This window comes from Streptacidiphilus anmyonensis (genome assembly GCF_000787855.1).
In the GTDB taxonomy this organism is placed as follows: Bacteria; Actinomycetota; Actinomycetes; order Streptomycetales; family Streptomycetaceae; genus Streptacidiphilus; species Streptacidiphilus anmyonensis.
In genome coordinates this window covers 5,215-60,040 of the sequence record NZ_BBPQ01000039.1, presented here as the reverse complement: position 1 = coordinate 60,040, position 54,826 = coordinate 5,215, and the positions used below count along the sequence as shown (strand labels likewise).

Annotated in this window: 51 protein-coding genes and 1 pseudogene; 23 read left to right on the top strand and 29 right to left on the bottom strand. The window is 73.4% G+C overall.

The genetic code is table 11. The annotated features are described in order from the left end of the window. Window positions 1-62 precede the first annotated feature (62 nt). Window positions 63-587, bottom strand: a complete 525-nt coding sequence (locus TR50_RS27525) for a GtrA family protein (protein ID WP_042427653.1) — start codon at window positions 585-587, stop codon at window positions 63-65. Window positions 588-827: 240 nt separating this feature from the next. Between TR50_RS27525 and TR50_RS27520 the strand changes: the two genes are divergently transcribed. The 4 genes from TR50_RS27520 to TR50_RS27505 all read left to right on the top strand — a co-directional run bounded on the left by TR50_RS27520 (window position 828) and on the right by TR50_RS27505 (window position 5,541). Continuing rightward, window positions 828-1,946 carry a 5-(carboxyamino)imidazole ribonucleotide synthase gene (locus TR50_RS27520; protein WP_042427739.1) on the top strand — a complete coding sequence of 373 codons (1,119 nt, stop codon included), beginning with the start codon at window positions 828-830 and terminating at the stop codon, window positions 1,944-1,946. Next, on the top strand, window positions 1,943-2,470 hold the full coding sequence (purE, locus tag TR50_RS27515) for a 5-(carboxyamino)imidazole ribonucleotide mutase (protein ID WP_042427650.1): 528 nt from the start codon (window positions 1,943-1,945) through the stop codon (window positions 2,468-2,470). Before TR50_RS27520 ends, purE begins: the two co-directional genes overlap by 4 nt. A gap of 8 nt (window positions 2,471-2,478) precedes the next feature. Continuing rightward, on the top strand, window positions 2,479-3,681 hold the full coding sequence (locus tag TR50_RS27510; RefSeq protein WP_042427647.1) for a dipeptidase: 1,203 nt from the start codon (window positions 2,479-2,481) through the stop codon (window positions 3,679-3,681). Between the two features lie 222 nt (window positions 3,682-3,903). Then, window positions 3,904-5,541 carry an amidohydrolase gene (locus tag TR50_RS27505; RefSeq protein ID WP_042427643.1) on the top strand — a complete coding sequence of 546 codons (1,638 nt, stop codon included), beginning with the start codon at window positions 3,904-3,906 and terminating at the stop codon, window positions 5,539-5,541. A 19-nt stretch (window positions 5,542-5,560) separates the two neighbouring features. Here the strand turns inward: TR50_RS27505 and TR50_RS27500 are convergent, their stop codons facing one another. Further along, window positions 5,561-6,199 carry a MerR family transcriptional regulator gene (locus tag TR50_RS27500; RefSeq protein WP_369405787.1) on the bottom strand — a complete coding sequence of 213 codons (639 nt, stop codon included), beginning with the start codon at window positions 6,197-6,199 and terminating at the stop codon, window positions 5,561-5,563. An 86-nt stretch (window positions 6,200-6,285) separates the two neighbouring features. On the opposite strand from TR50_RS27500, the gene TR50_RS43675 reads away from it, so the two are divergent. Then, window positions 6,286-6,996, top strand: a complete 711-nt coding sequence (locus tag TR50_RS43675) for a monooxygenase family protein (RefSeq protein ID WP_063775151.1) — start codon at window positions 6,286-6,288, stop codon at window positions 6,994-6,996. Here TR50_RS43675 and TR50_RS27490 read toward each other — a convergent pair. The 5 genes from TR50_RS27490 to TR50_RS27470 form a co-directional block, all read right to left on the bottom strand. Then, a complete protein-coding gene (locus TR50_RS27490; protein WP_042427637.1) occupies window positions 6,968-7,378 on the bottom strand; it encodes a CoA-binding protein in 411 nt (136 codons plus the stop codon). The two genes, TR50_RS43675 and TR50_RS27490, sit on opposite strands and share 29 nt — an antisense overlap. Before the next feature lie 65 nt (window positions 7,379-7,443). After that, the gene (locus TR50_RS27485) at window positions 7,444-8,772 is read right to left on the bottom strand and encodes a UDP-glucose dehydrogenase family protein (RefSeq protein ID WP_042427634.1); all 1,329 of its coding nucleotides are present in this window, start codon (window positions 8,770-8,772) and stop codon (window positions 7,444-7,446) included. Window positions 8,773-8,851: 79 nt separating this feature from the next. Next, complete coding sequence (locus tag TR50_RS27480) at window positions 8,852-10,225, bottom strand: nucleobase:cation symporter-2 family protein (RefSeq protein ID WP_042427631.1); 1,374 nt, start codon at window positions 10,223-10,225, stop codon at window positions 8,852-8,854. A 147-nt stretch (window positions 10,226-10,372) separates the two neighbouring features. Continuing rightward, on the bottom strand, window positions 10,373-10,777 hold the full coding sequence (locus TR50_RS27475) for a nuclear transport factor 2 family protein (protein WP_042427627.1): 405 nt from the start codon (window positions 10,775-10,777) through the stop codon (window positions 10,373-10,375). Between the two features lie 41 nt (window positions 10,778-10,818). Then, window positions 10,819-11,736, bottom strand: coding sequence for a zinc-binding dehydrogenase (locus TR50_RS27470; protein WP_042427624.1), 918 nt, complete (start codon window positions 11,734-11,736; stop codon window positions 10,819-10,821). Between the two features lie 125 nt (window positions 11,737-11,861). Between TR50_RS27470 and TR50_RS27465 the strand changes: the two genes are divergently transcribed. Beyond that, a complete protein-coding gene (locus TR50_RS27465) occupies window positions 11,862-12,842 on the top strand; it encodes a LysR family transcriptional regulator (protein WP_042427622.1) in 981 nt (326 codons plus the stop codon). Window positions 12,843-12,846: 4 nt separating this feature from the next. Here the strand turns inward: TR50_RS27465 and TR50_RS27460 are convergent, their stop codons facing one another. From TR50_RS27460 to TR50_RS27430, 7 genes are all read right to left on the bottom strand, one after another. Then, window positions 12,847-13,995: a low temperature requirement protein A gene (locus TR50_RS27460; protein WP_042427619.1), complete on the bottom strand. Its 1,149-nt coding sequence runs from the start codon at window positions 13,993-13,995 to the stop codon at window positions 12,847-12,849. A 94-nt stretch (window positions 13,996-14,089) separates the two neighbouring features. Beyond that, entirely contained in the window at window positions 14,090-14,422 is a 333-nt protein-coding gene (locus TR50_RS27455) for a DMT family transporter (RefSeq protein WP_439654250.1), read from the bottom strand. A 10-nt stretch (window positions 14,423-14,432) separates the two neighbouring features. Beyond that, entirely contained in the window at window positions 14,433-15,104 is a 672-nt protein-coding gene (locus TR50_RS27450) for an HAD family hydrolase (protein ID WP_269084817.1), read from the bottom strand. Window positions 15,105-15,211: 107 nt separating this feature from the next. Then, window positions 15,212-16,381 (bottom strand): ABC transporter ATP-binding protein, encoded by a 1,170-nt coding sequence (locus TR50_RS27445; RefSeq protein ID WP_084701061.1) that lies wholly within the window; start codon window positions 16,379-16,381, stop codon window positions 15,212-15,214. A 58-nt stretch (window positions 16,382-16,439) separates the two neighbouring features. After that, window positions 16,440-17,363: an ABC transporter permease gene (locus TR50_RS27440; protein ID WP_084701059.1), complete on the bottom strand. Its 924-nt coding sequence runs from the start codon at window positions 17,361-17,363 to the stop codon at window positions 16,440-16,442. Further along, a complete protein-coding gene (locus tag TR50_RS27435) occupies window positions 17,351-18,235 on the bottom strand; it encodes an ABC transporter permease (RefSeq protein ID WP_152648675.1) in 885 nt (294 codons plus the stop codon). Before TR50_RS27435 ends, TR50_RS27440 begins: the two co-directional genes overlap by 13 nt. Next, window positions 18,232-19,395, bottom strand: a complete 1,164-nt coding sequence (locus tag TR50_RS27430) for an ABC transporter substrate-binding protein (protein ID WP_042427613.1) — start codon at window positions 19,393-19,395, stop codon at window positions 18,232-18,234. Before TR50_RS27430 ends, TR50_RS27435 begins: the two co-directional genes overlap by 4 nt. Before the next feature lie 244 nt (window positions 19,396-19,639). On the opposite strand from TR50_RS27430, the gene TR50_RS27425 reads away from it, so the two are divergent. Then, window positions 19,640-20,383 (top strand): GntR family transcriptional regulator, encoded by a 744-nt coding sequence (locus tag TR50_RS27425; protein ID WP_042427611.1) that lies wholly within the window; start codon window positions 19,640-19,642, stop codon window positions 20,381-20,383. A 498-nt stretch (window positions 20,384-20,881) separates the two neighbouring features. Here TR50_RS27425 and TR50_RS27420 read toward each other — a convergent pair whose 3' ends face one another. Then, window positions 20,882-22,111 (bottom strand): LCP family protein, encoded by a 1,230-nt coding sequence (locus tag TR50_RS27420; RefSeq protein WP_042427609.1) that lies wholly within the window; start codon window positions 22,109-22,111, stop codon window positions 20,882-20,884. Window positions 22,112-22,282: 171 nt separating this feature from the next. Between TR50_RS27420 and TR50_RS27415 the strand changes: the two genes are divergently transcribed. Then, window positions 22,283-23,305 (top strand): glycosyltransferase family 2 protein, encoded by a 1,023-nt coding sequence (locus TR50_RS27415; RefSeq protein WP_042427606.1) that lies wholly within the window; start codon window positions 22,283-22,285, stop codon window positions 23,303-23,305. A gap of 147 nt (window positions 23,306-23,452) precedes the next feature. Here TR50_RS27415 and TR50_RS27410 read toward each other — a convergent pair whose 3' ends face one another. From TR50_RS27410 to TR50_RS27395, 4 genes are all read right to left on the bottom strand, one after another. Then, window positions 23,453-25,171 carry an LCP family protein gene (locus tag TR50_RS27410; RefSeq protein ID WP_152648674.1) on the bottom strand — a complete coding sequence of 573 codons (1,719 nt, stop codon included), beginning with the start codon at window positions 25,169-25,171 and terminating at the stop codon, window positions 23,453-23,455. Window positions 25,172-25,201: 30 nt separating this feature from the next. Further along, complete coding sequence (locus tag TR50_RS27405) at window positions 25,202-26,698, bottom strand: LCP family protein (RefSeq protein ID WP_052441377.1); 1,497 nt, start codon at window positions 26,696-26,698, stop codon at window positions 25,202-25,204. Between the two features lie 436 nt (window positions 26,699-27,134). After that, window positions 27,135-27,785 carry a LytR C-terminal domain-containing protein gene (locus tag TR50_RS49205; RefSeq protein ID WP_052441376.1) on the bottom strand — a complete coding sequence of 217 codons (651 nt, stop codon included), beginning with the start codon at window positions 27,783-27,785 and terminating at the stop codon, window positions 27,135-27,137. Between the two features lie 320 nt (window positions 27,786-28,105). Further along, entirely contained in the window at window positions 28,106-28,870 is a 765-nt protein-coding gene (locus tag TR50_RS27395; RefSeq protein WP_042427603.1) for a TIGR03089 family protein, read from the bottom strand. A gap of 85 nt (window positions 28,871-28,955) precedes the next feature. Between TR50_RS27395 and TR50_RS27390 the strand changes: the two genes are divergently transcribed. After that, the gene (locus tag TR50_RS27390) at window positions 28,956-29,942 is read left to right on the top strand and encodes a DNA-3-methyladenine glycosylase family protein (RefSeq protein WP_439654249.1); all 987 of its coding nucleotides are present in this window, start codon (window positions 28,956-28,958) and stop codon (window positions 29,940-29,942) included. Between the two features lie 77 nt (window positions 29,943-30,019). On the opposite strand, the gene TR50_RS27385 is transcribed toward TR50_RS27390, so the two are convergent. Beyond that, window positions 30,020-31,330, bottom strand: coding sequence for a coenzyme F420-0:L-glutamate ligase (locus TR50_RS27385; protein WP_201776887.1), 1,311 nt, complete (start codon window positions 31,328-31,330; stop codon window positions 30,020-30,022). Between the two features lie 68 nt (window positions 31,331-31,398). Beyond that, a complete protein-coding gene (cofD, locus tag TR50_RS27380; RefSeq protein ID WP_042427598.1) occupies window positions 31,399-32,367 on the bottom strand; it encodes a 2-phospho-L-lactate transferase in 969 nt (322 codons plus the stop codon). Window positions 32,368-32,456: 89 nt separating this feature from the next. On the opposite strand from cofD, the gene TR50_RS27375 reads away from it, so the two are divergent. Further along, window positions 32,457-33,497 (top strand): NAD-dependent epimerase/dehydratase family protein, encoded by a 1,041-nt coding sequence (locus tag TR50_RS27375; RefSeq protein WP_042427595.1) that lies wholly within the window; start codon window positions 32,457-32,459, stop codon window positions 33,495-33,497. Here the strand turns inward: TR50_RS27375 and TR50_RS27370 are convergent. From TR50_RS27370 to TR50_RS27355, 5 genes are read right to left on the bottom strand one after another with little or no spacing between them, the layout of a single operon-like run. Then, window positions 33,482-33,961 (bottom strand): cupin domain-containing protein, encoded by a 480-nt coding sequence (locus TR50_RS27370; RefSeq protein ID WP_042427592.1) that lies wholly within the window; start codon window positions 33,959-33,961, stop codon window positions 33,482-33,484. The two genes, TR50_RS27375 and TR50_RS27370, sit on opposite strands and share 16 nt — an antisense overlap. 9 nt (window positions 33,962-33,970) lie before the next feature. Next, window positions 33,971-34,141 (bottom strand): hypothetical protein, encoded by a 171-nt coding sequence (locus tag TR50_RS43015; protein ID WP_160311199.1) that lies wholly within the window; start codon window positions 34,139-34,141, stop codon window positions 33,971-33,973. Then, a complete protein-coding gene (locus TR50_RS43010; RefSeq protein WP_052441372.1) occupies window positions 34,141-34,383 on the bottom strand; it encodes a hypothetical protein in 243 nt (80 codons plus the stop codon). Before TR50_RS43010 ends, TR50_RS43015 begins: the two co-directional genes overlap by 1 nt. A gap of 31 nt (window positions 34,384-34,414) precedes the next feature. Then, the gene (locus TR50_RS27360) at window positions 34,415-35,548 is read right to left on the bottom strand and encodes a sensor histidine kinase (RefSeq protein ID WP_042427589.1); all 1,134 of its coding nucleotides are present in this window, start codon (window positions 35,546-35,548) and stop codon (window positions 34,415-34,417) included. After that, a complete protein-coding gene (locus tag TR50_RS27355) occupies window positions 35,541-36,326 on the bottom strand; it encodes a response regulator transcription factor (protein ID WP_042427586.1) in 786 nt (261 codons plus the stop codon). The genes TR50_RS27360 and TR50_RS27355 overlap by 8 nt, the downstream gene beginning before the upstream one ends. Before the next feature lie 178 nt (window positions 36,327-36,504). Here TR50_RS27355 and TR50_RS48220 point away from each other — a divergent pair. The 3 genes and pseudogenes from TR50_RS48220 to TR50_RS27345 all read left to right on the top strand — a co-directional run. Continuing rightward, window positions 36,505-37,191 (top strand): annotated as a pseudogene (locus TR50_RS48220) (glycosyltransferase family 2 protein); the annotation flags it as partial. 84 nt (window positions 37,192-37,275) lie between these two features. Beyond that, window positions 37,276-37,848: a TIGR04282 family arsenosugar biosynthesis glycosyltransferase gene (locus TR50_RS48215; protein ID WP_236654612.1), complete on the top strand. Its 573-nt coding sequence runs from the start codon at window positions 37,276-37,278 to the stop codon at window positions 37,846-37,848. Continuing rightward, entirely contained in the window at window positions 37,845-38,534 is a 690-nt protein-coding gene (locus tag TR50_RS27345) for a class I SAM-dependent methyltransferase (RefSeq protein ID WP_152648673.1), read from the top strand. Before TR50_RS48215 ends, TR50_RS27345 begins: the two co-directional genes overlap by 4 nt. 363 nt (window positions 38,535-38,897) lie before the next feature. On the opposite strand, the gene TR50_RS27340 is transcribed toward TR50_RS27345, so the two are convergent. Then, window positions 38,898-39,473, bottom strand: coding sequence for a flavodoxin family protein (locus TR50_RS27340; protein WP_042427699.1), 576 nt, complete (start codon window positions 39,471-39,473; stop codon window positions 38,898-38,900). A gap of 86 nt (window positions 39,474-39,559) precedes the next feature. On the opposite strand from TR50_RS27340, the gene TR50_RS27335 reads away from it, so the two are divergent. Both TR50_RS27335 and TR50_RS27330 read left to right on the top strand, forming a co-directional pair. Beyond that, on the top strand, window positions 39,560-39,979 hold the full coding sequence (locus TR50_RS27335) for a winged helix-turn-helix transcriptional regulator (protein WP_042427583.1): 420 nt from the start codon (window positions 39,560-39,562) through the stop codon (window positions 39,977-39,979). A gap of 90 nt (window positions 39,980-40,069) precedes the next feature. Further along, window positions 40,070-41,512: a glycosyltransferase 87 family protein gene (locus tag TR50_RS27330; protein WP_052441370.1), complete on the top strand. Its 1,443-nt coding sequence runs from the start codon at window positions 40,070-40,072 to the stop codon at window positions 41,510-41,512. Here TR50_RS27330 and TR50_RS27325 read toward each other — a convergent pair. Beyond that, window positions 41,409-41,900 carry a cysteine dioxygenase gene (locus tag TR50_RS27325; RefSeq protein WP_042427693.1) on the bottom strand — a complete coding sequence of 164 codons (492 nt, stop codon included), beginning with the start codon at window positions 41,898-41,900 and terminating at the stop codon, window positions 41,409-41,411. The genes TR50_RS27330 and TR50_RS27325 overlap by 104 nt on opposite strands. 616 nt (window positions 41,901-42,516) lie before the next feature. On the opposite strand from TR50_RS27325, the gene TR50_RS27320 reads away from it, so the two are divergent. From TR50_RS27320 to TR50_RS47075, 3 genes are all read left to right on the top strand, one after another. After that, window positions 42,517-42,789 carry a WhiB family transcriptional regulator gene (locus TR50_RS27320; RefSeq protein WP_042372301.1) on the top strand — a complete coding sequence of 91 codons (273 nt, stop codon included), beginning with the start codon at window positions 42,517-42,519 and terminating at the stop codon, window positions 42,787-42,789. A 288-nt stretch (window positions 42,790-43,077) separates the two neighbouring features. Further along, window positions 43,078-47,082, top strand: a complete 4,005-nt coding sequence (locus TR50_RS27315) for a glycosyltransferase (RefSeq protein ID WP_042427581.1) — start codon at window positions 43,078-43,080, stop codon at window positions 47,080-47,082. A 22-nt stretch (window positions 47,083-47,104) separates the two neighbouring features. After that, window positions 47,105-48,712 carry a DUF5719 family protein gene (locus TR50_RS47075; RefSeq protein WP_052441368.1) on the top strand — a complete coding sequence of 536 codons (1,608 nt, stop codon included), beginning with the start codon at window positions 47,105-47,107 and terminating at the stop codon, window positions 48,710-48,712. Between the two features lie 87 nt (window positions 48,713-48,799). On the opposite strand, the gene TR50_RS27305 is transcribed toward TR50_RS47075, so the two are convergent. Then, window positions 48,800-49,195, bottom strand: a complete 396-nt coding sequence (locus tag TR50_RS27305) for a metallopeptidase family protein (RefSeq protein ID WP_042387839.1) — start codon at window positions 49,193-49,195, stop codon at window positions 48,800-48,802. Window positions 49,196-49,377: 182 nt separating this feature from the next. On the opposite strand from TR50_RS27305, the gene TR50_RS27300 reads away from it, so the two are divergent. The 5 genes from TR50_RS27300 to manA all read left to right on the top strand — a co-directional run bounded on the left by TR50_RS27300 (window position 49,378) and on the right by manA (window position 54,726). After that, window positions 49,378-49,833, top strand: coding sequence for a DUF3499 domain-containing protein (locus TR50_RS27300; RefSeq protein WP_084701065.1), 456 nt, complete (start codon window positions 49,378-49,380; stop codon window positions 49,831-49,833). Between the two features lie 165 nt (window positions 49,834-49,998). Beyond that, entirely contained in the window at window positions 49,999-51,384 is a 1,386-nt protein-coding gene (locus TR50_RS27295; RefSeq protein ID WP_042427577.1) for a phosphomannomutase/phosphoglucomutase, read from the top strand. 708 nt (window positions 51,385-52,092) lie between these two features. After that, window positions 52,093-52,269: a Trm112 family protein gene (locus tag TR50_RS44670; protein ID WP_084701051.1), complete on the top strand. Its 177-nt coding sequence runs from the start codon at window positions 52,093-52,095 to the stop codon at window positions 52,267-52,269. Further along, window positions 52,266-53,495: an SIS domain-containing protein gene (locus tag TR50_RS27290; protein WP_042427573.1), complete on the top strand. Its 1,230-nt coding sequence runs from the start codon at window positions 52,266-52,268 to the stop codon at window positions 53,493-53,495. The genes TR50_RS44670 and TR50_RS27290 overlap by 4 nt, the downstream gene beginning before the upstream one ends. Window positions 53,496-53,502: 7 nt before the next feature. Next, window positions 53,503-54,726 (top strand): mannose-6-phosphate isomerase, class I, encoded by a 1,224-nt coding sequence (gene manA, locus TR50_RS27285; protein WP_042427571.1) that lies wholly within the window; start codon window positions 53,503-53,505, stop codon window positions 54,724-54,726. Window positions 54,727-54,826 lie beyond the last annotated feature (100 nt).

Sequence of the window (54,826 nt, the reverse complement as noted above, 5' to 3'; positions counted from 1 at the left end):
GGGCGGCGGGCTGTGCCGGACATCCGGCACAGCCCCGCGCCCCTTGAGGTGCTGCGGCCTGCTCAGCGGCGGTGGCTGACCGGTGCGCTGCGCTTGACCTGCTCCGCGGCCAGGATCTGCTCGGCGGCCTCGAGGGCCTGCTCCGCCTGCGGAACGACGCGGAAGACCCAGGTGCGGTAGGCCCAGAAGCGGAACACCGTGGCGACGCCGATGCCGATGACGCTGCAGACCAGGCTCTCCAACTTGGTGTGGAAGTCCAGGCCGTACGTCAGGACGAAGAGCACGCCGTTCTGGATCACCAGGCCGATCGCGCTGAAGACCAGGAACAGCGAGATCTCGCGCGAGCGCGTCTTCTTGTCCGCGTCGCGGTAGACCCAGTAGCGGTAGCCGACGTAGTTGGTCGCGATCGCGATCAGCGTGGCGACGATGTTGGCGCGGACCGTCTGCATGAAGTCCAGCAGGATGCCGAAGCTGATCAGCTGGATGACCACGCCGGATATCCCGACGATGCCGAACTTGGCCACCTCGTTCAGAACCCGGCGCAGAGCACTCGGCGTACGTCCGCCAGTGAGGGGGGAAGCGGTCATGGCTGCAGGATCCGTCTCTACTCGGCTACTGGGCGCAGGCTCATGGGTGCCGCGCTCGACGCGCAGGTGCGTGTGCCGTACACGACGATAGTCGGCTCGCCGGTGTGACAAATACTTCTCCTGTTAAATCCTCACGGAACTCTGCCCCTTGCGCACCTTCACAACCTGCCCCACGACCTGCGCGGATCTGATCATTCCGGGGACCGATACCCTTGCGGTGTGACTTTTCCGGTAGTGGGCATGATCGGTGGCGGGCAGCTGGCCCGAATGGCGCACGATGCGGCGATCCCGCTGGGGGTGCGGTTCAGGCTGCTCGCGGACACTCCGCAGGACTCGGCCGCCCTCGTGGTGAACGACGTCGTCCTCGGTGACTACCGCGACCTGGAGACCCTGCGCCGCTTCGCCGCCGGGTGCGACGTGATCACCTTCGACCATGAGCACGTACCCACGGATCACCTGCGCACACTCCTCGCGGGGGGTGTGAACGTCCGTCCGGGGCCGGACGCGCTGGTGTTCGCGCAGGACAAGGGCCTGATGCGGGCCAAGCTGGACAGCCTCGGCGTGCCCTGCCCGCGTCACCGCCTGGTCGCGGACCCGGCGGACGTGACCGAATTCGCCCAAGAGGGTGACGGCTATCCGGTCGTGCTGAAGACCACCCGCGGGGGGTACGACGGCAAGGGCGTCTGGGTGGTCCAGAACGAGGCCGAGGCGGCCGAGCCGTTCCAGGCCGGTGTGCCGGTGCTCGCGGAGGAGAAGGTCGACTTCGTGCGCGAGCTCGCCGCCGGCGTCGTGCGCTCCCCGCACGGACAGGCCGTGGCGTACCCGGTCGTCGAGTCCGTCCAGAAGGACGGCATCTGCCACGAGGTCGTCGCGCCCGCGCCGAACCTGTCGGCGGACCTCGCCGCCGAGGCACAGGCGCTCGCGCTGCGCATCGCGGGCGAGCTGGACATCACCGGCCACCTTGCGGTCGAGCTGTTCGAGACCCGCGACGGCCGCGTGCTCGTCAACGAGCTCGCGATGCGTCCGCACAACTCCGGCCACTGGAGCATCGACGGCGCGGTCACCTCGCAGTTCGAGAACCACGTCCGGGCCGTGCTGGACCTGCCGCTCGGCGACCCGCGTCCGCGCCAGCCGTGGACGGTCATGGTGAACGTGCTCGGCGGCGACTACCCGGACATGTACAGCGCGTACCTGCACTGCATGGCGCGCGACCCGGGACTGCGCATCCACATGTACGGCAAGGACGTGAAGCCCGGTCGTAAGGTGGGCCACGTCACAGTGTTCGGCGACGACCTGGAGGACGTGCGCGAGCGCGCCCGCCACGCCGCCGCGTACCTTCGAGGGGACATCACAGAATGAGCGAGCAGCCGCTCGTCGGCATCGTCATGGGCTCGGACTCCGACTGGCCCGTCATGGAGGCCGCCGCCCAGGCGCTGGAGGAGTTCGAGGTCCCCTTCGAGGTGGACGTCGTCTCCGCGCACCGGATGCCGCGCGAGATGATCTCCTACGGTGAGGCCGCGGCCGGCCGGGGCCTGAAGGCGATCATCGCGGGTGCGGGCGGCGCCGCGCACCTGCCGGGCATGCTCGCCTCCGTCACCACGCTGCCGGTCATCGGCGTCCCGGTGCCGCTGAAGTACCTGGACGGCATGGACTCGCTGCTGTCGATCGTGCAGATGCCGGCCGGCGTCCCGGTCGCCACCGTCTCCGTCGGCGGCGCCCGCAACGCGGGCCTGCTCGCCGTCCGGCTGCTGGCCGCGTTCGACCAGGACCTGGCGCAGCGCATGGCCGAGTTCCAGCAGGAGCTGAACGAGCAGGCCGCCGAGAAGGGCCGCAAGCTGCGGTCCAAGGTCGGCAGCGGCGCGAGCTTCGGCTTCGGGAGCTGAGCGCGGGGATGGCCGACGCCGAGCTGCTGGCCCGGGCGATGGAGCTGCTCGCCGAGCACCCCATCGTCGACGGGCACAACGACCTGCCCTGGAAGCTGCGCGAGCAGGTCCGCTACGACCTGGACCGGCGTGACATCGCCGACGACCAGCGCAGCCACCTGCACACCGACCTCGCCCGACTGCGCGCCGGCGGCGTCGGCGCGCAGTTCTGGTCCGTCTACGTGCCCTCCACCCCGTCGCGGATGGAGGGCACCGACGCGGTCACCGCCACGCTGGAGCAGGTGGACTTCGTCCACGCCCTGGTGGCGCGCTACCCCGAGCAGCTGCGGCTCGCGCGGACGGCGGACGAGATGGAGGCGGCGCGGGCGGAGGGCAAGGTCGCCTCGCTGATGGGCGCCGAAGGCGGCCACTCCATCAACAACTCCCTCGCGGCGCTGCGCGCCCTGCACGCCCTGGGCGTGCGGTACATGACGCTCACCCACAACGACAACAACGACTGGGCGGACTCCGCGACCGACGAGCCGAAGGCGGGCGGCCTCACCCGCTTCGGCGAGGAGGTCGTCAAGGAGATGAACCGCCTGGGCATGCTGGTCGACCTCTCGCACGTGTCCGCGGACACCATGCGGGCGGCGCTGCGGGTGACGGCCGCGCCGGTGGTCTTCTCGCACTCCTCAGCGCGGGCCGTCTGCGACCACGTCCGCAACATCCCCGACGACGTGCTGGCCGCCCTGCCCGCCAACGGGGGCGTGGCGATGGCGACGTTCGTCCCGAAGTTCATCCTCCCCGAGGCGGTCGCCTGGACGCGGCGGGCGGACGAGAACATGGTCGCCCACGGCTTCCACCCCCTCGACCTCTCCCCGCAGGGCCTCGCCGTCCAGGCGGAGTTCGAGGCGGCGAACCCGCGCCCGGTCGCGACGGAGTCGACGGTCGCGGACCACCTCGACCACATGCGCGAGGTGGCCGGCGTCGACCACATCGGCCTCGGCGGCGACTACGACGGCACGGCGTTCACCCCCCAGGGGTTGGAGGACGTGGCCGGCTACCCGAACCTCGTCGCGGAGCTGCTGCGCCGCAGGTGGTCGCGCGAGGACCTGGCGAAGCTGACCTGGGGCAACGCGGTCCGCGTGCTCCGCGACGCGGAGTCGGTGGCGCGCGGGATGGCGGAGGTCACCCCGTCCATCGCCACGATCGACCAGCTGGACGCCTGCTAGTTCTCGTTCCCGCCTGAAGTCGTGCGCCGCTTGGTGTGCCGCGACTTCAGGCGGCAGCTTCCGTGACCGGTCGCACCCCTGCGGCGGAGCCGCACGTCGGTACAGCCCACGGCCCCTGACGTGCTTGCTGACGTGTGGTCAAGTGGCGCTCCCCGCCTCCCGGCATATGCCCTGGCAGCGGTTAGCATTTGTCTGACGACGCCGTTGACAGGGGGAAACCGCATGGCGAACGACATCGACCTACTCTTCGTGGGCGGTCCCGTCATCACCATGGACGCCGCGCGGACCAGGGCGACGGCCGTCGCCGTGAGCGGACAGCGGGTGCTGGCCGTCGGGCACGACGACCTGCTGGAGCTGGCGGGGCCGGAGACGGAGATCGTCGACCTGCGGGGCAGGGCGCTGCTGCCGGGGTTCCAGGACGCGCACGTGCACGCGGTCTACGGCGGCGTGGAGATGGGCGAGTGCGACCTGTCCGGCGCGACCGACCTCGGCGAGTACCGTCGCCGCATCGCCGCCTACGCGGCCACGCATCCGGCGCAGACGTGGATCACCGGGGCGGGGTGGGCCATGGAGGCGTTCGAGGGCGGGCAGCCGAGCCGCGCGCAGCTGGACGAGATCGTGCCGGACCGGCCGGTCCTGCTGCTGAACCGCGACCACCACGGCGCCTGGGCCAACACCCGCGCTCTGGAGCTCGCGGGCGTCACCGCGGAGACGCCCGACCCCGCCGACGGTCGGATCGAGCGCGAGGCGGACGGCACCCCGTCCGGCATGCTCCAGGAGGGCGCGACCAGCCTGGTCGCCCGCGTCGTGCCGAAGGGCACGGTCGAGGACCGGGTCAAGGGGCTGCTGCGCGCCCAGGCGCACCTGCACTCGCTCGGGATCACCGCCTGGCAGGACGCGATCCTCGGCGTCTTCAACGGGCAGCCGGACGTCTCCGACGCCTACCTCGCCGCGGCCTCCGACGGGCGGCTGACGGCGCGCGTGAACGGCGCGCTGTGGTGGGACCGCGAGCGCGGGGCCGAGCAGATCCCCGAACTGGTCGCGCGTCGCGACAAGCTGACGGCGGGCCGGTTCCGCGCCGGGTCGGTGAAGATCATGCAGGACGGCATCGCGGAGAACTGGACCGCGGCGATGACCGTCCCCTACAAGGACGCCTGCGGCTGCACGACCGCCAACAGCGGCCTCAGCTTCGTCGACCCCGAGGCGCTGAAGTCGCACGTGACCGAGCTGGACGCGCTCGGTTTCCAGGTGCACTTCCATGCGCTCGGCGACCGCGCGGTGCGCGAGGCGCTGGACGCCGTGGAGGCGGCGACCGCCGTCAACGGACGCCGCGACAACCGGCACCACCTGGCGCATCTTCAGGTCGTGCACCCGGACGACGTGCCGCGCTTCGCGCACCTCGGCGCGGTCGCGAACCTTCAGCCGCTGTGGGCGGCTCACGAGCCGCAGCTGGACGAGTTGTGCATCCCGTTCCTGGGCGGGGAGCTGGCGTCGTGGCAGTACCCGTTCGGCGACCTGCTGCGCGCGGGGGCGACGCTCGCGGCCGGCAGCGACTGGCCGGTGTCCTCGCCGGACCCGTGGCTCGGCATCCATGTGGCTGTGAACCGGGTCAACCACGAGGACGACCGTGAAGTCTTCCTGCCGGAGCAGCGCCTGGATCTGACCACCGCGATCGCCGCGTACACGGCCGGCAGCGCGCATGTGAACCACCTCGACGACACCGGGGTGATCCGTCCCGGCGCCCTGGCCGACCTCGTGGTCGTGGATCGCGACCCGTACGCCGGCCCGCAGGAGGAGATCGGCGCGACTCGCGCCCTGCAGACCTTCGTCGGCGGCGAGCGGGTTCACGCCGTCGGCTGAGGCGGGATCAGGTGCGGGATCAGGTCGACGACGGCGGGTGGAGCCGCGCCGACACGTCCTCGTGGGCGAGCCTGCGCAGTGACAGCAGCACCGGCTCGTACAGGACGGTGTAGGCGACGACGGCCTCGATCGCCTCGTCGATCGCCGGGTGCTCGTCGATGAGGCGGAGTTCGTTCTCCGCGATCGGGCGCAGCGCGTGCGCGTAGTCGCGCAGGGACGCGGTGGTCGTCTCGTAGCCGAGGGAGTTCAGCGTGATCAGCGCCTCGGTCAGCGCGTCGAGCGCGGGCGCTTCGTCGTGGATCTGCCAGCCGAGGTCGTCGCGGAGCAGCGCCAGCACCTCGGTGCGGCGCTCGCGCCAGGCCGCGCCCTCCGCGGTCTCCTCGGGCGGCGCCGTCACGTGCGGAGGGAGCAGGTACTGCGCGACGCCGAGCCGGGTGTGCCGGTCGAAGGCCGGATCGTGGGCGGCGGCGAGCACGTCGCGGGCCTGCGCGACGGACATCCCGCCGACCGTGAGCAGCGCCCGGATCAGCCGCAGCCGGCGCAGGTGGTCCTCGTCGTACTCGGCCTTGCGCGCGCTGACGGTCACCCCGGGCGGCAGCAGGCCTTCGCGCAGGTAGTATTTGACGCTCGCGACGGAGACGCCGCTGCGTTCGCTCAACTCGGACAGCTGCACGGGTCGACGGGCTCCGATCGGGTTCCGGGAATCGGTGGACGGGACGCCAAGGATAGTGTCACTATCCATGTATGCCTGACTTCGGCTCCGCCAGAGGTACACGCTCCCAGATCCTGCCTGAGTGGACCCGCCCGGGTCTCCCCACGGCGCCCGGCGCGGACACGCGCGGCGGTCTCCTGCACGGCCGTCACCTCGCCGACAGCGAGGAACCCGTCGCCGTCCTGCTCATCGGACTGCGGGTGAACCGCTGGCGGGCGGTCCGCCACTGGCTGCCCGCCCTCCGTGCCATGACACCGATGCTGAAGGAGCTCGCCGCTGACCCGGAGAGCGGTCTGCTCGGCTACCGCCTGCTGCTGGGGCCCGCTCCGCGCCAGGTCACCGTCGTCCAGTACTGGCGCCGCGCGGGCGACGTCCGCGCCTTCGCCACCGCCGCCGACCGCGGCCACCGCCCGGCCCAGGACGCGTTCTGGCGCCGCTACGCCCGGAGCAAGGGCGCCGTCGGCGTCTGGCACGAACTGCTCTCCGTCCGCGCCGGTGCGTACGAGGCCCTCTACGCCGACATGCCGCCGACCGGTCTCGGCGCGATCATGGGCCTTCGGCCCGCCGTCCCCCGCCCGGGCGGGCACGGCTACGCCCACGCCACCGAGGAGGAGGCCGCGGCCGGCCTGCACGCCGAGGCCGGTCCTCCGGAGGCCGGTCATCCGGAGGCCGGCCGTCCAGACGTCAGCAGCCCAGGGGCTGCTCGTCCCGAGGTCAGTCGCCCAGCAGCGGGATCTCGATAGCGGGGCAGCGGTCCATCACCATGTCCAGCCCGGCCGTCAGCGTCCGGTCGTAGGCGTCCTCGTCGACGACGCCGAGCTGGAACCAGACCGCCTTCGCGCCGACGGCCGCGGCCTGGTCGGCGACCGCGCCGGCCAGCTCGCTGTTCACGAACACGTCCACGACGTCCACCGGGAACGGGATCTCGGCGAGGCTCCGGTAGCCCTGCTCGCCGTGCACGGTCTCGGCCTTCGGGTGCACCGGCACGATCCGCTTGCCGAACCGCTGCAGCACCCGGGCGACCCCGTAGGCCGCGCGGTCCCGGTTCTCCGACAGGCCCACGATCGCCCAGGTGTCTCCGGACTCGGTCAGGATCCGCCGCACCGTCTCGCTGTCGCCGTACATCCGTCGCTCCTGTCTCGCGTCGCGTGCTCGGTCATAGTCCAACGCCGCGTGCGAGTGGTGCATTCCTACTCGCCCGGACGGCCCAGGGCGCGGTAGGTCCAGCCCGCGGCGCGCCACGTCTGGGGGTCGAGGGCGTTGCGGCCGTCGAGGATGCGGCGGTCGGAGACGACGGCGCCGAGCACGGCCGGGTCGAGCTCGCGGAACTCCTGCCACTCGGTCAGGTGCAGCACGACCCGGGCGCCGGTGGCCGCCTCCAGCGCGCTGTCGGCGAAGGAGAGACCGGGGAAGAGCTTGCGGGCGTTGTCCATGGCCTTCGGGTCGTAGACGGTGACCTGCCCGCCCTGGAGCTGGATCTGGGCCGCGACGTTGAGCGCGGGGGAGTCGCGCACGTCGTCGGAGTTGGGCTTGAAGGCCGCGCCGAGCACCGCGACGCGGCGTCCCAGGAAGCCGCCGCCGCACTGCTCCCGGGCGAGCTCGACCATCCGTGAACGGCGGCGCATGTTGATCGAGTCGACCTCGCGCAGGAAGGTGAGCGCCTGGTCCGCGCCGAGCTCGCCGGCCCGGGCCATGAACGCGCGGATGTCCTTGGGCAGGCAGCCGCCGCCGAAGCCGAGCCCGGCGTTGAGGAAGCGCCCGCCGATCCGGTCGTCGTAGGCGAGCGCCGCGGAGAGCTGCACCACGTCCGCGCCCGACGCCTCGCAGACCTCGGCCATGGCGTTGATGAAAGAGATCTTGGTCGCGAGGAAGGAGTTCGCGGCGGTCTTCACCAGCTCGGCCGTCGGGTAGTCCGTCACCAGGAACGGCACGCCCGCGTCGGTCAGCGGCGCGTACAGCTCGCGCAGCACGGCCTCGGCGCGCCCGCCCGCGCGGACGCCGGCCACCAGGCGGTCCGGGTGCAGGGTGTCCTGCACGGCGTAGCCCTCGCGCAGGAACTCCGGGTTCCACGCCAGCTCCACGCTCGCGGCGATCGCCGCGGGCGCACCCGCGGCGAGGCGGTCGGCCAGGCGCGCCGCGCTGCCGACCGGGACCGTGGACTTGCCCACGACGACGGCGTTCTCCCGCAGGTGCGGGGCGAGCAGGTCGAACGCGGACTCGACATAGCTCATGTCGCAGGCGAACTCGCCCTTGCGCTGGGGCGTGTTGGTGCAGACGAAGTGCACGTCGCCGAAGGCGCCGAGCTCGGCCCAGTCGGTGGTGAAGCGCAGCCGGCCGGACTCGACGTGCTTGGCCAGCAGCGGGTCGAGTCCCGGCTCGTACATCGGGGTCCGGCCCTGGGAGAGCGTCGCGATCTTCTCCGGGTCGATGTCCAGACCGAGTACCTCGTAGCCCAGCTCGGCCATGCAGGCGGCGTGGGTCGTACCGAGGTACCCGGTCCCGATGACGGTGATTCTCATGGTGAGGGAGCCTACCCGCTGCGGTTGCCCGCGCCCCTCCCCGTGCCGTCGGCGGCTCCGTCCGTCCGTCGCCGCGCGGTCAGTGCGCGGCGATCTGCCGTTCACGGGGCAGCTCGGCCTCCGGGGCCGTGTCGTCGCCGCGACGGCCCAGCTGGTTGAAGAAGACGTTCAGTGTGACGGCGACCAGGCAGCCCGCGCTGATGCCGCTGTTCATCACCGTCTGCACCAGCGGCGGGAAGTGGGCGTAGAAGTTCGGGGCCGCGATCGGCAGCACGCCGAAGCCCAGGGCCACCGCGACGGTCAGCAGGTTGCCGCTCTCGTCGAGCCGCGCGGCCGTCAGCGTGCGGACGCCGCTGGCGGTGACCGTGCCGAAGAGGGCGAGGCCCGCGCCGCCGAGGACCGGCTGCGGGACGACGCTGACCACCGCGCCGGCCACAGGAAAGAGGCCGAGCAGGATCAGGATCACGCCGCTGGCCGCCACGACGTACCGGCTGCGCACCTTGGTGAGGGCGATCAGCCCGATGTTCTGGGCGAAGGCGGTGGCGGCGAAGCCGTTGAGGCAGGCTGCCAGGACCGTCGCCGCGCCGTCGGCGCGCAGGCCGCCCTCGATGGTGCGCTCGTCGGCGGGGCGGTCCACGATCTCGCCGAGGGCGAGCAGGTCGGCGGTGCTCTCGGTCATCGAGACCAGCATCACGATGAGCATCGAGATGATCGCGCCGAGCTGGAAGGACGGAGCGCCGAAGTGGAACGGCGAGGGCATCGAGAAGACCGGCACCTTGCCGAGCGCGCCGAAGTCGGTCTTGCCGAACGGGATCGCCAGCAGCGTGCCGACGGCCAGGCCGAGCAGGATGCTGATGCTGCCCAGGAAGCCGCGCAGGAAGCGGTTGAGCAGCAGCACCACGGCCAGCGTCCCGCCCGCGAGCGCGATGTTGGAGGCGGAGCCGTAGTCCGCGGCGGCGGGGTTGCCTCCCTGGGCCCAGCCGGCCGCGACAGGGAAGAGCGAGAGGCCGATCAGGGTGATGACCGTCCCGCTGACCACGGGCGGGAAGAAGCGGTTGAACCTGGAGAACCAGGGCGCCGCCAGGAAGGCCGCGGCTCCGGCGATCAGCAGGGCTCCGTAGATGGCGGGCAGGGCCTGGCCGGGATGGGACTGCTTGACGATGGAGAGCATCGGGGCGACGCCGGCGAAGCTGATCCCGTTCACGAACGGCAGCCGGGAGCCGATCCGCCACACGCCCAGCGTCTGGAGCAGCGTGGCGAGGCCCGAGGTGAGCAGTGCGGCGCCGATCAGCACGGTCAGCTCGCCGCCGCTGAGGCCGACCGCGGTGCCGACGATCAGCGGTGGGGCGACCACGCCGGCGTACATCGCGGCGATGTGCTGGAGGCCGTAGGCGAGCAGTTTGGGCGGGGGCAGGAGTTCGTCGACGGGGTGGGGCGCGGGAGAGGCGGGCACTCGGGACCTCCAGAGGGTGGAACTGGGGCGAGGCGTTCTTCTCTCGAAATTCCGCGATGTGGTATCCGCTTTTCGATTGAAGGAAAACGTAGGTCCACCCAAGGGGAGCGTCAACAGATTGTTGAGGTATTTGGAGGAACCTCCACATCATCCGAACAGGGTGCGCTCGACATGCTGGGTGTCGGTGTACTCGCGAACCGAGACGATCATCCCGTCCCGCACGGTGAACACCCCGAGGCACCGGTTGTCGTAGACGTGGCCGTTCACGGTGACGCCCTTGGAGGTCCACTCGGCGACGACCTGCTCGCCGTCGGCGATCACGTTGGTCAGGGCCACCTCGGGGGTGCTGCCGGGCGCGAAGAGCGCGCCGGCTCCGCCCAGGAAGTCCTCCACGATGACGTCCCGGCCCCGCCAGACCCGGCTGAGCGGCAGGTCGCCGGGGTAGGTCCAGGTGGCGTCGTCGGCGAAGCTCGCCAGGACGGTGGGCAGGTCGCCTTCGGCGACGGCGTTGACGTAGTTCACGACGACGGTGCGGGGGTCGACGGCGGTCATGGTGGTGTCTCCTCAGCGGGTGAAGGGGGGCGGGACAAGGGTCAGGACAGGGTCAGTACGGCGTTGCCGCGGACGCGGCGTTCGCGCAGGTCGGTGAGGATGTCGGCGGTCTCGCTCCAGTCCCGCACCAGGCCGATCTCCGGGTGCAGCCGGTCCTGGGCGACGAGGCGCACCAGGGTGGCGAGGTCGGTGCCGTAGGGCCGGTCGTCGTCGGCGTAGCTGAAGTGACGGACGGTCGCGGAGACCGGACCGCGCAGCAGGTCGAAGAAGCTGACCGTGGCCGGCTCCCGACTGGCCTGGCCGAACCAGAGCAGCTGTCCGCGCGGCGCCAGTCGGGCCAGCGCGGCGGCGAGGTTCGGGCCGCCCGTGGACTCCAGGACCAGGTCGAACGGGCCCTCCGCGTCCTCGACGCGTCCGACCACGGTGGCGCCGAACTCCGCCAGCCGGGCGCCGCGTGCGGGCGAGCGGCTGACCGCCGTGAGCTCCGCGCCGGACGCGACGGCCAGCTCTGTGACGTAGTGTCCGACGCCGCCGGACGCGCCGGTCAGCAGCGCCCGGCGTCCCGCGAGCGAGCCCGCGGCGCGCAGCAGTCGCAGCGCGGTGAGGCCCGCCAGCGGCAGCGCCGCCGCCTGCACCGTCGTCACCCGGTCCGGCAGCTCGGCCAGCGAGGCGGTCGGGACCGCGACGTACTCGGCCCAGCCGGAGGCCGGCGGGTGGCCGACGACGCGCCGCCCCACGGCAGGCCCGCTGCCGTCCGCCGCGGCCTGGACGACCAGTCCGGCCACGTCCTTGCCCGGCCGCCAGCCCGGCGGCGGACTCTCCAGCACGAAGGTCTCGCCCCGGTTCACCGAGTACGCGTCGACCTTCACCAGGGCCTCGTCGCTGCGCGGCTCCGGCTGCGCCACCTCGCTGAGCACGACCGCGCGGTCCACCAGGCCCGTCGCCGTGAACGCCTTCACCGTCCTCAACTCCCTTCCGGGGAAACGTTGCTCCGATGACGAACAGCTAACCCGAGGCGCATCGGGGCCGGCCAACAACCGGAAACGGGCCCTGACAACCGACGGTTGTCGCCCAGGATGGGCGGGTGGACGATCTCGACCTCGCGCAGGTGCGCGCCTTCGTCGCCGTGGCCGAACACCTGCACTTCCGCCGCGCCGCGGAGGCGCTGGCGCTGACGCAGCAGGGGCTGTCCAAGCGCGTCGCGCGGCTGGAGGAGCGCCTGGGCGTCCGGCTCTTCGACCGGGACCGCGGAGGCGTGGCGCTGAGCGCCGCCGGGACCCGCTTCCTCGAACCCGCCCGCGCCGCGCTGGCGGCGGGCTCCGCCGCCGTCGCCGCCGTTCGCGCGCACGGCCGCCCGTTGCGCCTGGACGTGTGGGGACACCTCTTCGAGCCGCTGCGCACGGTGCGCGAGGCGGTCGCGGCGGCGGGGGACCGGGTGGCCGTGGAGGTGGGCCCGGGACGGGACCTGCCCGGAGTCGCGGCCGCCCTGGCGCGCGGCGAGATCGGAGCGGGCTTCGGACGGTTCCACCCTGCCGCCGACGCGCCGGACGGCGCGCCCGAGCGGGCGCTCGCGCACCGGCTGGTGCGGCTCGAGCCGGTCGACGCCGTCCTCCGCGCCGACCATCCGCTGGCCCGCGCCGGGCAGGTGCGGCCCGACCAGCTGGCCGCGCTGCGCCTGGTCCTGCCCGCCGCGGCGGGCAGGCTCGACTTCCTGGCCCGCTTCGCCGAGCAGTTCGGCGTCCCGGTGCTGGAGGGCGGCGCCAACCTCGGCCTCGACCACCTGCTGCAGCGCGTCCGTGCGACCGGGGACGGCTTCGTGCTGCTGCCCTCGGAGCTGCCGCTCGAACCCGGTCCGGACCTGGTGGTCGTGCCGCTGGTCGACCCGACCCCGCTGTACGCCTGGTCGCTGGTCTGGCACCACGACCGCCCGGACCCGGGTCTCCCCGCGCTCCTGCGCGCCTTCGCCGAGTCCGGTCGCCCGCGCCGCTGGCTCGAATACCGCCCCGACCGCGACTGGCTCCCTGAAGCGGACCGCCGCGAGGTGGTCCCCGCCCAGAGCGGCTGAACGCTCAGAGCTCGTGGGTGGGGGAGCGCTGGACGCGCCGGTACTCCAGCAGGTTGAGCGCCACCAGCAGTGCCGCCAGCACGCCGAGCGCGGCCAGCGCGGGGAGCGGGGCGCACAGCGCCATCGCCGCCAGGACCGCGGCCGCCGCTCCCAGGCGGGTCCACGACATCTGCCGGAACATGCGCCAGCGCGTGTAGCCGAACGTCGCCAGGAAGAGCGCGCAGCCGCCGAAGAGGAGCCCGAGCGGGCCCGGGGGAAGTCGCGCGCCCGGGTGGGTCGCCGCGGCGCTGACCCCCGCGGCGAAGGCGATCACCCCGCTGACGAAGGCCAGATGCCCGTAGGACAGCACCTGGCGCACGATGTCGCCGCGCAGCGGCGCCGTCGTCATCGCGTGCCGCATCGCGTCCGCCGCGTAGTTGAAGTAGACCCACCACAGCCCGCACGCGGCGACGAAGGCGATGGCGACGGACAGGACCTCGTCCGCGCGCAGCGTCCGTCCGGCGGCCACCGGGGCCCCGATGGAGACGATCGCCTCCCCGAGGGCGATCAGCAGGAACAGCGCGAAGCGCTCCGGCAGGTGGGTGGGGTGGAACCGGATCGCGATCAGCCGTCGGCGTGCCAGGGCCGGGGTGAGCAGGTCGAGCGCGGCCGCCAGCGTCCACAGCGCCGTCCGCGCGTCGCCGTGCGCGAAGCCGCCCGCCAGCAGCAGCGGGCCGGTGACCAGCGCACCGACGCCCATCGGCCCGACCACCACCCCGCGTCCCCACAGGACCTGGGCCAGCAGCAGCCAGCGCGCGACCAGGTAGGCCGCGCCGAAGAGCAGGCCGCGCGAGCCGTACGCCTGCGGCAGGGCGAGTGCGAGGAAGAGGCCGCACAGGGCGATCGAGAACAGCCCTACGCGGCCCCACGGGTGGTCGATGTCACGGGTGTTGGCGAGCACCGTGCTGCCGACCCAGCACCAGTAGACGGGGATCAGCACGATCAGCGCCCGGCCGACCCCCGCGAGGCCGTGGTCGAGGTGCAGCAGCCCGGAGATCTGGGTGACGCACAGCACCCACACCAGGTCGAAGAAGGCCTCCGCGTAGCTGACCCGCTTCTCCCCGGTCTCCTCCCCGACGTCCTCGTCCCCCGCAAGCTCCACCCCGTCGCTCATGGGCGTCAGCCTAAGGGCCTGTCTCCAGGCCCTCGCAGCCGACGGGCGCTCGGGGACGGGCGCTCGGGGACGGGCCCGGGGAGCGCGGCGGCGCTCAGTGGGTCGCGCCGCCGAGGTTCAGGGCGATGACGCCGACGATGATGAGCGCGATCCCGACGAGCTTCCAGGCGTTCGCGCCCTCGCCGAGGAAGACGAAGCCGATCGCCGCCACGACCGCCGTGCCGACACCCGACCAGATCGCGTACGCGGAGCTCACCGGGATCTGCTTCAGCGCCTGGCTCAGCAGCGCGAACGAGGCGACGTACCCGAGCACCACGACGGCGCTCGGCGCGAGCCGGGTGAAGCCGTGCGTGTACTTGAGCGAGACGGTCGCGCAGATCTCGGACGAGATGGCCAAGGCGAGGTAGAGGGCGGGCATGGCGGTCACGCTACCCGGGTCACGCCGCCGCCGAGTCGAGCAGGCCCTGCAGCAGGGACAGGTCGACGTCGAGCAGGCTGCGGACCACGGCGCGCCCCGGCGCGGGCAGGATCGGCGTCAACGACGGCACCGCGACCACCGCGACGCCCGCCGCCTCGGCCGAGGCGACGCCGGTCGGGGTGTCCTCGACCGCCACGCAGTTGTCCGGAGAGGCGCCGAGGGCCTCCACGGCCGCGAGGTACGGGTCCGGAGCGGGCTTGGTCTTCGCGGTCTCCCCGGCCGCGAAGGACGTGGCGAAGCGACGCCGGCCCAGCGCGTCCAGGACCAGGTCGACGACGTGGCGCGGCGACGCGGAGACCAGCGCGGTGGCGATGCCGGCCTGGGCGAGCCCGTCCAGCAGCTCCAACGCCCCGGGCAGCGGGACGACCTGCTGCCCCACCAGCTCCACGAAGCGCGCGTCCAGCGCGGCCGTGATCGACGACTCGGAGCGGACGCCGTCGCAACGGCGGAACAGGTAGGCCGCGGTGTGCTCGACGGCCTGTCCCAGGACGTCGGGGACGTCGTCCTCGCCCAGCGTCAGGCCGAGTCTCGCCGCCTCCTCCTCTGCCGTCTGCCACCACAGACCTTCGGTGTCGACGAGGGTTCCGTCCATGTCAAAGAGAACGGCCTGGAGGGTGGAGCGGCTTGGCACTTAACGGCCTTTCATCGAAGGGATTGGAGCACAGGGGTGCGGGCAGGGCGCGGCTCCCCAGGGGCGCGGCCTCCCGCGCCGCGCCCCTGAGGTGCAGCGGCCGACCGTCAGCGCTTGGCGTCCACCAGGACGGGGCGCTCGGGCAGGGAGACGGTGACGCCGGTGCCGGCGGGCAGCGCGGCGGCGTCGTGGGTCGACAGGTCCGCCTTGACGGTGGTGCCGTCGGGCAGCTGCACCGTGAGGCGGGTGCTCGCGCCGAGGAAGGTGGTGCCGGTGACCACGGCGCCCTGGCCGCCGCCCGCGGTGACGAGGACGTTCTCCGGCCGGGCGAGCACGTCCACCTCGCCGCGCAGCTCTGCGGCGGCGGAGTCCACCGGCAGGCGCTGGCCCAGGAGTTCGACGGTCTGGCCGTCCGCCGCCAGCGCGCCCGGCATCCGGTTCATCGTGCCGACGAACTCCGCGACGAACGCCGTCGCGGGACGCGCGTACAGCTCGGCGGGGGTGTCGCACTGCTCCATCCGGCCCGCGTGCATCACGGCGACGCGGTCCGCCATGGACAGCGCCTCCTCCTGGTCGTGGGTGACGAACAGGGTCGTGATGCCCAGCTCCTGCTGGAGGCGACGGATCTCCTCGCGCAGGTTCAGGCGGACCTTCGCGTCCAGCGCGGACAGCGGCTCGTCCAGCAGCAGCACGCGCGGCTGCAGGGCCAGGGCGCGCGCCAGCGCGATGCGCTGCTGCTGACCGCCGGAGAGCTGGTGCGGGTAGCGGTCGCCGTGGGTCGGCAGACCCACGAGCTCCAGCAGCTCGTCCGCGCGGCGGTGGCGCTCGGCCTTGCCGGTCTTGCGCATCTTGAGGCCGAAGGCGACGTTGTCGCGCGCGTTCAGGTGCGGGAAGAGGCTGTAGGACTGGAACACCATCCCCGCGTCACGGCGATGCGCGGGGATGCGGGTGACGTCCTCGCCGTCGACCAGGACCTGGCCCGAGTCCGGCGTCTCGAATCCGGCCAGCATCCGCAGGGCGGTGGTCTTGCCGCAGCCGGAGGGGCCGAGCAGGGCCAGCAGCTCGCCGGGGTTGACCGTCAGGTCGAGACCGTCGAGCGCGGTGGTCGCGCCGAAGGTGCGACGCAGGCCGACGAACTGGACGGTGGCGCCGGTGGACGAGGCGGTGGACTTGTCAGTGGCGGGTGCTGCAGTGGTGACAGCCGCCGAGGAGTCCGTCGGCCCCGCAGGGGAGGGCACGGCGGCGACGGACGTCGCGGGCGCGGGGTCGGTGGTCATGGACACTCCTGGAGCTCCTCGGAGGTGAAACAGAAAAAAATGGTTCAGTGCACGCGGTTCAGTGCTGGGCCTGCGCGCGCCCGCGGCGCTCGCTGCCGACGGAGAGGACGAGCAGCAGCACCCAGGTCAGCAGCAGGCTGACGATGGAGACGGCCACGGTGACCGGGCCCTGGCCGGCGCTGTTGCCGTTGACGATCCAGACGGCGAAGGGCACGTACCCGAGGATGGAGGCCACGGTGAACTCACCCAGCACCAGGGCCAGGGTGATGAACGCGGTGTTCAGCATCGCGCTGCGCAGGTTCGGCAGGATGACGGTGACGATGGCCCGGGCACGGCTCGCGCCGTTGTTCTGGGCGGCCTCCAGCAGGGTGCGCACGTCCAGCGCGCGCATGCCCGCGTCCAGCGTGCGGAAGGCCAGCGGCAGGGCCATCACCACGTAGGCCAGCAGCAGCACGACGGGGAAGTTCGCGTTCTGTGCGTCCAGGAAGGTCGCGTAGAAGGGCGTCGGCGCCAGGTTGTCGTTGCACCAGCGCAGCACGTCGGAGATGCCGGCGGTGAGCGCGATGGTCGGCACGACCAGCGGCAGGGTGCAGGTCAGCTCGACGACGGTGCGCAGCCGCGGGCTGCCCAGGCGGACCGCGACGACGGCCGGGATGAGCAGCAGGTAGACCAGCACGATGGTGCCGACGGCCAGCAGCAGCGACAGCTGGAGCGCGGGCCACAGGCCCGGCACGGTGAAGATCTGGCGGTACGCGTCGAGACTGAAGCCCTGGGGCGAGTTGTCGACGGTGAACCAGAGCGTCGTGGCGATCGGGACGAGGAAGTACAGCCCGGCGACGAGCAGCACGGTGCCGCGGCCCCAGCGGATCCGGGCGAGCCCGGCGAGCACGCCGCCGCGGGCGCCGGCGGGGCCGGAGCCGTTCGCGGTGCTCGGGGCGGGGCGGCCCTCGGTGGTCAGGGCGGAGGCGGTCACACCAGCCATCGGGCGCTCCGGCGTTGCAGGGGGATGTAGACGACCATCACCAGCGTGGCGATCACGACCATGTCCAGGCTCATCGCCAGGGCGATGTTGGTGGCGTTCGGGTCGACGTTGCCGCTGAGCGCCGTGGCGATCTGCAGCGTGATCAGCGGGACGGTCGCGCCGACCATGGCGGCGGCGGTCGCGTACGCGGCGAAGGCGCTGCCGAACAGCAGCACGAAGCCGCCGAGCAGCGAGGGGGTCAGCACGGGCAGGGCCACGTGGCGCCAGTACTGCCAACCGGTCGCGCCGTTGTTCTGGGCCGCCTCGCGCCACTGGCGGCGCAGGCCGTCCAGGGAGGGGATGACGCTCAGAACCATCAGCGGGATCAGGAAGTACAGGTAGACCAGCGTCAGGCCGTTGAAGGAGTAGAGACTCCAGCCGTGCTGGTCGAGGTGCAGCTTGGTGGTCAGCATGCCGGCGTTGCCCAGGGTGGCCATGAAGGCGAAGGCCAGCGGCACGCCGCCGAAGTTGGCGAGCACGCCGGAGGCGCTCAGCACGGCCTTGCGCAGGAAGGCGAACCGGGAGGTGACCACGGCCTGCGCCACCAGCAGCCCGGCCACCACGGAGATCAGCGCGGACAGCGCCGACAGCTTGACGCTGCCGAGCAGCGCGTCGAGGTAGCCGCCCTGCAGCGAGGCGGTCAGGTTGCCCATCGTGTACTGGCTGGGCTTGCCGGGGTTGTACGTGGTGAACGCACCGTAGGCCATGGCCAGGGCGGGTACCCCGAAGGCCACGGCGACGAAGAGCAGCAGCGGGACGACGGCGAACCGGCCCGCCGCCGCCCGCTGGGGGCGGCGGCGAGCAGGCGTCGCGCTCAGGGGAGCGGTGCTCACCCGGCGATGGCCTTCGACCAGTTGGCGGAGACCACGGCCTTGGCCTTGGTGATCTGGTCCTGGCTCGGGACCGGCGCGGAACCGGTGACCGGGGGAAGCTTGGCGGCCAGGGTGGAGTCCAGGGTGCCGGCCGACTTCATCGAGTCCATCAGGATCGGGCGGGCGTAGCCGCTCAGGAAGCCGTTCTGGCCGTCGTTGGAGTAGAGGAACTCCTCCCACAGGCGGGCGGCGGCCGGGTGCGGCGCCCACTTGTTGATGGCCTGGTTGTAGTAACCGGCGTACTGGCCGTCCGACGGGACGACGACCTGCCAGTTGATGCCCTTGGACTTGAACTCGTCGGAGTAGCCGGAGTTCAGGTAGTCCCAGTCGAGGGTGATCGGGGTCTCGCCCGACTCGACGGTGGACTGCTTGGCCTGGACCGGGTTGAAGTTGCCGGACTTCTTCAGCTTGCCGAAGTAGTCGATGCCCGGCTGGATGTTGTCCAGCGAACCGCCGTTGGCCAGCGCGGCCGCGTAGACGGCCGAGAAGGCGGCGTTGGCCTGGGTCGGGTCGCCGTCGAGGGCGACCTGGCCCTTGTACTCCGGCTTGAGCAGGTCGGCGAAGGTCTTCGGGCACTCCTTGACCTTGTTCGCGTTGCAGCCGATGGAGACGTAGCCGCCGTAGTCGTTGTACCAGGTGCCGTCGGTGGCGGCGTGGCCCGCGGGGATCTCCGCGAAGTTCGCGACCTTGTACGGCGCGAACAGGCCCTGCTGCTGGCCCTGGACGGCGAAGGCACCGCCGACGTCGACGACGTCGGGCGCGCGGTCCTGGTTCTTGCGGGTCGTGATCGCGTTGATCTCGTCCTGCGAGGAACCCTCGGGGTTCTCGTCGCTGATCTTGATGCCGTACTTGGCGGTGAAGGCGTCCATGAGCTTGCCGTAGCCGGCCCAGTCGCGCGGGAGGGTGATGACGTTGAGCTGGCCCTCCTTCTTCGCGGCCGCGACGAGCGCGTCCATCCCGCCGAAGTCGGCGGCGGAGGTGGCGGAGGCAGCCTTGGCCGAGTCAGAGGAGCCGCCGGAGCCTGCCTTGACGGAGGCGGCGGAGCCACAAGCGGTCAGCGCGAGTGCGGAGGCGACCAGTACGCCGGTCAGCGCGGCGGCCCGGGCGGGGGTGGAGGTCACGATTGTCTCCTGAGGAGGCGTCAGTGCAGTCGGATCGGAATCACTTGTCCGAACAAGTCGATGACAGTACGCCCGAGCATGGTGTCCTTTTGGTTAACGGCGCGTCAACACAGGCATGCGATTCCCCGTCGGAATACCCCGTCCCGATGGGACGTTTCGTCGACCGTGCACGTAACGGTACGATCACGCCGTTGCTGCCAGGGTGAACGACCGAGCGGCGCCGACAGGACAAGGAGTGCGCACAGTGGCGGCACGGCACGAGGAGATCGCCCAGGAGCTGCGGCAGGCCATCGACCGCGGCGAGTACCCGGTGGGCGGGACCCTGCCGACCGAGACCGAGCTCTCGGCCCGCTACGGGGTCTCACGCGGCACGGTCCGCCAGGCCGTGGCCGCGCTGACCACGGAGGGCCGGATCGGCTCCCGTCAGGGCGCGCGGCGCGTGGTGCTGGGCAACCGGCGCAGTCAGAGCTTCGCCGAGCTGCGCAGCTTCGCCCAGTGGGCGCACGCGATGGGCCGCACCGCCACCGGCCGGGTGCTGGACCAGCACCGCCGTCCGGCGACCCTGGAGGACGCCGAGAAGCTGCAGATCAAGCCCGGCGACGAGGTCCTCCAGGTGCTGCGCGTGCGCGGCCTGGACGGCGAGCCGGTGCTGCTGGAGCGCAACGTCTACGCCGCGTGGATGGCCGACTCGGTGGAGCGGCTGCCCGCCGACTGCATCTCGGTCGTCCAGGCGCTCTACGAGGACATCGGCATGATCTTCGCCTATGGCGAGCACGTCATCGACGCCGTGGCGGCGGGCGCGGAGGACGCGCGGCTGCTGGAGGTCCGTCGCGGCAGCCCGCTGCTGCGCATCCGCCGGGTGACCACGACCCCGGCCGGGCGTCCCATCGAGTGGTCCGACGACCGGTACATCTCCGGAACGGTCAGCTTCACGGTGGCCAACTCCATCGGCTCCAACCCACTGGCGCGCCAGGCCGGCCAGGCCTGAGACGCGGGATCGCGGGCTCGCCCGCCAACGGGTACGCCCGCCGTGCCACGTCTGGCGTGACACGGCCGCCGCCGCGCGGTTCCTGCTGCGCGGGGGCGGCTTCCAGAACACCATCCGCAGCTTCGGCCGGGTGCCGGTGCTGAACCGGCTCGGCGCGGGCGTGGTCGCCGGGGCCGCCCGGGGCGAGCGCCGGCCTCGCGACGCGCCGGGTGCGACTGCTGCCGAGGGGTCCGGACGAGGCCCAGGACGGCCTGGTTCTCACCGAACTGATGGACCGTGAGGCCCGGGTGCCGCGCGAGCCGGCGTCCCATCAGGACGTCCACACGGCGGTGCCGGCCGTCGACCCGCACGTCCGGCAGTCGGTCCGCCTCGCCCTGTGGCGCGGGGGTGCGGAGCCGGGCCGACGCCGACGACGCGGAACGCTACGAGGTCCTGCACGTGTCGGCGCCGGAGCTCGACCGGCTCGGGTGACCCGGCGTCAGCCTCGGTTCGAGAACCTCAGTTCGAGAACGAGGGCACCTTGGTGTCGTTCTTGAACGCGTCGAAGACCTGCCGGGCCTCGGACATGTTCCACTTCACCGCGTCGCCGTCGGTCGGGGTCATGTAGTTCGCGTCGGCGACCGGCACGGTCATGGTCTTGCCGTCGCCGCTCTTGAGGCTCTTCATGGCGAAGAACATCGAGGCGAGGTCGCTCAGCCCGGTGCCGTTGTCGACCTGGAGCATGGACAGCCCGCTGTCCAGGGTCGGGTAGAGCGTGAACGGGTTGAGCAGCACGCCCGGCGAGGTCGCCTTGTGCGCCAGCGCGTTCAGGAACTGCTGCTGGTGCTGCATGCGGGCCAGGTCCTGGGTGGCCTCCTGGTGGCGCTCGCGGACGAAGGCGAGGGCCTGGGTGCCGTTCAGGGTCTGGCAGCCGGCCTTGAGGTTCGCGCCGGACGCCTTGTCGACGATCGCGTGGTCGAGGCACATGTCGACGCCGCCCACGTCGTCCACCACGTTGACGAAGCCGGCGAAGCCGATCTCGGCGTAGTGGTCGATGTGGATGCCGGTGTTGTACTCGACCGTCTTGACCAGCAGGGGCCCGTCGCCCTCGGCGAAGGCGGCGTTGATCTTGTGCGTGGCCTGGCCGTGCTGGACGCCCTTGCTGTCGGTCCAGGCGGGGATGGTGACGTAGGAGTCGCGGGGGATGCTCATCAGCGTGTCCCCGTTCGCGCCGATGTGCAGGACCATCATCGAGTCGGTCCGCGCGCCCGTGTCGTAGCCGGTGTGCAGGCGCTGCTGGTCCGCGGTGGTGAGGCCCGCGCGGCTGTCGGAGCCGAGGATCAGCCAGTTGGTGCCCTTGCCCTCCGGCGGGCGGCCGGCGTAGTCGGTGAGCACGTCGGTCTTGTTGAGCTTGGTGCTGGCCCAGGCGTAGGTGCCGCCGCCGACCGCGAGCAGGGTGACGACCAGCACGGTCGCGGTCAGGCGGATCTTGCGGCCGCGCGACCACTTGCGGCGCGTCCCGCCGACGCCCGGACCGCCCGGACGCCCCGGTCCGCCGGGCCCACCGGGACCGCCCGGCCCACCGGGGCCGCCCGGTCCGTTCGACAGCACGTCGGGGGCGTAGGGGGGCGCGCCCACGGCGGTCCCGGCCGGCCTGCGCGGGCGCTGGCGACCGGGCGCGGAGTTGCGCGGGTTCAGCTCGGGCGGCAGGGGCGGCTCGCTTCCGGGCCACTGGGACATCTCGCTCATGGCAACCGAGCATGCCTGCTCTTTCGACCGTCCGGTAGGACGAAGCCGACATATCGGGAAGCTGTAGCAAAGCTGATGCGAAGCGTCCATCGGATCAACACGACCGTTCCAGGCCCGTTGACCACACCCTTTTGGAACTGGCCCGGCGACCCGCTGTACGGTGGCGGCACTATGGTCGCCACGCCCCTCCCCGCCGTCTCCGTGATCATGCCCGTCCTCAATGAGGAACGGCATCTGCGCACCGCCGTCGCGCGCATCCTCGAGCAGGAGTACGACGGCGCGATCGAGGTCGTGATCGCCCTCGGCCCGTCCTCGGACCGCACCGATGAGATCGCCGCGCAGCTCGTCGCGGAGACCGCGGGCACCGCCCGGGAGGTGCACACCGTTCCCAATCCGACCGGCCGCACCCCCGCCGGGCTCAACGCCGCGATCAAGGGCTCCCGCTTCCCCGTCGTCGTCCGCGTCGACGGGCACGGCCTGCTCACCCCCGGCTACATCGCCAACGCCGTCCGCCTGCTCGACGAGCGCGACGCGGCCAACGTCGGCGGCATCATGGCGGCCGAGGGCGAGACCGAGTGGGAGAAGGCCGTCGCGGCCGCGATGACCTCCCGGATCGGCGTCGGCAACGCCGCCTTCCACACCGGCGGCGAGGCCGCCCCCGCCGAGACCGTCTACCTCGGCGTCTTCCGCCGCGAGGTGCTGGAGCAGCAGGGCGGCTACAACGAGGAGTTCATCCGCGCCCAGGACTGGGAGCTGAACTACCGCATCCGCCAGGCCGGCGGGCTGATCTGGTTCACCCCGGAGCTCAAGGTCACCTACCGCCCCCGCCCGAGCGTGCGCGCGCTGGCCAAGCAGTACAAGGACTACGGCCGCTGGCGCCGCGTGGTCACCCGCTACCACCGCGGCTCGGTCAACCTGCGCTACCTCGCTCCGCCCGCCGCCCTGGTGGGCTGCGCCGCCGGGCTGGTCGCGGGCGTCGCGCTGACGCCGGTCGCCCTCGTCGTCCCCGGCGGGTACGCGGCGGCGATCCTGCTCGGCTCGCTCAAGGAGGGCCGGGGCCTCACGCCGTCCGCGCGCCTCCAGCTGCCGGTGGCGCTGGCCACCATGCACATGTCCTGGGGCTGGGGCTTCCTGACCAGCCCGCGCTCGCTCGCCCGCAGGGTCATCGCGAGCACCGCCTCCCGGCCCGAGTGACGGGCCGGAAGGCGGGTCGAGAGGCCGTCTGAGAGGCGGCGGCGACCTGGTCGCGCCGCCGCTCGTGCTGCGCAGCCGCGCCCTCCGTGCCGCCGCTCGTCTCGTGCCGCCGCGCCCTCCGTGCCGCGCCGTCCGTCCCCGCGCGCCTCAGGGTGTCGTGTACGGGCGGTAGCCGGCCGGCTGGGGGACGTGCGGAGGCGTCCCGGACCACTGGTAGGGCTTGTAGACGTCCATGCACTGGCCGCTGTCGTTCTGGGCGTTCTGGGTGACCGCCGAGGTCGGCACGGCCCCCTGCTTGGGCAGGGTGTCGCGGAAGTCGAAGCCGCTCGGCCAGTCGCTGCCGACGCGCAGCACCAGGTGCGTCGCCGCAGGGTCGGTCCTCAGCACGCTCGGCGTCAGGCCCAGCTCGGCGGCGACGGCCTGTGCCTGGGCCTGGTCCGCGGCGGGGTAGCTGAGCTGGGTCGTGCCCGTGACGTCGCTGGTGTCCCGTACCGCCTGGGTGAAGCCGGCCGCCTTCAGACGGTCCGTCAGCTGCTCGCCGCGGCCCGGGACTCCGGCGTTCTGCACGGAGATCCGCACACCCGCCTTGTCCACCGGTGCGCTGCTGCCCGTCGTCGCCGACGGGGAGGGGCTCGCGCTCGGCGCCGCCGACGAGCCGCCCTTGTCGAGCGGGATGTCGTTCGCGATCATCGAGAAGATCTTGTCGCTGTCGGCGTTCAGGGCCGGATCCCAGTTGTTCGGGTCGCTCTGGCCGGGGGCCGTCATGTGGTCGAACGGGATGGTCACCGTGGTGACCCGGTCGGCCGGGACCTTGTTGAACTCCAGCGCCAGCGAGGTCATCGCCTCGATGCTCTTCAGGCCCGGGTCCACGGTCAGCGCCGACGTCGCGGTCTGCGCCAGCGCGTTGACCTTGCCGAGGTCGAGCAGCGTGTTCGACGACTTCATCGTGCGGATCATCGAGTTCAGGTACAGGTGCTGCGCGTGGGTGCGGCCGATGTCGGTGCCGTCCTCCCAGGCGTGCCGGGTGCGCAGCCACTCCAGGGCCTGGACGCCGAAGATGGTGTGGCGGCCCGCCGGCAGCACCAGGTCCGAGCCGACCTCGTGCTGGCCGTCGGTGTCGTAGCTGATCTTGTAGTCGGCGACGTTCTCCTTGGTGCACACCTGCACCCCGCCGATCGCGTCGGCCATCTTCACCACGCCGGAGAAGTCCAGCATGACGAAGTGGTCGATCTGGATGTGGGTCAGGCTCTCCCAGGTGTCGACCACGCAGCTGGGACCGTAGGCCAGCGTCTCGGTGATCTTGCGCTGCCCGAGCTGCCTGCCCTGGCAGTCGTACGGCTGCACCCAGGTGTCGCGCGGCATGCTGGTGATCGAGGCGTTGCTGCGGTCCGCGGATATGTGGACCAGCATCTCCACGTCCGCGTGCGGCGGCCCGCCGACGGAGGAGGTCGAACCGCCGAGGCTCACGTCTCCCGCGTTGTCGCGCGAGTCCGAGCCGATGATCAGCACGTTGACGGGCAGGCTGCCGCCCGAGGACTTCTCGGCCACGGTCGACGGGCCCGGGCCGCCCGAGTGGAGCGGCTCGGAGTGGATGTTGCTGTCGAGCACCTTCACGTAGACGTAGAGCCCGGCCGCCGACAGCAGCACCGTGGACGAGACCGCGACCGCCGTCCACTTGAGCACCCGTCTCCTGCGCCCCGGCCTCCTCCGGTGCCCGCTGCGTGCCCCGGGCCCCGCCGCCCGCCCATCCCCCTCGGGCGCGGACGGCAGGCCGCCGGTCAGCGTGTCGCCGCTGCGTCGACGGCCGCGCTCCGCACTGGCGTCGAAGCCGCGGTCGAAGTCCTCCTGTGGAAACTCCTCGCTCATCTTCGTTACCCCCTCCTGGAGTCGTCCCGGTCAGCCGGTGGCCTGCGGCACGCTCGGCGGGGTCGGGCCGGTCCAGCTGTAGATGTAGTGGGTCTGGCCTGGTGCGAACTTGGCGTAGGGAGCCGGGTTGACGTCCATGCACTGCGACGAGTCCGAGGCCGTCTGGTACTCCGCGTCGGTCGGCAGGCCGCCGGTCTTCGGCGCGGCCGCCGGGAACGTCGTGCCCGTCTTCCAGTCCGCGCCGACCTGGAGGGTCAGACCCGTCGCCGAGGCGGAGCTCTTCAGCGCGGTCGCGGGCAGCTTGAGCGCCGCCGCGACGGCCTGGGCCTGCGCCTGCTCGGCGCTCGGGTAGACCAGCGTCGTCACGCCGTAGTCGACGAGCCGGGTGTCCCTGGCCGCCTGCGTGAAGCCGTCGGCGGCGAGGGCGTCGGTGATCACCTGACCGCGGTGGTTGACGCCGCTGCCGTTCTGCACGTCGAGGCGGACGCCGGCCTTGTCGACCGGCGCGGCCGGCGGCGGGGTGGGCGAGGGGCTCGCACTCGCCGCGGAACCCTTGCCGTCCAGCGGCACGTCGTTCGCCAACTCCGCGAACAGGCCGCTCGCGGAGTCGTTGAGGACCACCGGCAGGTTGTTCGGCGTGGCCGGGTCCGGCTGGAAGTGGTGCGGCACCGTCACCGTGGTGATCCGGTCGGACGGCACCTTGTCGACGTCCAGGGCCAGCGAACTGAGCGACTCGATGCTGCCCAGGCCCTGGTCCATGGAGACGGCGTGGGTCGCGGCCTGCGCCAGCGAGTTCAGCCTGAACGGGTTCGTGATGGTCGAGGCCGACTTCATCTGGCGGATCATCGAGTTCAGGTACAGGTGCTGCGCCTTGGCGCGGCCCACGTCGCTGCCGTCCTCGAAGGCGTGCCGGGTGCGCAGCCACTCCAGCGCCTGGACGCCGGTGACCTTGTGCGTGCCGGCCGGCAGCTCCAGGTGGGAGCCGATCTCGTGCCACTGGCCGCCGAAGTACTGGCGTTGGTAGTCCATCACGTTCTGCCGGGTGCACACGTCGACGCCGCCGACGGCGTCGGCCATCTTCACCACGCCGGAGAAGTCCACCATCACCCAGTGGTCGATGTGGATGTGCGTCAGCGCCTCCCAGGTGTCGACCACGCAGCCGGGGACGTTGTAGTTCAGGCTGTTGGTGATGGGCTGGAAGGACCGGGCGGCGTGCGTCACGCCCTTGGCGTCGGTGCAGGCCGGGATGGAGACGCGGGTGTCGCGCGGGATGCTCAGGATCGACGCGTTGCTGCGGTCCGCGGAGACGTGCAGCAGCATCTCGACGTCCGCGTGCGGGGCACTGCCGTCGCAGGAGCCGCCGAGGTCGCAGTCGGCGCTGGAGGACCGGCCGTCGGAGCCGATGACCAGGATGTTCAGCGGCACGTGTCCGAACTTGTCCGGTTTGGGCGCGGCGACGTCGACCTTTCCGTTGCCGAGGGCCCCGGTCTTGAAATTGGAATCGAGAATCTTGACGTAGACGTACATTCCGCCGGCCGCGACGAGGACCGACGCCGCGGCGCCGATGGCGGTCCATTTCAGAATTCGGCGACCGCGCGCCGCATTCCTGCCGACGTTTTGTCCGGACTTTCGGGTTGCGGCTCGACCTCCGCTTCGGGGCGTTTGTTCTGATGTGTCCGAAACGGCCACATCAGCGCGGTGGTCCTGGTGGTTCACAGGGTGGGTCCCCCCTCGGCGACATCCGATGCACAGCCCTGCCCCCGCGCGCTGCGTCCGCAAACTTTAGCGATTGATTACCTGTGGTTCACAGGAGGAGGGCCGGGGCCGAAGGGAACGAAATCCTTAATTCCGGTGCGCTGGTCACGCACCGTGCCCAAGGAATTCCACTCGGTTCACGACTCGCGGGAACCTCCTCGGGCAGCACGGACGCAACGGTGCTGCGATCGGTTCCCCGACGCCGGGTTCAGCAGTGGGAAAAGGCTTTTCCGACTCCGCGGAAGTCGGCGCCCAGGGTCAGCACCATCGGGTCCCTGGCTCCCGTGGAGGTGCCGTTCCCGTGCAGCGCGGAGGCGGGCAGGCCGAGGGAGGCGACCAGGGCGCGGGCCTGGTCCACATGGTCGGGCGCGTAGACGAGCGTGGTCGTCGCCTGGTGGTCGGCCGGGCCGCCGTTGCTGGTGCGCAGGTACTTCTCGGTGTTCTGCATCCAGCTCAGCACCGCCTCCGCCTGCCCGATGGTGCCGCTGCCGTTCAGCACGGTCACCCGGACGTCCAGCGGCTTCGCCTTCGGCCCGGAGGCCGGGAACGTCTTGTCGGCGGGCTCCGCCGTGCAGCTCGGCGCGGCCGACGCGGAGGCGGAAGGGGAGCCGGCGGAGGCCGACGCCGAGGCGGCGTCCTCGGCGGTGGCGTGCGTCGCCGCGCCGTCGTGGAGCACCAGGAAGCCCCCCAGACCCGCCAGCGCGAGGAAGCCGACCGCCGCCGCCACCCAGGGGCCGCTGCGCGTGGCGCCGCGCCCGCGCCCTCGGGCGGCTCTGGCCTCCGCGCGGGACCCCGCGGCCGCTCCGGCACCGGGCCCGCCCGTCCGTCGTCTGCCGCCGCCCTTGCCGCGCGTGCCCACCCGTCGCTCCGTTCCCCGCCTGACCGGACGACCGCCGGCCGCCGGGCTGTTCCTGGGGCGCCAGCGTAACGGGAGCGGGTCAGGCGTGGCGCGGCCGTCCCGCGCGCCCTCGCGGTCGGCGGACGTCCGCACAGGGACGGGCGGGCGGGTCGGCGGCGGCCTCGGCACGGGCCCGGAACAGGCTCGGCACCCGCCCCGAACAGGGCTCGGCGCCGACGTGCCCGCCCTATCGGAGGGCGCGGCGAAGCAAGCCGCGAACCGTACGCGATCCGGCCGGGCCTGACCGGTGTTCACCGGTCCGGGTGACGGGTGAAGCGGCGTCAGGCGAGCTGCCGGGTGACCCGCTCGTCCGCGATCCGCCGGGCCAGCGTCTCCGGGGAGAGCGACCCGCTGTGCCGGCACAGCACCACGCTGCCGCCGACGACCAGCGGCGCCAGCAGCCCGCCGGCCAGGCCGTCCCAGTCGCTGTAGCCGAGCGTGGACAGCACCCGGTCCTGCTCGTCGAGCCCCAACTGCCGCGCGTGCTCCGCCGCCAGCGAGACCACGTGCGCGCCGCTCAGCTGCTCGCCGTCGATCTCCAGCGCGGGCCGCGAGGGGTCCACCGGCGCGTACGGCACGAACCGGTCGCCCTGCGCCGGCACCTCGACCGCGTAGTCCACGAACCCGTCGGGCAGCTGCGGGAACCGCCCGCCGAGCGGACGCAGCGCCAGCGCCACCCGCTCGCCCTCGCAGGCCAGCGCCTCCTCCAGGGTGTCCGGCCCGCTCACCACCAGCTGGGCCTTGGCCGGGTCGCCGCCAGGACAGGCCAGCACCCCCACCGACCAGCAGGCGAAGAGCCAGATCGCGCTCTGCCAGTGCGCGGGCAGCAGCAGCGCGCACCGGTCGTCCGGCGCGGCCGTCAGCTCGTCCTGCAGCAGGTTCGCGGTCTTGGCCACCCAGTTGTCGAACGTCTTGACGGAGAGCTCGACCCGCTCTCCCGTCGCGTCGTCGTAGAAGGTGATGAGGGGGCGGGCTGGATCGGCCTCGAGGAGGGAGCGCAGCAGATCGGCGGGGGACTCTGCGCCGCTGAAGGGTGTCTGGCTCATGGTGGTGCCCAGCCTACGGCGTGCGCAGGGCGAAGGGACCAGGCCCCCGCCGCTAACTTTTCGTGCCGGTAACCTGACTCGGGTGATGAGCGGGAGTGGCGCGGCTGCCGGCACGTCGTCCGCGGCCGCGGCGACGCCGTCGAGGACGGGCGGAACGGTACGGGTCTGGAAGCCCGACGGACCGCTCGACGTGGCCATGACCTTCGGGTTCCTGCGACGCGGCCCCCTGGACCCCGCCTACCGGCGCACGCGCGACGGCGCGCTCTGGCGGGTCTCCCGCACCCCCGCCGGCGTCGGCACGCTCCGCCTGCGCACCCGCCCCGCCGAGGGCGCCGTCGAGGCGACGGCGTGGGGCGCGGGCGCGTCCTGGCTCCTGGACGCGGTCCCGCGCTGGCTCGGCGCGGAGGACGACCCCTCGTCGTTCGACCCGCGCGGCCACCGGCTGCTGCGCGACGCGCACACGCGCCACCCCGGGCTGCGGATCGGCCGGACCGGGCTGGTGATGGAGTCCCTCGTCCCGGCGATCCTGGAACAGCGGGTCACCACCGGTGAGGCGTACGAGGCCTGGCGCACGCTGCTGCGCGAGTACGGCGAGGCGGCCCCGGGCGGATCCGCCGTCCCGCCGTACATGTACGCGCCGCCCGCGGCGCGCGACTGGGCGATGATCCCCTCCTGGGCCTGGCATCGCGCCCGGGTCGACGGCAAGCGCGCGGCCACCGTCGTGCGGGCGGCGAAGCTCGCTCCGCGCCTGGAGGAGGCGTCGGTGATGTCCCCGGACGACGCCGTCGCCCGGCTGACCACGGTGCCCGGCATCGGGCTGTGGACGGCGGCCGAGACGCTGCAACGCAGCAACGGCGACGCGGACGCGGTCTCCGTCGGCGACCTGCACCTGCCGAACACGGTCGGCTGGGCGCTGGCCGGCCGCGAGCGGAGCGACGACGCGGTGATGCTGGAACTGCTGGAGCCCTACCGCCCCCACCGCTACCGCGTCTGCCGCTTGCTGCACACACTCCGCATCGCCGCGCCCCGGCACGCCCCGCGCTACGCTCCGCTGGACTACCGGGACATGTAGCGGCAACCCCTCAGGGGCGCGAGGAACTGCGCGAGCAACCTCCCTGTGCGGATGGCGCTGCACCTTCGGCCGTGCAGCTACCTCACCGTCAAGAACTGTTCCGGGTCGCGGGGCTGGCGCGCGGGCGCCGGGGAGGCGGGCGTGCCGATCGCGATCGCGCCCATCGGGTCCCAGTCGGCCGGGAGTTCGAGTACCTCGCGGACCGTGTCCCGGCAGAACATCGTCGACGAGACCCACGCCGAGCCCAGCCCCTCGCCCGCGAGCGTCACGAGCATGTTCTCGACCGCCGCGCCCATCGCCACCACGAACATCTCCCGCTCCGCGGCCCCGCGGCGCGCGTCGGGGTAGTCGTGGGAGCCGTCCATCACCATGCAGGGGACCACCAGGTACGGCGCGTTGCGCAGCACGTCCCCGCGGCGGACGCGTCGGGCCACTCGCTCCGCGTCCCAGTCGTCGAGCTCGACCAGGTCGCGGTTCCACGCGGCCAGCATCGCGTCCAGCAGGCGCGTGCGCGTGGCCTGCGACTCGACGAGGACGAAGCGCCACGGCGTGGTGTGGTGCGGGGCAGGGGCCGTGATCGCCGCCGCGACAGCGCGGCGGACCGCCTTCGGGTCGACCGGGGTCGAGGTGAAGCTCCGGACCGTGCGCCGGCCGTGGACGGCCTCGCGGACGGCCTCCGAGGTGCCGAGCCGGAACAGGTCCTCGTCGACGGGGCGGATCAGCGGGCGGATGCCGTCGCCGTCGTCCTCCGTCACGACGTGGCCGAGACCGCGCACGATCGCGACGGGACGGCCGGACGTCTTGCCCTTCACCAGGTCGGCCGCCGCGGCCAGTTCGTCGGCGGTGGCGGTGACGGTGAGGGAGAGCTCGTTGCCGTGGCTGTCGACGCGACCGCGGTGGTCCTCGAGGACCGCGACGCCGGCGGCGCCGATGGCCACGTCGGTGAGGCCGTTGCGCCACGGGCGGCCGAAGGTGTCGGTGACCAGCACGCCCACGCGTGCGCCCGTCAGTTCGTGCAGACGCTTGCGCAGCGACCGCGCCGAGGCGTCCGGGTCCTCCGGCAGCAGCAGCACCGTCCCGGGCGGGGTGTTGGAGGCGTCGACGCCCGCCGCCGCCATGACCAGGCCCTGGCGGTTCTCCACGATCCGGGTGCGCCCGCGCCGGGCGACGACGCGGACGGCCTCGGCGTCGATCGCGGCCTCGCGGTCCACGGCCTCGACGAGCCGGCCCTCAGCCTTGCTGACGATCTTCGAGGTGACCAGGAGCAGGTCCCCGTCGCGCAGGGCGAAGCCCTCCGCGGCCACCAGCAGCGCGGCGATGTCGTCCCCGGCCGCGATCTCCGGCAGCCCGCCGACGGCGATGATCTCGACGGAGCCCGCGCCGATCACGTCCTGCGCAAGGTTCACGTCCTGCGCGTTCGCCGGGTCGGCCACGTCGGTCACGTCCTGCGCGCCGTTCACGCGCGCACCTGCTCGGCCAGCTCCAGCGCCTGACGGGCCATCGCCGCGGACGTCTCGACGTCCGTCATCAGCAGCGGCACCGCGCGGCAGGCGATCCCCGCCGCCTCGACCTCGGCGACCGCCGCGTCGTCCCCGGTGTGGACGAGCCAGCCGTCGAGCAGATCCGCGCCGTAGTGCCTGGCGACCGCGGCCGCGGTGGTCTCCACGCCCACGGCCTCCAGCACCTTGTCGGCCATGCCCCGCACCGGCGCGCCGCCGATGATGGGGGAGAGACCCACGATCGGCGCCTCCGCCGCGACCAGCGCCTCGCGCACGCCGGGGACGGCGAGGATCGTGCCGATGGAGACGACGGGGTTGGACGGCGGGAAGAGGATCACGTCCGCCTCCGTGATCGCCTCGACCACGCCGGGGGCCGGCTTCGCCGTCTCCGCGCCGACGGGCAGGATCGCCTGCGCGGGGACGGAGGCGTGCAGCTTGACCCAGTACTCCTGGAAGTGGATCGCGCGGCGCTTGCCGTCCTGCTCCGGGTCCTCGATGACGACGTGGGTCTCCACCCGGTCGTCGGTCATCGGGAGCAGCCGGACGCCGGGCTGCCAGCGGTCGCACAGGGCCTCGGTGACGGCGCTGAGCGGGTAGCCCGCGGCGAGCATCTGGGTGCGGACGATGTGGGTGGCGAAGTCCCGGTCGCCCAGGCCGAACCAGGACGGCCCGACGCCGTACGCGGCGAGCTCCTCCTTGACCGACCAGGTCTCGTCCGCGCGGCCCCAGCCCTGCTCCTCGTGGATGCCGCCGCCGAGCGTGTACATCACGGTGTCCAGGTCGGGGCAGACCTTCAGCCCGAACAGGTGGATGTCGTCGCCCGTGTTCCCGATGACGGTGATCTCGTCGGCGGGGCCGACCGCCGCCTTGAGGCCGCGCAGAAAGCGGGCCCCGCCGATTCCTCCGGCCAGTACGGTGATGCGCATGCCGCCTATCCTTCCAGGCGTCCTTACGGAGTGGTGACGCGACGGCGTTCCCTGCTGTGCCGCGGCGCGGACGGGCCTAGCGTCGGGGCATGGACGTACTGCTGACCGGCGGGGCCGGGTTCATCGGAACGGCGATTGCGCGAGCACTGCTCGCAGACGGGCACGGTGTTCACGTCTTGGATCGGCGACCCGTGCCGCTGCCGGGCGTCACATCGGTGATCGGTGATCTGCGCGACGCGGCCGTGGTCGCGAACGCGCTGCGCGGCGTCGACGCCGTCTGCCACCAGGCGGCGATGGTCGGCCTCGGCGTGGACTTCGCCGACGCGCCGAACTACGCCGGCACCAACGACCTCGGCACCGCCGTCCTGCTCGCCGAGATGGCCCAGGCGCACATCCGGCGCCTCGTGCTGGCCGGGTCCATGGTCGTCTACGGCGAGGGTCGCTACGACTGCGCCGCCCACGGCACCGTGCCCGCGCCGCCGCGTCGCGTCGCGGATCTGGACGAGGGCCGCTTCGAACCGCGCTGCCCCTCCTGCGGCGCGGAACTGACGCCCGGTCCGGTCACCGAGGACGCCCCGGTGGACCCGCGCAACGTCTACGCCGCCACCAAGCTGCACCAGGAGCACCTGGCCTCCGCCTGGGCCCGGGCCTGCGGCGCGGTCGCGGTCTCGCTGCGCTACCACAACGTCTACGGGCCCGGTCTGCCCCGGGACACCCCCTACGCGGGCGTCGCCGCCCTCTTCCGCTCGGCGCTGGCGCGCGGCGAGGCCCCGCGCGTCTTCGAGGACGGCGGCCAGCGGCGCGACTTCGTCCACGTCACCGACGTCGCCTCGGCGAACGCCGCGGCGCTGGCCTCCCTCGCCGACCGCGAGCCGGGCTCCTTCCGCGCGTACAACGTCGGCAGCGGCGAGATCCGCACCGTCGGCGACCTCGCCTCGGCCCTCGCCGCCGCCTGCGGCGGCCCGGCGCCGGTCGTCACCGGCGAGTACCGTCTCGGCGACGTCCGCCACATCACCGCGGACTCCCGCCGCCTGCGCGCCGAGCTCGGCTGGCGCCCCCGGGTCTCCTTCGCCGACGGCATGGCGGAGTTCGCCTCGGCGGCGTCGGCCGAGGACTACGCGAGGAACTGACGCAGCGCGTCCCGGTGCTCGGGCGGCAGGTCCGCCTCGCGCGCGAACTCGTGGTCGGCGAAGTCGAACCCGGGCGTCACCACCTCCGCGACCAGCGCGTACCGCGCCCCGTCCGGCAACCGCGACGCCTTCCACCACCCGCCGGGGACGAGCAGGTGCCGCGCGTCCCCGTCCCCGAGCACCCGCACGTCGAGCCGCCCGTCGGGGTCGACGGTGTGGTACTCGACCGGTTCGCCCTCGAGGAAGAAGTGCAGGATGTCGCTGCGGTTCCGATGCAGCCGCCCGCACGGCTGCTCGGCGGTCGTCAGGTAGTAGATCGACGTCACCGTCGGCCGCACCCCGCCCGCGGCGGCGTGCGGATGCGGGCTGGTGTAGATCCGTCGGAAGTACCCGCCCTCGGGATGCGGCTCCAGCCCGAGCGACTCGATCAGCTCACGGTCACGATCGCGGTCGCGGTCACCCATGCCCTCAGGCTAGTGCCGCGCCGCCCGCACCGCCCGGGCCTCGACCCCCGCAGCGCGCAGGCGGCGCGCGACCAACTCCAGCTCCGGCAGCGTGAAGGCGTCGGTGCCGGAGACGATCCGCTCGTACAGCGCCCTCGCCTCGCCCAGCTCCACCCCCAGCTCAGCGCGCAGCGCCCGCATCACGGCCACCGCGCGCCGCCCGCCCCGTCGAGCCGTACGGCGCCGTGCGCCGCCAGCAGGCGGTCCCGGAGCGCCGGCGGCGGCGCGCCGCGGCCGCAGCCGAGGACCGGCCCGCACACCGGGCAGTCGGACTCGGTGTCCCACTCCAGCCGGTCGCCGACGACGGCGACACCACCCGACGACGGCGCGGTGCGCCCGCAGTCGAGGCAGGGTCCGTCGAAGGCGACGCTCTGACTGGTCACCGCCCGACCGTGGCCGGGTGAGGGGCGGGTCTCACCACGCGGCCGTCGGGAGGGCGATCTCGAAGCAGCAGCCGCCCATGACGTTGCGGACGGAGGCCCGCCCCTCGTGGGCCTCGACGATGCCGCGGACGATGGCGAGGCCGAGGCCCGCGCCTGCCTCGCCCGCCGCCGGCGCGACGCGCGGCGTGCGCGCGGCAGCGCCGCGGAAGCCGGTCTCGAAGACGCGGGGCAGGTCCGCCTCGGGGATGCCGCCGCAGCCGTCGGTGACCGAGAGCACCACCTCGCGGTCCAGCTCCCGTGCCGCGATGGCGACCGTGCCGTCGGCAGGGGTCGCGCGGATCGCGTTGACCAGCAGGTTGCCCAGGACGCGGGTGATCTCGCGCGGGTCGACCTCCACCGGGACGGGGTCGATACCGTGCCCGACGAGGTAGACGCCGCGCTCCCGCGCCAACGGATACGCGCCGGCTATCGCGTCGCCGACCAGGTCGTAGACGGAGACGCGGGAGAGCGACAGCGTCAGCGCGCCCGCCTGGATGCGGGAGAGCTCGAAGAGGTCGTCCACCATGCCGGTGAGCCGGTCGACCTCGGTCCGGATCCGGGCGTGGTAGAGGGCGGGGTACTCGGCCACGCCGTCCTCCAGGGCCTCCGCCATCGCGCGCAGGCCCGCCAGGGGGGTGCGCAGGTCGTGCGAGATCCAGGCGATCAGCTCACGCCGTGAGGACTCCAGCGCGCGCTCGCGCTGCCGCGACTCCGCCAGGCGCGCGCTGGTCGCGGCCAGCTCCGCGCCGAGCGCCTGGAGCTCCGAGTTCAGCGGCACCGCCGGCGCGGTGAACCCGGCGTCGCTGCCGACGGTCCGCGCGGCCCGCCGCAACTCCTTGCTGCCGATCGCGACCTGACGTGCCAGCAGCCACGCCACCAGCAACGCCACCACGGAGCCCATCGCCAGCACCACGACGACGACGCCGTAGTCCTTGCGGGACAGGAACATCGCCTGCGCCACCGCGATCGTCCCGGTGGCCACCGCGAGCACCGTCACCAGTGCGACCGTGAACAGCGACAAGGACAGCGAGCGGCGGCGCAGCAGCACGACGGCGGGCCAGCCCGCGAGTCCGGCCAGGCCCGCGCCGAGCGCCGCGTACGCGGCCATCTCCAGCAGGTCATGCATCGGGCACCGCCGTCTCCGCGGCGCGGCCGGGCGCGTCCGAGGGGTCGAAGCGGTAGCCGACGCCCCAGACGGTGGTGATCAGACGTGGCGCGGCCGGGTCGTCCTCGATCTTCTCCCGCAGCCGTCGCACGTGCACGGTGACCGTCGACAGGTCCCCGAAGTCCCAGCCCCACACCTTTCGCATCAGCTCCTCGCGGCCGAAGGCCGTGCCGGGGTGCGCCAGCAGGAACGCCAGCAGGTCGAACTCGCGCAGCGTCAGCGTCAGCTCCCGGTCCCCGCGCCACGCCCGGCGGGCCGAGGCGTCGACCCGCAGGTCGCCGGCCGCGACCGGCACGTCGTCGTCCGCCGTGTCGGGCGCTGCGGCGCCCGCGCTGCGGCGCAGCACGGACTGGATCCGCAGCACCAGCTCGCGCGGCGAGAACGGCTTGGTGACGTAGTCGTCGGCGCCCAGCTCCAGCCCGAGGATGCGGTCGTGCTCGTCGCCCTTGGCGGTCAGCATGACGATCGGGACGGCGTGCGAGAGCGGCTCGGCGCGCAGCCGCCGGCAGACCTCCAGCCCGTCGATCTCCGGCAGCATCAGGTCCAGCACGACCAGGTCGGGCCGGAGCGCGGCCGCCCGGTCGAGCGCGGCACGGCCGTCGACCGCCCGGTCGACGGCGTAGCCGGCGCGCTGTAGGTAGCCCGAGACGACCTCGGCCACGGTCGGGTCGTCGTCGACGACAAGGATCCGGCGCGGCACCGGGGCGGGCAGCGCCGGTGCGTCGAGTGCTTCGCTCACGCCTCCACCGTAGGAGTCTTTCGCCCCAGGTGGCGCCCGTCGTGAGGAGGACGTTCGCGTTCCGTAAGGTGCCACGCGGGGCTGCGGCGGGCCCGCCGCTCCTAGCGTGAGGGCCATGGACAACGCTGACGGAGCTTGCGACTACGCATCCGACCGGGCCGACGCGGCCGACGCGGGCGTGACCGTCGATCTCGTGCTGCCCTGCCTGGACGAGGCCGAGGCCCTGCCGTGGGTGCTCGGCCGGGTGCCGCGCGGCGTGCGGCCGATCGTCGTGGACAACGGCTCGAAGGACGGCTCGGCCGAACTGGCCGCCTCGCTGGGGGCGACGGTCGTCCGCGAGCCGAGGCGCGGCTTCGGCGCCGCCTGCCACGCCGGGCTGCTGGCGGCCCGCGCCCCCTACGTCGCCTTCTGCGACTGCGACGCCTCGCTCGACCCGGCCGAGCTGCCCCGGCTGCTCGCGCCGCTGGCGACAGGGCACGCGGAACTGGTGCTCGGTCGCCGCGTCCCGGCCGGGCGCGGGGCCTGGCCGGCGCACGCACGGCTGGCCAACGCCGAACTGGCGCGCCGACTGCGCGCGCGGACGGGCGCGCCGCTGCACGACCTCGGCCCGATGCGGATCGCCGCCCGCGACCGGCTGCTGGCGCTGGGCCTCGGCGACCGGCGCTCGGGCTATCCGCTGGAGATGGTCCTCGCCGCCTCGGCCGCCGGGATGCGACTCGCGGAGGTGCCCGTCGCCTACCGGCCGCGCGCCGGCCGCTCCAAGGTGACCGGCACGCTGCGCGGCACCCGTCAGGCCGTGCGCGACATGAGCGCGATCCTGGCCGCGCCCGCGCCGGTGCTGCTGTTGCTGGCGAAGTCGCCCGTGCCGGGCCGGGTCAAGACCCGGCTGACGTCGGAGATCAGCTCCGAGCAGGCCGCGGCGGTGGCGGAGGCGGCGCTCGTGGACACGATGCTGACGCTCGAACAGGTCCCCGCCTCGCGACGGGTGCTGGTCCTGGACGGACTGCCGGGACGTTGGTTGCGTCCGGGATGGGACGTGGTCCCGCAGGTCGAGGGCGGCCTCGACCGCCGCCTGGCCGCGGCGTTCGCGGCGGCGGCCGGGCCGGCGCCCGCGCTGCTGGTCGGCATGGACACCCCGCAGCTGGCGGCCCGTACCCTCGCCGAACCGCTGGCGCCCGCGGGGCGGAGCGGTGTCGACGCCTGGTTCGGTCCGGCGGCGGACGGCGGCTTCTGGGCCTTCGGTCTGGCCCGTCCCGAGCCGCGGCTGGCCGAGCGCCTGCTCCACGACCTGCCGATGTCCACGTCGACGACGGGCGCGGGCCTGCGGGCCCGGCTCGCGGCGGAGGGCCTGCGCGTGCGGGAGCTCCCGGAGCTGACGGACGTCGACACACCGGCGACGGCGGACGACGTCGCCGCGCTGGCGCCCGGGTCCGGGTTCGCCGCGCGGTGGCGGGAAGCGCGCCGGGAGGCGCGCACGGAAGCGCGTCGGCAGGCGCGCTCGGAAAGCGCGCTGGTCGGGTGAGCGCCTATCTCTCCACGCCGGTGCTCGGCTGGGGTCGCACGGACGACCCCTTCGCGACCGCGATGCGCACCGGTCGCGGCCCGCTCTGGCTCCGCACCGAGGACGGCCGCCACCGCATCCCCCTCCATGTCGAACGCTGGTGCGCGGAGCCCGACAGCGCAGACTCGACGCTGGTCAACAGGGCGCTGTGGCGGGGTCTCCCCACCCTCGACATCGGCTGCGGCCCGGGGCGCCTGGTCACCGCACTGCAACGGCACGGCCTGCCCGCTCTGGGCGTCGACGTGACCCCGGCGGCGGTCACCCGGACGATCGGCCTCGGCGGCAGCGCCCTGTGCCGGTCGGTCTTCGACCGCCTGCCGGGGGAGGGGCGCTGGGCCACCGGCTTGCTGGCCGACGGCAATCTCGGGATCGGGGGAGATCCGTCCGCGCTGCTGTGCCGGGTCGCGCAGCTGCTGGCCCCGGGTGGCAGGTTGCTCGTCGAGGTGGAACCGGCCGAGGTCGACGAACGGCTGACCGTCCGTCTGGAGGACGGCGCGGGCCGCCTCGGACCGACCTTCCCCTGGGCCCGCCTGGGGAAGTCTGCGACGATCCGGATCGCGGAGACCGCGGGATTCACCGCCGCAGGCGGCTGGCACTCGGACGGCCGCGACTTCCTGGAGCTGGTGCTGCCGCACGCCCGGAACTGATACCGGCCGGGTCGGCCCGGAGGGCCGTCCCGTCGAGCCCTGGGCCCGGCCGGCCAAGGTGGGCCGAGCTGGGCTCTGTGCCGGCTCGGCCGACGTGGGTGGCTCGGCCGTCCCGGGTGGGCCGGCCCGGGGTGGGCTGGGCTCGGTGCGGAGCCGGCTCGCCCTGCGTGGCCTGGTCGGTTCGGGTGGGCGGTGTCGCGGGTCCCGGACCGGGTCCGCGAGGGTCATGCCGACCGCAGTCCCGCTTCCGGCCCGAGGACGCCGTGCGCCGACGTGAGCCTTCGGCCGAAGCCGCCCCCGGCCCGGCCGAAGACTCACAGGGGCGGCTCACAGGGCGGTTCCTCGCGCCCCGCGGATGCGGACTCAGGCCGCGGGCGCGAAGCGCTTCGCGGTCTCGGCGATCCGGCGGCCGAGGTGCTCGGCCGTCGCGAGGTCCGCCTTGTGGACCGCGTCCGGGCCCTCGTCGACGTTGGACTGGGCGGCCGCGCCGAGGAAGAAGCCGAGGCGGTTGAGGTCGTGCTCGGAGGCCTCGCTGGAGTTCCAGCCCGGGTGGAGGCCGAGGTTGACCCAGTGCATGCCGTGCTGCGCGGCCAGGACCGTGAAGAACTGCAGGGTGTTCAGCTTGTCGCCGCTCTTGGAACCGGAGTTGGTGAACCCGGCGGCGAGCTTGTCCTTCCACTGCGAGCCGAACCAGCGCTTGGAGGACGCCTCGGCGAAGGCGTGGAACGCGGCGGACGCGGTGCCCATGTAGGTCGGCGAGCCGAAGACGATCGCGTCGGAGGCGTCCAGCAGGGACCACTGCTCCTCGGTGATCGCGTCGACGGGGATCAGGTGCACCGTCGCGCCGGCCTCGGCGGCCCCGTCGCGGACGGCCTCGGCGAGGACGGCGGTGTGGCCGTAGCCGGAGTGGAAGGCAATGGAGATCACGGGGTTCGTCATGCCGTTGAGCATGGCACTAACTCAGAGGAAGTGCAAACAAAAAGTTAGTGCTTCCGAATGGTTAGCCCAACGGTTACTCTGGCGGCATGGCTGACGCGCAGACCCCCGCCCCCGCCCTCGCCCCCGTCGAGGACGACTTCGACGTGTTCGCGCGAAACTGCCCCTCACGCCCGGCGCTGGAGCACATCACCGGACGCTGGGGCGTCCTCGTGCTGGCCGCCCTGCGCGAGCTGGGCGTGGCCCGCTTCGGCGAGGTCCGGCGCAAGGTCGACGGGATCAGCGAGAAGATGCTGTCCCAGACGCTGCACACGCTGGAGCGCGACGGGTTCGCCGACCGGCGAGTCGTCGCCGCCATGCCGCCGCACGTCGAGTACCGCCTCACCCCGCTCGGCCAGGAGACCGCCGCCAAGCTGTTCGACCTGATCGAGCACCTGCACCACGCGATGCCCGCGATCCTCGCGGCCCAGGACCGGTACGACGCGGCCCACGCCGACCAGCGCGGGTAGCGCGGGTAGCGCGGTCCGCAGGTCTTACGGAACGCGGACGTCGGGCCGTCCGCTCTCCCTCGGCGGCTGACGCGATGCCACGGTGGTCCCGTGGCCGCCAAGCTCCGCACCCTCGCCTGCTCCGCCGTCCTGCTCGCGCTCGTCCTCGCGCTGGCGCGGACCTTCACCGGCGGCGGCACCCTCGGCCGTCGCGGCCCGCTGCACGGGTGGTACCTGGCGGACGGCCTGCTCTTCGCCTCGGCGCTGCTGCTCGCGCTGCTCGGACGCGGCCTGCCCGAGCGCGCCGCCCGCGCCCTGGTGCTGCTCGGCGGCGCGGCCGTCGCCGTGACGGGGCTGCTCGCCGCGCCGCGCACCAGCGACGACGTCTACCGCTACGTCTGGGACGGCCAGGTGCAGGCGGCCGGCATCTCGCCCTACGCCTACACGCCCGTCGACCCGGCGCTGGCCGGCCTGCGGGCCCAGGCGCCCGCGCTCTTCCCGCCACATGCCGCGAACACCGTGTGCCGCGGATGGGACCTGCACCAGGCGGCGCAGATCTGCACGCACATCAACCGTCCGACCGTGCACACGATCTACCCGCCCCTCGCCGAGGTCTGGTTCCTGCTGCTGCACCTGCTCGGCGGGACCGTCCGCGTCGCCCAGCTGCTCGGCGCGCTGCTGGCGATCGGCGTCACCGTGGTGCTGCTGCGGATGCTGCGCGCCCGGCGGGCGCCCGCGGCCTGGGCGGGGCTGTGGGCATGGTGTCCCGGTGTCGCGATCTGGTCGGTCAACGACGCGCACGTGGACACCCTCGGGGTGCTGCTCGCGCTGCTCGGTCTCGCCGCGGCCGCCTCCGGTCGACGGCCGGGGCTCGCGGGAGCGCTGCTGGGGGCGGCGACGGCGGTGAAGCTGATCCCGGCCGTGGTGGTCCCGGGCGCGCTGGCCCGACGCGGCGGACGACTGCGGCTCACGGCCGCCGCCGTCGGGACCTTCGCGGTCGCCTACCTGCCGTACGTCCTCGCCTCGGGCCTCGGCGTCATCGGTTTCCTGCCCGGCTACCTCCAGCAGGAGGGGTACGACCAGGGCCAGCGGTTCGGGTTGCTGGCGCTGCTGCCGGTGCCGCAGGCCCGGCTCGGGCTGCTGGCGGCCGCCGTGCTGGCGGGCGTCGCCCTCGCCGTCGCGCTGCGCGGCGATCGGGAGCGGCCCTGGCGCGGCGCGCTGACGGTGACGGGGACCGCGCTGCTGCTGGCGACGCCCAGCTACCCCTGGTACAGCCTGCTGCTGATCGCGCTCGCCGCGCTGGAGGGCCGGTGGGAGTGGCTCGGCGTGCCGGTCGCGGGTCTGCTCGACTACGTCTACGGCGGGGACGTGCAGCAGCCGGCCTATCTCGCGGCGCTCGGGCTGGTGGTCGTCGGATCCGCCTGGCGATCGCGGGCCGACGCGTTCGGGCTCAGGCGAGCAGAGCGCCCTGACCCTCGGCCGTCGCCCGGCGCAGCACGTGCCCCGGGTACGGCGTCATCTGCGTCAGCCCCGGGAAGTACACGTGCAGGCTGACGGCGGGCTCCAGGGTGTCGTTGACGACCTCGTGGACGTAGTCGGGGGCGATGACGCGCTGCGCGCCCGCGCCGAGCGCGCGCGGACCGCGACCGGCGCCGAGTTCGGTGAGCTCGCCCTGGAGCACGGTCATCACGGCGGAGGAGCGGCCGTGGTCGTGGGCGCCGCTGCCCTGGCCCGGTAGCCAGCTGAGCAGCCACACCTCGTAACCGGGACCGGTCTCCAGCCGGGCGTACCAGCGCGTCAGCGCGTCGTAGCGGACCAGCGGCTCCCAGCGGTCGCGGTCCGCGGCGACGCGGCGGGCGAGCGCGGCGAAGTCGCCGACGGTGGTCGGGTGGGCGAGCGGCTCGGGCGCGAGATGCGGCCAGGCGAGCGGGTCGCCGGCGATGCTGACGTCGCTGAGGCCGTCGCGGAAGGCGGAGGGGCCGGAGGAGAGACCGGAGGCGGTTGCGGCGGAGCGCGAGGAGGTCACGGCTGTGTCGTCCTAGAGGTGTCGCCCTCGAGGACACGTCCGTGCCCGGGGCTGTCGGCTGGGGGAGGAATGAGGCCCTAGCGACAGCGACAACACAGCGCACTCGCGGCACGACGAAGCGAGCCGTGGAGACGGCTGCTCGACGAGGCGCGGTGCGTAGACATGCCGCAAGCAGACCTTGTCAAGACCGCCTTTGTCAACTTGCGCTCCGTTCCGACGGGGGCGTGTGGGGCTACATCACCTGATCGGTGGATAAACCACCTTCTGGGTTTGGAGGTGCGGATGAGCGGGAACGCCGCCTGCAACGCATCCCGACGAGCTTTCGCTCAGCGGTAGCCGCAGCTCCGGTTTGTCCGGATTTGCACACTTATGGTGACCGTGTGGTTCCGGGGAGTGAATCCGGGACCCAATACCAGACCGCGGCTTGACGGCGGCGAAAGAACGCACATGTAATTTCACCCGTGTCCAAAGCCGCATCAGGTCACGGACGCATCACGGGGATGCACGAGCACGAGGGGTAGGAGGCGCGCGCATGAGCGAGCTCTTTGATCTGTTGGTCGTCGGCGACGAGGCAGAAGTCGAGGAGGAGCTCGGCTGGCAGGAGCGCGCGCTGTGCGCCCAGACCGACCCGGAGTCCTTCTTCCCGGAGAAGGGCGGCTCGACCCGTGAGGCCAAGAAGGTCTGCCTCGCCTGCGAGGTCCGCAACGAGTGCCTCGAGTACGCCTTGGCCAACGACGAGCGCTTCGGCATCTGGGGCGGCCTCTCGGAGCGTGAGCGCCGCCGCCTGAAGAAGGCCGTGATCTGACCGCCCGTCAACAGGCCACGTCCGATTCCTCCGCATATCGCATACTTGCTCGAAGGGTGACGGGCCTGCGGACGCGGCGGAACCGGTCGGACGTCAACGCAACCGGACACCCTTCGTAGAGCTGGACGCCGACGCGCAGGTGAGAGGTTCCCCCGGAAGGCGGGCGGACCCGAATCGCCCGACGGCCCTCACCGCGCTTCACGACAACCCGTTAGTGTGGTCCGCCAGCGGTGCGCCTGACGCGCGCACGCGTCGTAGCGATCAGCGAACCGGGGTCCGTCACAAGCGATGTCTGCCTACACCCATCAGCTCCCAGGGCACCCGGGCGCAGGGCGCCCGCCGGCTTATCCCCGGCACCTGGTCACCGCCGTCGTCGTGGCCCATGACGGGGCCCGCTGGCTGCCGCAGACCCTGCGCGGCCTCCTCGAGCAGGACCGGCCCGTGCAGCGCGTCGTGGCCGCCGACACCGGTTCCACCGACGCCACCCCGCGCCTGCTCGCCGACGCGCTCGGCCAGGACGCCGTGCTCCAGTACGGGCGGCGCACCGGATTCGGCACGGCTGTCAACGAGAGCGTGCGCGGCCTCACGCCGCTTTACGCCGAGAACCTGCCCTACGCCATCCCGAACGGCTACGACCCGCTCGACCCGGAGCACGGCGGCCACGACCAGTTCGGCGACCCGCTCGGCCACCACGACGAGCTCGCCGCCGAGCAGCTGCGCGGCGCGCGCAACACCGAGCCCGTCGAGTGGCTCTGGCTGCTCCACGACGACTGCGAGCCCGCGCCGGACGCCCTGCGCAAGCTGCTCCAGGTCGCCGAGACCACCCCGACCGCCGCCGTCATCGGCCCCAAGATCCGCTCCTGGTACGACCGGCGCCAGCTGCTCGAGGTCGGCGTCAGCATCGCCCGCTCGGGCCGCCGTTGGACCGGCCTCGACCGCCGCGAGCAGGACCAGGGCCAGCGCGACCAGGTCCGCCCGGTCCTCTCCGTCTCCAGCGCGGGCATGCTGATCCGCCGTGACGTCTTCGACCAGCTCGGCGGCTTCGACAAGCAACTGCCGCTGATGCGCGACGACGTCGACCTGTGCTGGCGCGTCGCCGCCGCGGGCCACCGCACCGTCGTCGCGCCCGACGCCGTCGTCCGCCACGCGGAGGCCGCCAGCCGCGAGCGCCGCCCCATCGACTGCGCCCGGCCCGACCGCCCGCACCGCATCGACAAGGCCGGCGGCATCTACACGCTGCTCGCCAACTCCCGCGCCGCGCTGCTGCCCTACCTGCTGCTGCGGATCCACGTCAGCACCGTGCTGCGCGCCCTCGGCTACCTCCTCGCCAAGACCCCCCACCTCGCGCTCGACGAGATCGGCGGCCTCGGCCACGTCATGCTGCGCTTCGGCTCGCTGCTCGCGGGCCGCGCCCGACGCGGGCGCAGCCGCACCGGCGACGCGCTCGACGACCGCACCCTCTTCCCGGCGCTCGGCGCCACCACCCGGGCCGCCGCCGAGAACCTGATCGCGGAACTCGGCGGCGGGCGCGCGGGCGAGGCCTTCTCGTCGCGGCACGGCGCCGTCGAGTCCGGTCCCGTCGACGACGACAACGACATCCTCGAGATCGAGCAGTTCGCGACGCTCAAGCGGATCGCCCGCAAGCCCGCGCCCGTACTTTTCGCGGGCCTGCTGGTGCTGACCCTGATCGCCTGCCGCTCGCTGCTCACCGGCGGCTCGGTCTACGGCGGCGCGCTGCTGCCGACCCCGGGCGGCGCCACCGACCTGTGGCAGCAGTACGCCAGCGGCTGGCAGGCCGTCGGCGTCGGATCCGCCGGCAGCGCCCCGCCCTACCTCGGCGTGCTGGCCGCGCTCTCCAGCCTCTCCTTCGGCAACCCCGGACTCGCGGTCTCGCTGCTGTTGCTGCTGACCGTGCCGCTGTCCGGCGTCGCCGCCTACCTGGTCTCCCGGCCGCTCATCGACTCCCGACTGGTCCGCGCCTGGGCCAGCGCCACCTACGCGCTGCTGCCCGCCGCGACCGGCGCCATCGCGCAGGGACGCATCGGCACCGCCGTCCTCGCCATCCTGCTGCCGCTGCTGGCCCGCGCCGCCGCCGTCGCCTTCGGCCTCGGCATCCGCCGCGAGACCGCCGCCCGAGGCGGCCGCCCCGGCTGGCGCAGCGCCTGGGTCGCCGCGTTCACCCTCACGCTGTCCACCGCGTTCGTGCCGTTCGCCTGGCTGCTGGGCCTGCTGCTGGCCGCCGTCGCGCTGCTCGGCGCGTTCCTGCGCGGCGGAGCGTTCGGCCAAGGGGTCAGCGCGCTGCGCGGGCTGGCCCCGCGCGTGGCGGCCATGCTCGGCACGCCGCTGCTGGTCCTCGCGCCGTGGTCGCTCGGCCTGCTGACGCACCCGGGCCGCTTCCTGCTGGAGGCCGGCATCCCCGGCCTCGTCGGCTCGCCGGCCACGCCGGTGGACCTGCTCACCCTCGACCCCGGCGGCAAGGGCACCGTCCCCGGCCTGCTCGTCGTCGGCATTCCGCTGGCCGCGCTCGCCGCGCTGCTGCGCGCCGACCGCCGCCGCGCCGTCGTCGCCGCCTGGGGCGCGGCCGGCATCGGTCTCGTCGGCACGGTCGTCGTCGCCGGCACCACCGTCGTGCCCGGCGCGGGCCAGACGCCCGTGCCGGTCTGGGGCGGTCCCACCACCCTCGTCGCCGGTGTCGCGCTGCTGGCCGCCGCCGCGATCGGTGCGGACCACGCGCGTGAGCGCGTCGCCGCCATCAACTTCGGCTGGCGTCAGCCCGTCGCCGCCCTCGTCCTGTTCGCCGCCGCCCTGGCGCCGATCGCGGCTGCGGGCTGGTGGCTGATCCGCGGCGCGGCCGGCCCGATCCAGCGCGGGGACGGCACGCTCGTCCCCGCCTTCATCGCCCAGCAGTCCCAGAGCGGCGACCAGATCCGCACGCTGGTGCTGCGCACCGGCGACCAGGGCCAGGTCGTCTCCTACGCCCTGGTGCGCGGCTCCGGGCCGACCGTCGGCGGCGGCGAGGGCGCGGCGGCGGACACCTCCTCGCCGCAGCTCGCCCAGCTGGTCGGCGACCTGACCGCCGGCTCCGGCGGCGACCAGGCGACCCAGCTGGCGGACTTCGGCATCCAGTACGTCGAGGTCCTCGCGCCCGTGGACGACACCCTCGCCGCGACGCTCAACTCCACCGCGGGGCTCGCCCGCCTGAACCAGCAGCAGGCCGACAGCCTCTGGCGGCTCCAGGCGAGCACCGGCCGGGTCCTCATCCGCACCGCGGGCAGCCCCGACGTCACCGTCCCCTCCGGGCCGGTCGACGCCAGCGCCACCATCCCGGCGGGCTCCGACGGGCGCGTGCTGCGCCTCGCCGACACCGCCGACTCCGGCTGGACCGCCACCCTCGACGGCCAGGCCCTCACGCCGAAGACCGTCGACGGCTGGGCGCAGGGCTTCGCGCTGCCCGCCTCCGGCGGAAAGCTGGAGGTGAGCTACCACGAGAGCATCGTCCACACCGGCTGGATCGGCGTGCAGTGCGTGCTCGCCGCCGCGCTGGTCGTCCTCGCCCTGCCGGGACGCCGCCGTACCGTCGACGACGACCAGCCGGAGGAGGGCGAGCTCGCCGCGGCCGCGGCTGCGGCCGCCGTCGAGCAGCCGCTGATCCCCGGCTCCCGCCGGGCCCGCCGCATGGCGGCAGCCGGCGCCGACGGCGCGCAGGCAGCCGAGGAGGAGGCCGCCCAGCAGGGCGTGTACGCCGCCGGGGAGTCGACGTCCGCGCCGTCGGGCGCCCCCGCGGCGGCTCCCGCGGCGGACGGCAACGGGCAGCCCCAGGGCGCGCCCGATCCCTCGTACGCCGCTACCGGAAGCGACCCGAACGGGTACGGCGCCGGTTACAGCACCTACACGCCCGACGGGTACGCCGACTTCTCCGGCGGATACGGGCAGGAGGCCGCCGGCTACGGGCCCGAGTACGGGCCGGAGTACGGCGCCGATCCGGGCGCCCACCAGGGCGTACCGCAGGGCGCGCAGCACGACGCCCAGCAGGGCGGGCCGTACGGGTACGAGGGTTACGACGGCTACGCGGGCCAGCCCGGCTACGCGGATCCGTCGTACGGCGGCCAGCCGCAGCCCCCCTACGGCGATCCGGCCCACCAGGCCTACCCGCAGCAGGGCTACCAGCCGCAGCACGAGGAGCCGGGCATGCCCGGTCAGGGTTACGGCTGGCACGACGCGAACGCCGGGCAGGGCCAGTACGGCTCGCTGGGCGCCGACGACCCGTGGCTGACCAGCCGCGACGAGCAGTGACGAGCAGGGAGCTGACCACCAGATGATCAACCGGACCACCCAGTCCCTGCTGGGCGCGCTCGGGGTCCTCGCGCTCGCCCTCGGCGTCGCCGAAGCGCAGCCGCCCAAGGGCCAGGCCGCCGCGACGGGCGACAGCGTCCGCACCGCCGTGCAGCAGACCAGCCTGCTCTGCCCGCCTCCGTTGCAGGGCTCCTCCGCCACGACCCAGTACAGCCTCGCCGTCCCGGCCGGCAGCGCCGGGTCCTCGGGCACTGCCGGGTCCTCGGCGGCCGGCGGCGGTTCGGCGGCCGGCGGTTCGGGGGCGACGCTCACGCCGCTGACGACGCCGATCAACGGCTCGGCGACGGCCGGCTCCGGCAGCTCCGCCTCGCCGTCCTCGTCGGCCTCCGCCGGCGCGTCGGCCTCCGCCTCGGCGAAGGCCGCTCCCTCGGCGTCCGGCCAGCCGTCGGCCTCCGCCGGGGCGACCGCCTCGGCCTCGCCGATCGCGCAGCAGACCCAGGCGGGTGGCACCACCACCGCCAAGGCCGCCTCCGGCAGCAACGCCCCCGGCATGGCCGCGACCGCCTCGGGCGCCCTCGCGCCCGGCTTCACGGTCCAGCAGACCACCACGGGCGGGGGCACCCTGTCCGGCACCAGCTGCACCCCGTCCGGCACCGACTTCTGGTTCGCCGGCGCCGACACGAACAAGGGCACCACCGCGTACCTGGAGCTGTCGAACGGTCAGGACGCCAACGCGGACGCCGACATCCAGATCTTCGGCGCGGACGGCGAGGTCGACGCCACCTCGGCGGCCAGCATCAACATCCCCGCCCACGGCACCAGCCAGCTGCTGCTCTCCTCGCTGGTGCAGCCGGGCAACGACGGCCAGAACCTGGCCGTCCACGTGCTCGTCCGCAGCGGCCAGCTCGCCGCCGCGCTGCACGAGAGCCAGGACGGCAACGGCGCGGACTGGATCCCGCCGACGACGCTCGCCTCCAGCGCGCTGATCCCGGGCCTGCCCGGCGATGTCAGCAAGTTCGGCCTCACCGTCGCCGTCCCCGGCGACGTCGACGCCGACCTCAAGATCCAGCTCGCCTCGCAGAGCGGCTGGATCACTCCGGCCGGCCACGAGACCATCCACGTCAAGGCCGGCATGGTGAACTACGTCGACCTCGGCGACGTGACCCGGGGCGAGCCCGCGACGCTCCGGCTCACCCCCACCGACCCGAAGGCGCCCACGCCCTTCGTCGCGTCGGTCTTCGCCTCCGGCCACGGCGACATCGCCTACCTCGCGGGCAGCGCCCCCGTCACGCGTCGCGGCACCGTCGCCGGGAACCAGTCCGGCGCGTCCCTGCTGCTGACCGCCCCGTCGGGCGCGGCCACCGTCACCGTGAGCTCTCTCGGCAGCGGCGGGACCCCGACGGACAAGACCGTCCAGATCCCGGCCGGCTCGACCGTCGCCGTCCAGCCGCAGGCGCCCTCGGGGGCGTCGACCTTCGCCGTCACCATCACCCCGACCTCGGGCGGGCCCGTCTACGCCGCCCGCGAGATCGGCGGCCACAGCGGTCTGACGATCCAGCAGATCCCGGACGACGGCTCCACGGTCCTGATCCCCACGGTGATCCAGAACCCGGCCATCCTGGTGCAGTAGGGCAGCGGTCTAGTAGGGCGGCGTGAAGCAGGGCAGCGTGCAGGGGGCTGGCCGCCCGGCGCGCCGGGCCCCCGGGGCCCGGCGCGGTCAGTCCTCGCCGTAGCGGGGATCGACCGCCTCCGGCTCGACGCCGAGCAGCTCGGCGACCTGCTCCACCATCACGTCGTGCACCAGCGCGGCCCGCTCCTCGCGGCCCTTGGCGCGGATCTCCACCGGGCGGCGGTAGACCACGATGCGGGCGGGGCGGCCCTTCGCCGCCTCCACCAGGCGGCCCAGCGGGACCTCGTCCGGGCGGACGTCCTCGATGTCGGGCTCGGGCTCGCCCGGCAGCGGGGCCGGCACGTCCTGGACGGCGAACTCGACCTCTTCCAGCTGCGGCCAGCGCCGCTCCAGCCGCTCCACCGACTCCCGCACGTACTCGTCGAACAGCTCCGAGCGGCTGAGCGCGATCGGGACCTGGCGCGGAGCCAGCGGCCCGCGCATGCCCCGGCCGTGGCGGTCCCGACGTCGCCGCGGTCCGGCGGCGGCCCCGGGTGCCCCGGGAGTCGCTCCGGAGGCGGACGTGGATACGGGTGGTCTCTCCATCACGACTAAGCGTATCCGCTGCCACCGACAGTAACCCTCGCCCGCCCCGAAACTCCGCTCCGACCGGGGGGAACAGGCCCCTGCGGGACGACACGGGACCGGATCCGGGGCAGAGTCTTCGCGGCCCGGTCAGGAGTGCGGTACCGTCCAACGTCGTGAGCCCTGTCCGTCGTTGTTCGCGCACCGCCTGCGGCCGTCCCGCGGTGGCGACCTTGACGTACGTCTACGCGGACTCCACCGCCGTGCTCGGCCCCCTCGCGACCTACGCCGAGCCGCACTGCTACGACCTGTGCGCCGAGCACTCCGAGCGGCTGACCGCCCCGCGCGGCTGGGAGGTCGTCCGGCTCCACGTGGAGACCGGCCCGATCCGGCCCTCCGGCGACGACCTGGAGGCGCTCGCCAACGCCGTCCGCGAGGTCGCCCGCCCGCCGGCGCGCCGCCAGGACGGCGGCTCCGAGGCCGACCCGACCGAAGTCGGCCGCCGTGGCCACCTGCGGGTGCTGCGTACTCCCGACGAGTTCTCACCCGAGGCCTGAAACCACCCCCTTCCAAGGGCCACGCGACGCCGCGAGCCCCTCTCTGACCAGCACTTACGCCCTTGTGTCACTCGGCGTTGACCTCATGCTCACGCGCAGCCGGTATCGTGCACAGCGCAAGGCAGGAGAAGTGTGACCAGGACCACAGAATGGCGGAGAGCCGTAGTGCGTGACCTCAAGCAGATCGTGAAGGCGTACGACGTCCGCGGAGTCGTTCCGGACCAGTGGGACGCCGACCTCTCACGGGCCTTCGGAGCCGCCTTCGTGCAGGTCACCGGCGCGGAGGCGATCGTCGTCGGACACGACATGCGCCCCTCCTCCCCGGCTCTCGCCCGCGCCTTCGCCGAGGGCGCGGCCTCGCGCGGCGTCGACGTCGTCGAGATCGGCCTCTGCTCCACGGACCAGCTGTACTTCGCCAGCGGCAAGCTCGACCTGCCCGGCGCCATGTTCACCGCCAGCCACAACCCCGCCCAGTACAACGGCATCAAGATGTGCCGCAAGGGCGCCGCGCCGGTCGGCGAGGCCACCGGCCTGGTGGAGATCCGCGAGCTGGTCCAGTCCTGGGTGAACGAGGACGACAGCGTCACCGTCCCCGCGACGGACGCCACCCCCGGCACGATCACCCAGCAGGACGAGCTCCAGGCCTACGCCGACCACCTGCGCGGCCTGGTCGACCTGACCTCGATCCGCCCGCTCAAGGTCGCCGTCGACGCCGGCAACGGCATGGGCGGGCACACCGTCCCGACGGTGCTCGGCGGTCTGCCGCTCGAGGTCGTGCCGATGTACTTCGAGCTCGACGGCACCTTCCCGAACCACGAGGCCAACCCGCTGGACCCGAAGAACCTGGTCGACCTCCAGGCCAAGGTCCGCGAGATCGGCGCCGACCTCGGCCTCGCCTTCGACGGCGACGCCGACCGCTGCTTCGTCGTCGACGAGAACGGCGACCCGGTCAACCCGAGCGCGATCACCGCGCTGGTCGCGGTCCGCGAGCTGGCCAAGGCGCAGGCCGCGGGCGAGACCGAGCCGGTCATCATCCACAACCTGATCACCTCCTGGGCCGTCCCGGAGATCGTCGCCGAGCACGGCGGCCGCGTGGTGCGCACCCGGGTGGGCCACTCCTTCATCAAGGAGGAGATGGCGAAGTCCGGCGCGATCTTCGGCGGCGAGCACTCCGCGCACTACTACTTCCGCGACTTCTGGCGCGCCGACACCGGCATGCTGGCCGCACTGCACGTGCTGGCCGCGCTCGGCGAGCAGCCGAAGCCGCTGTCGGAGCTGGTCTCCGCGTTCAACCGGTACGTCCAGTCCGGCGAGATCAACAGCACCGTCGCCGACCAGGCGGAGCGCGTGGCCGCGGTGCGCGCGGCCTTCGCGGACGAGCCGGGCGTCACCTTCGACGAGCTGGACGGCCTCACGGTCGCCGGCTCGGACTGGTGGTTCAACCTGCGCGCCTCCAACACCGAGCCGCTGCTGCGCCTGAACGTCGAGGCCCGCGACGAGTCCAAGATGGCCGCCCTGCGCGACCAGGTCCTCGCCGTCGTGCGCGCGTAGCGCCCAGCCCTCGGGGCCCTCACCCCTTGGCGGACCCGCCGGTCGGACGGCTCGAAGGAGCCCGACGACCGGCTCCGCCACGGCACCTTCCGGCCTTCGGCCCGGATCGGGCCTGACCTGCGTGGACAGAAGCGCGGGCACGCGAGCCCTCCCGCTCGTTCGGGCGGCCGGCTCCGCCACGCGGCGACTCTCCGCCGTGGGCCGGGAGCCGCCCTGACCCGTGCGGACCGGGGGCTCGTGGGGCAACGCGCGTCCTCCCGCCTGCGTCGGGTGCCGGGTTCGGCGACGCGGGTTCGGCCTCACCAGCCCCGGGGCCGGGTCTGTCTGCCCCGACCCGGGCGGACGGAGGGCCGTGGGCGGCCGAGCCCTTCCGCCCGTTCGAGCGGGGGTCCCGCCACGCGGGCGTGACTCGGCGGCCCTCGGCCGGGTTCCTTCTCGACCTGTGCCGTCAAAGGACCGATGAGGTGCACCGGACTCCGTGGCTCGCGCGCGGCTCCGGCACGTGGGTCTGGCTTCCCCGGCCCAGGGCCGGGGAAGCCGCCCCGACCCGCGTGGACGGGCCGCCGTCGCTCCCTGCCGACACAGGGCCCGTGGGGCGCGGCGGCGTTCCGCGCGAAGATGGTCGCCCGCGCGGTTCCTCGCGCCCCTGGTGGTGCAAGTAACCTGCATGCACACTGATTCGTCCCCGACTTCCGGAGCGCCAGCGACATGAGCATCGAACCCGCACTGCTGGAGATCTTCGCCTGCCCGGCGTGCCACGCGCCGCTGCGCGAGGACGAGGAGGCGTCGGAGCTGGTCTGCACCGGAAGCGACTGCGGGCTCGCCTACCCGGTGCGGGACGGGATCCCCGTCCTGCTCGTGGACGAGGCGCGTCGCCCGGCATGATCGACGAGCGGCTGCTCGACGACACCGACGCCCTCGCGCGCGCAGACGCGCGCGGCGCGCTGCTCGCGCTGGCCTCGGCGGGGGCGCGCATGCGCACCGCGCTGCGGGCCGCCGACGAGGCGGGCCTGGGCGCGCTGCGCCCGCAGGGACGGCCGCGTGCCGTGCTGGTCGCGGGGCACGGCAGTGCCGCCACCGCGGGGGACGTGCTCGCCGCGCTCTGCGGAGGCGTCTGCCAGGTCGCGGTGCTCCGCCCCGGGCCCGGCGAGGACGCCGGACCGGAGTGGACGCTGCCGGGCTGGGCCTCGCCGTCGGACCTGCTGATCGCCGTCGCGACGGACGGCGAGGTCCCGGGGCTGGTCAAACTGGTCGAGCGCGCCTACGCGCGCGGCTGTTCGCTGGTGGTGATCGCGCCGACCGGCTCCCGCCTCGGCCAGGCCGCACTTCAGGTGCGGGCCCTGCCGCTGCCCTACCTGCCCGGCGTCGAGCCGGACGAGCGCCGGCCGCTCTACGAGGACGCGGACCTGCCGCGTGAGGACCCGTCGGACTTCTGGGGCGTGCTGACCCCGCTGCTGGCCCTCGCGCTGCGCGTCGGCCTGCTGCCCGGCGAGCAGAAGGCGCTGCACGCCGCCGCCGACCGCCTCGACGAGGCGGCCGTGCGCTGCCGCCCCTCCTCCGCCGCGTACGACAACCCGGCCAAGACCCTCGCCGTGCAGCTCGACGCCACCCTGCCGCTGCTGTGGAGCCTCGGCCCCTGCGGCACCGCGGTCGCGGGCCGGTTCACCGCCATGCTCGCCGACCACGCCGGGCGGGCCGCGCTCTGCGGCGTCCTGCCGGAGGCCATGGCCGCCCAGCGCGGCCTGTTCAGCGGCGGGCTCGGGGCGGGCTCGGCCGACCCCGACGACTTCTTCCGGGACCGGCTCGAGGACGAGGGCGCGCTGCGACTCCAGGTCGTGCTGCTGCGCCACCGTCCCGGCGTGTCGGACGACCCGGAGGCCGAAGGCACCCCCGACGTCACCGGCGAGCCACCGGCCGATCACCTCCCGGACAGCGATTCACCGGGAACACGCCGTACCGTGACCCGGGCCCGCCGCCTCGCGGCGGACCACCAGGTCGCCCTCCGCGAGCTCGGCTCCTCCCGGACCGACCCGGTCGAGGCCCTGGCCGAACTCGTGGCACTGACCGACTTCGCGGCCGTCTATCTCGGGCTCGCCGCTGAGAGGACCTAGAGAGCGCATGGATCGTCTGGACAACACCGTCCGCCCGTATGCCTGGGGTTCGCGGACGGCGATCCCCGCGTTGCTGGGCGTGGAGCCCGGCGACGAACCGCAGGCGGAGCTCTGGATGGGTGCGCATCCGGGCGCGCCGTCGGGCGTCGACCGCGGTGAGGGCGCGCGTTCGCTGGACCAGCTGATCGCGGCGGACCCGGTGGGCGAGCTGGGCGCGCGGGTCGTCGAGCGGTTCGGGCCGGCGCTGCCGTTCCTGTTCAAGGTCCTGGCGGCGGGCGAGCCGCTGTCGGTGCAGGTGCACCCGGACCTGGCGCAGGCGCGCGCGGGGTTCGCGGCCGAGGAGGCGGCGGGGGTGCCGCTCACCGCGCGCGAGCGGAACTACAAGGACGCGAACCACAAGCCCGAGATGCTGTGCGCGCTGGACGAGTTCACCGGCGTGTGCGGGTTCCGCGCCCCCGCCGGGACGGTGGCGCTGCTGGAACGCCTCGGCGTCCCAGGCCTCTCCCCGGTGCTGGACGTGCTGCGTGCCAAGCCGGAGGCGGAGGCCCTGCGGGAGGCGCTCACCTGGGTGCTCACCCTCGACTCCGACACCGTCGTCCCGCTCGTCGCCGCCACCCGCGACGCGCTGCTGCGTCGGGCCGAGGAGTCGTCGGAGCCGGACGAGGTCGTGATGCTGCGCGACTACGCCGCGCTGGCCGACCACTATCCGGCCGACCCCGGGCTGCTGTCCGCGCTGCTGCTCAACCACGTGGTGCTGCGGCCGGGCGAGGCCGTGTACCTGGGAGCGGGCGTGCCGCACGCCTACTTCCGCGGGCTGGGTGTGGAGCTCATGGCCAACTCCGACAACGTGCTGCGGGCGGGGCTGACGCCGAAGCACATCGACGTGCCGGAGCTGCTGCGGGTGGTGGAGTTCGAGGCCACGGACCCGGGCGTGATCCGGCCGCGGTCCGTGGTGGAGCACCCGGGGGAGGAGCTCTACCCCGCGCCGATCGACGAGTTCCGCCTCTCCCGCTACCGGCTCGGCGCCGAAGGCGGCAGGCCGCTGCCGACCGACACCCCGCAGATCGTGCTGTGCACCGAGGGCCGTGTCTCGTTGACGGACGCGAGCGGCGATCAGCTGACGCTGGCCCCCGGCCAGTCCTGCTTCGTCGCCGCCGGCAGCCCCGCCGTCACCGCCTCCAGCGAGGACGGCGCCCCGGCGAACCTCTTCCGGGCGACCGTCTCGCTCTGACACACGCATCTGACGCGGCCAGCGGACCCGGACACCTGACGCGGCCACCTGAACGCGGCCACCGGATGTGACGAACGCCTGAGCGGCGGGGCCCTTGGGC

Coding starts and splice junctions, on each gene's coding strand:
- TR50_RS27525 (WP_042427653.1), bottom strand. CDS start 587: ATGACCGCTTCCCCCCTCACTGGCGGACGTACGCCGAGTGCTCTGCGC.
- TR50_RS27520 (WP_042427739.1), top strand. CDS start 828: ATGATCGGTGGCGGGCAGCTGGCCCGAATGGCGCACGATGCGGCGATC.
- purE (WP_042427650.1), top strand. CDS start 1,943: ATGAGCGAGCAGCCGCTCGTCGGCATCGTCATGGGCTCGGACTCCGAC.
- TR50_RS27510 (WP_042427647.1), top strand. CDS start 2,479: ATGGCCGACGCCGAGCTGCTGGCCCGGGCGATGGAGCTGCTCGCCGAG.
- TR50_RS27505 (WP_042427643.1), top strand. CDS start 3,904: ATGGCGAACGACATCGACCTACTCTTCGTGGGCGGTCCCGTCATCACC.
- TR50_RS43675 (WP_063775151.1), top strand. CDS start 6,286: ATGCCTGACTTCGGCTCCGCCAGAGGTACACGCTCCCAGATCCTGCCT.
- TR50_RS27490 (WP_042427637.1), bottom strand. CDS start 7,378: ATGTACGGCGACAGCGAGACGGTGCGGCGGATCCTGACCGAGTCCGGA.
- TR50_RS27485 (WP_042427634.1), bottom strand. CDS start 8,772: ATGAGAATCACCGTCATCGGGACCGGGTACCTCGGTACGACCCACGCC.
- TR50_RS27475 (WP_042427627.1), bottom strand. CDS start 10,777: ATGACCGCCGTCGACCCCCGCACCGTCGTCGTGAACTACGTCAACGCC.
- TR50_RS27460 (WP_042427619.1), bottom strand. CDS start 13,995: ATGAGCGACGGGGTGGAGCTTGCGGGGGACGAGGACGTCGGGGAGGAG.
- TR50_RS27445 (WP_084701061.1), bottom strand. CDS start 16,381: ATGACCACCGACCCCGCGCCCGCGACGTCCGTCGCCGCCGTGCCCTCC.
- TR50_RS27440 (WP_084701059.1), bottom strand. CDS start 17,363: ATGGCTGGTGTGACCGCCTCCGCCCTGACCACCGAGGGCCGCCCCGCC.
- TR50_RS27420 (WP_042427609.1), bottom strand. CDS start 22,111: ATGAGCGAGATGTCCCAGTGGCCCGGAAGCGAGCCGCCCCTGCCGCCC.
- TR50_RS27415 (WP_042427606.1), top strand. CDS start 22,283: ATGGTCGCCACGCCCCTCCCCGCCGTCTCCGTGATCATGCCCGTCCTC.
- TR50_RS27410 (WP_152648674.1), bottom strand. CDS start 25,171: ATGAGCGAGGAGTTTCCACAGGAGGACTTCGACCGCGGCTTCGACGCC.
- TR50_RS27405 (WP_052441377.1), bottom strand. CDS start 26,698: ATGTACGTCTACGTCAAGATTCTCGATTCCAATTTCAAGACCGGGGCC.
- TR50_RS27395 (WP_042427603.1), bottom strand. CDS start 28,870: ATGAGCCAGACACCCTTCAGCGGCGCAGAGTCCCCCGCCGATCTGCTG.
- TR50_RS27390 (WP_439654249.1), top strand. CDS start 28,956: ATGAGCGGGAGTGGCGCGGCTGCCGGCACGTCGTCCGCGGCCGCGGCG.
- cofD (WP_042427598.1), bottom strand. CDS start 32,367: ATGCGCATCACCGTACTGGCCGGAGGAATCGGCGGGGCCCGCTTTCTG.
- TR50_RS27375 (WP_042427595.1), top strand. CDS start 32,457: ATGGACGTACTGCTGACCGGCGGGGCCGGGTTCATCGGAACGGCGATT.
- TR50_RS27370 (WP_042427592.1), bottom strand. CDS start 33,961: ATGGGTGACCGCGACCGCGATCGTGACCGTGAGCTGATCGAGTCGCTC.
- TR50_RS43015 (WP_160311199.1), bottom strand. CDS start 34,141: ATGCGGGCGCTGCGCGCTGAGCTGGGGGTGGAGCTGGGCGAGGCGAGG.
- TR50_RS27360 (WP_042427589.1), bottom strand. CDS start 35,548: ATGCATGACCTGCTGGAGATGGCCGCGTACGCGGCGCTCGGCGCGGGC.
- TR50_RS48215 (WP_236654612.1), top strand. CDS start 37,276: ATGCTGACGCTCGAACAGGTCCCCGCCTCGCGACGGGTGCTGGTCCTG.
- TR50_RS27340 (WP_042427699.1), bottom strand. CDS start 39,473: ATGACGAACCCCGTGATCTCCATTGCCTTCCACTCCGGCTACGGCCAC.
- TR50_RS27335 (WP_042427583.1), top strand. CDS start 39,560: ATGGCTGACGCGCAGACCCCCGCCCCCGCCCTCGCCCCCGTCGAGGAC.
- TR50_RS27320 (WP_042372301.1), top strand. CDS start 42,517: ATGAGCGAGCTCTTTGATCTGTTGGTCGTCGGCGACGAGGCAGAAGTC.
- TR50_RS27315 (WP_042427581.1), top strand. CDS start 43,078: ATGTCTGCCTACACCCATCAGCTCCCAGGGCACCCGGGCGCAGGGCGC.
- TR50_RS47075 (WP_052441368.1), top strand. CDS start 47,105: ATGATCAACCGGACCACCCAGTCCCTGCTGGGCGCGCTCGGGGTCCTC.
- TR50_RS27305 (WP_042387839.1), bottom strand. CDS start 49,195: ATGCGCGGGCCGCTGGCTCCGCGCCAGGTCCCGATCGCGCTCAGCCGC.
- TR50_RS44670 (WP_084701051.1), top strand. CDS start 52,093: ATGAGCATCGAACCCGCACTGCTGGAGATCTTCGCCTGCCCGGCGTGC.
- TR50_RS27290 (WP_042427573.1), top strand. CDS start 52,266: ATGATCGACGAGCGGCTGCTCGACGACACCGACGCCCTCGCGCGCGCA.
- manA (WP_042427571.1), top strand. CDS start 53,503: ATGGATCGTCTGGACAACACCGTCCGCCCGTATGCCTGGGGTTCGCGG.